Source organism: Cupriavidus sp. 10L45 (assembly GCF_056395225.1).
In genome coordinates this window covers 1-57,671 of record NZ_JBFTJC010000016.1, presented here as the reverse complement: position 1 = coordinate 57,671, position 57,671 = coordinate 1, and the positions used below count along the sequence as shown (strand labels likewise).

47 protein-coding genes, 1 pseudogene and 2 riboswitches are annotated in these 57,671 nt (G+C 66.2%); of the genes and pseudogenes, 13 read left to right on the top strand and 35 right to left on the bottom strand.

All coding sequences use genetic code 11. The annotated features are described in order from the left end of the window. The first annotated feature begins 194 nt into the window (after positions 1 to 194). Positions 195 to 1,355: an ABC transporter substrate-binding protein gene (locus AC1DFU_RS24555; protein WP_441593520.1), complete on the top strand. Its 1,161-nt coding sequence runs from the start codon at positions 195 to 197 to the stop codon at positions 1,353 to 1,355. Positions 1,356 to 1,379: 24 nt separating this feature from the next. Here the strand turns inward: AC1DFU_RS24555 and AC1DFU_RS24550 are convergent, their stop codons facing one another. From AC1DFU_RS24550 to AC1DFU_RS24540, 3 genes are all read right to left on the bottom strand, one after another. After that, a complete protein-coding gene (locus AC1DFU_RS24550) occupies positions 1,380 to 2,576 on the bottom strand; it encodes an ATP-binding protein (protein WP_441593519.1) in 1,197 nt (398 codons plus the stop codon). A 60-nt stretch (positions 2,577 to 2,636) separates the two neighbouring features. After that, positions 2,637 to 3,368, bottom strand: a complete 732-nt coding sequence (locus tag AC1DFU_RS24545; protein WP_092300273.1) for a response regulator — start codon at positions 3,366 to 3,368, stop codon at positions 2,637 to 2,639. 349 nt (positions 3,369 to 3,717) lie between these two features. Beyond that, complete coding sequence (locus AC1DFU_RS24540; protein WP_092300276.1) at positions 3,718 to 5,826, bottom strand: UvrD-helicase domain-containing protein; 2,109 nt, start codon at positions 5,824 to 5,826, stop codon at positions 3,718 to 3,720. A gap of 253 nt (positions 5,827 to 6,079) precedes the next feature. On the opposite strand from AC1DFU_RS24540, the gene AC1DFU_RS24535 reads away from it, so the two are divergent. The 9 genes from AC1DFU_RS24535 (at position 6,080) to AC1DFU_RS24495 (ending at position 15,385) form a co-directional block, all read left to right on the top strand. Then, complete coding sequence (locus AC1DFU_RS24535) at positions 6,080 to 6,301, top strand: glycine zipper 2TM domain-containing protein (protein WP_092300425.1); 222 nt, start codon at positions 6,080 to 6,082, stop codon at positions 6,299 to 6,301. A 119-nt stretch (positions 6,302 to 6,420) separates the two neighbouring features. After that, positions 6,421 to 6,508: riboswitch (glycine riboswitch) on the top strand. A 21-nt stretch (positions 6,509 to 6,529) separates the two neighbouring features. After that, positions 6,530 to 6,652: riboswitch (glycine riboswitch) on the top strand. A 92-nt stretch (positions 6,653 to 6,744) separates the two neighbouring features. After that, positions 6,745 to 7,872, top strand: a complete 1,128-nt coding sequence (gene gcvT / locus AC1DFU_RS24530) for a glycine cleavage system aminomethyltransferase GcvT (RefSeq protein ID WP_092300279.1) — start codon at positions 6,745 to 6,747, stop codon at positions 7,870 to 7,872. Between the two features lie 103 nt (positions 7,873 to 7,975). Next, a complete protein-coding gene (gcvH, locus tag AC1DFU_RS24525; protein WP_092300282.1) occupies positions 7,976 to 8,356 on the top strand; it encodes a glycine cleavage system protein GcvH in 381 nt (126 codons plus the stop codon). Positions 8,357 to 8,457: 101 nt separating this feature from the next. Next, positions 8,458 to 11,379, top strand: a complete 2,922-nt coding sequence (gene gcvP, locus AC1DFU_RS24520; protein ID WP_441593518.1) for an aminomethyl-transferring glycine dehydrogenase — start codon at positions 8,458 to 8,460, stop codon at positions 11,377 to 11,379. A gap of 115 nt (positions 11,380 to 11,494) precedes the next feature. Beyond that, on the top strand, positions 11,495 to 12,040 hold the full coding sequence (locus AC1DFU_RS24515) for a DUF421 domain-containing protein (protein ID WP_092300288.1): 546 nt from the start codon (positions 11,495 to 11,497) through the stop codon (positions 12,038 to 12,040). 74 nt (positions 12,041 to 12,114) lie between these two features. Then, the gene (locus AC1DFU_RS24510; RefSeq protein WP_441593517.1) at positions 12,115 to 13,491 is read left to right on the top strand and encodes an L-serine ammonia-lyase; all 1,377 of its coding nucleotides are present in this window, start codon (positions 12,115 to 12,117) and stop codon (positions 13,489 to 13,491) included. A gap of 54 nt (positions 13,492 to 13,545) precedes the next feature. Then, complete coding sequence (locus tag AC1DFU_RS24505; RefSeq protein WP_092300294.1) at positions 13,546 to 14,292, top strand: MBL fold metallo-hydrolase; 747 nt, start codon at positions 13,546 to 13,548, stop codon at positions 14,290 to 14,292. A gap of 33 nt (positions 14,293 to 14,325) precedes the next feature. Next, positions 14,326 to 14,796, top strand: a complete 471-nt coding sequence (locus AC1DFU_RS24500) for an OsmC family protein (protein WP_092300297.1) — start codon at positions 14,326 to 14,328, stop codon at positions 14,794 to 14,796. Positions 14,797 to 14,908: 112 nt separating this feature from the next. Next, positions 14,909 to 15,385 (top strand): glycine zipper family protein, encoded by a 477-nt coding sequence (locus tag AC1DFU_RS24495; RefSeq protein WP_369823529.1) that lies wholly within the window; start codon positions 14,909 to 14,911, stop codon positions 15,383 to 15,385. Positions 15,386 to 15,416: 31 nt separating this feature from the next. Here the strand turns inward: AC1DFU_RS24495 and AC1DFU_RS24490 are convergent, their stop codons facing one another. From AC1DFU_RS24490 to mnmG, 21 genes are all read right to left on the bottom strand, one after another. Then, on the bottom strand, positions 15,417 to 16,532 hold the full coding sequence (locus AC1DFU_RS24490; RefSeq protein ID WP_092300303.1) for a YbdK family carboxylate-amine ligase: 1,116 nt from the start codon (positions 16,530 to 16,532) through the stop codon (positions 15,417 to 15,419). Next, complete coding sequence (locus AC1DFU_RS24485; RefSeq protein ID WP_177220002.1) at positions 16,532 to 17,755, bottom strand: cation:proton antiporter; 1,224 nt, start codon at positions 17,753 to 17,755, stop codon at positions 16,532 to 16,534. Before AC1DFU_RS24485 ends, AC1DFU_RS24490 begins: the two co-directional genes overlap by 1 nt. A gap of 194 nt (positions 17,756 to 17,949) precedes the next feature. Beyond that, positions 17,950 to 19,893, bottom strand: coding sequence for a hypothetical protein (locus AC1DFU_RS24480; RefSeq protein WP_441593516.1), 1,944 nt, complete (start codon positions 19,891 to 19,893; stop codon positions 17,950 to 17,952). A gap of 193 nt (positions 19,894 to 20,086) precedes the next feature. After that, positions 20,087 to 21,238, bottom strand: coding sequence for a branched-chain amino acid ABC transporter substrate-binding protein (locus AC1DFU_RS24475; RefSeq protein WP_092300309.1), 1,152 nt, complete (start codon positions 21,236 to 21,238; stop codon positions 20,087 to 20,089). A 184-nt stretch (positions 21,239 to 21,422) separates the two neighbouring features. Continuing rightward, positions 21,423 to 25,391, bottom strand: coding sequence for a trifunctional transcriptional regulator/proline dehydrogenase/L-glutamate gamma-semialdehyde dehydrogenase (gene putA, locus AC1DFU_RS24470; RefSeq protein WP_441593515.1), 3,969 nt, complete (start codon positions 25,389 to 25,391; stop codon positions 21,423 to 21,425). 186 nt (positions 25,392 to 25,577) lie between these two features. Continuing rightward, positions 25,578 to 27,881, bottom strand: a complete 2,304-nt coding sequence (locus AC1DFU_RS24465) for a primosomal protein N' (protein ID WP_441593514.1) — start codon at positions 27,879 to 27,881, stop codon at positions 25,578 to 25,580. Between the two features lie 514 nt (positions 27,882 to 28,395). Continuing rightward, positions 28,396 to 29,484, bottom strand: coding sequence for a uroporphyrinogen decarboxylase (hemE, locus tag AC1DFU_RS24460; RefSeq protein WP_441593513.1), 1,089 nt, complete (start codon positions 29,482 to 29,484; stop codon positions 28,396 to 28,398). Positions 29,485 to 29,548: 64 nt separating this feature from the next. Then, positions 29,549 to 30,505 carry an alpha/beta hydrolase gene (locus tag AC1DFU_RS24455; protein WP_441593512.1) on the bottom strand — a complete coding sequence of 319 codons (957 nt, stop codon included), beginning with the start codon at positions 30,503 to 30,505 and terminating at the stop codon, positions 29,549 to 29,551. Positions 30,506 to 31,341: 836 nt separating this feature from the next. Beyond that, positions 31,342 to 31,758, bottom strand: coding sequence for a F0F1 ATP synthase subunit epsilon (locus AC1DFU_RS24450; RefSeq protein WP_092300321.1), 417 nt, complete (start codon positions 31,756 to 31,758; stop codon positions 31,342 to 31,344). A 109-nt stretch (positions 31,759 to 31,867) separates the two neighbouring features. Then, entirely contained in the window at positions 31,868 to 33,271 is a 1,404-nt protein-coding gene (gene atpD / locus AC1DFU_RS24445; RefSeq protein ID WP_092300324.1) for a F0F1 ATP synthase subunit beta, read from the bottom strand. A 33-nt stretch (positions 33,272 to 33,304) separates the two neighbouring features. Then, positions 33,305 to 34,180 carry a F0F1 ATP synthase subunit gamma gene (atpG, locus tag AC1DFU_RS24440; RefSeq protein ID WP_092300327.1) on the bottom strand — a complete coding sequence of 292 codons (876 nt, stop codon included), beginning with the start codon at positions 34,178 to 34,180 and terminating at the stop codon, positions 33,305 to 33,307. Positions 34,181 to 34,254: 74 nt separating this feature from the next. After that, positions 34,255 to 35,796, bottom strand: coding sequence for a F0F1 ATP synthase subunit alpha (gene atpA / locus AC1DFU_RS24435; RefSeq protein ID WP_092300331.1), 1,542 nt, complete (start codon positions 35,794 to 35,796; stop codon positions 34,255 to 34,257). 39 nt (positions 35,797 to 35,835) lie between these two features. Further along, entirely contained in the window at positions 35,836 to 36,378 is a 543-nt protein-coding gene (locus AC1DFU_RS24430) for a F0F1 ATP synthase subunit delta (RefSeq protein ID WP_092300334.1), read from the bottom strand. Positions 36,379 to 36,380: 2 nt separating this feature from the next. Continuing rightward, positions 36,381 to 36,851, bottom strand: coding sequence for a F0F1 ATP synthase subunit B (locus AC1DFU_RS24425; protein ID WP_092300337.1), 471 nt, complete (start codon positions 36,849 to 36,851; stop codon positions 36,381 to 36,383). Positions 36,852 to 36,956: 105 nt separating this feature from the next. Further along, positions 36,957 to 37,223 (bottom strand): F0F1 ATP synthase subunit C, encoded by a 267-nt coding sequence (gene atpE, locus AC1DFU_RS24420; RefSeq protein WP_092138471.1) that lies wholly within the window; start codon positions 37,221 to 37,223, stop codon positions 36,957 to 36,959. Positions 37,224 to 37,286: 63 nt separating this feature from the next. Further along, positions 37,287 to 38,156: a F0F1 ATP synthase subunit A gene (gene atpB / locus AC1DFU_RS24415; RefSeq protein WP_092300340.1), complete on the bottom strand. Its 870-nt coding sequence runs from the start codon at positions 38,154 to 38,156 to the stop codon at positions 37,287 to 37,289. Between the two features lie 267 nt (positions 38,157 to 38,423). After that, a complete protein-coding gene (locus AC1DFU_RS24410; RefSeq protein WP_092300343.1) occupies positions 38,424 to 38,972 on the bottom strand; it encodes an ATP synthase subunit I in 549 nt (182 codons plus the stop codon). A 389-nt stretch (positions 38,973 to 39,361) separates the two neighbouring features. Then, positions 39,362 to 40,264 (bottom strand): ParB/RepB/Spo0J family partition protein, encoded by a 903-nt coding sequence (locus tag AC1DFU_RS24405; RefSeq protein WP_092300434.1) that lies wholly within the window; start codon positions 40,262 to 40,264, stop codon positions 39,362 to 39,364. Positions 40,265 to 40,296: 32 nt separating this feature from the next. Further along, the gene (locus AC1DFU_RS24400) at positions 40,297 to 41,070 is read right to left on the bottom strand and encodes a ParA family protein (RefSeq protein ID WP_092300345.1); all 774 of its coding nucleotides are present in this window, start codon (positions 41,068 to 41,070) and stop codon (positions 40,297 to 40,299) included. Positions 41,071 to 41,141: 71 nt separating this feature from the next. Further along, entirely contained in the window at positions 41,142 to 41,852 is a 711-nt protein-coding gene (gene rsmG, locus AC1DFU_RS24395; protein ID WP_092300348.1) for a 16S rRNA (guanine(527)-N(7))-methyltransferase RsmG, read from the bottom strand. Beyond that, positions 41,853 to 43,808, bottom strand: coding sequence for a tRNA uridine-5-carboxymethylaminomethyl(34) synthesis enzyme MnmG (gene mnmG, locus AC1DFU_RS24390; RefSeq protein ID WP_441593511.1), 1,956 nt, complete (start codon positions 43,806 to 43,808; stop codon positions 41,853 to 41,855). Between the two features lie 257 nt (positions 43,809 to 44,065). On the opposite strand from mnmG, the gene AC1DFU_RS24385 reads away from it, so the two are divergent. Further along, complete coding sequence (locus tag AC1DFU_RS24385) at positions 44,066 to 44,521, top strand: penicillin-insensitive murein endopeptidase (RefSeq protein WP_092300354.1); 456 nt, start codon at positions 44,066 to 44,068, stop codon at positions 44,519 to 44,521. Between the two features lie 17 nt (positions 44,522 to 44,538). Further along, positions 44,539 to 44,901: a hypothetical protein gene (locus tag AC1DFU_RS24380; RefSeq protein ID WP_092300357.1), complete on the top strand. Its 363-nt coding sequence runs from the start codon at positions 44,539 to 44,541 to the stop codon at positions 44,899 to 44,901. Between the two features lie 77 nt (positions 44,902 to 44,978). On the opposite strand, the gene AC1DFU_RS24375 is transcribed toward AC1DFU_RS24380, so the two are convergent. Continuing rightward, positions 44,979 to 45,857, bottom strand: coding sequence for an N-formylglutamate amidohydrolase (locus AC1DFU_RS24375; RefSeq protein WP_092300360.1), 879 nt, complete (start codon positions 45,855 to 45,857; stop codon positions 44,979 to 44,981). 3 nt (positions 45,858 to 45,860) lie between these two features. Next, positions 45,861 to 46,862, bottom strand: coding sequence for a Bug family tripartite tricarboxylate transporter substrate binding protein (locus AC1DFU_RS24370; protein WP_092300363.1), 1,002 nt, complete (start codon positions 46,860 to 46,862; stop codon positions 45,861 to 45,863). A gap of 141 nt (positions 46,863 to 47,003) precedes the next feature. Between AC1DFU_RS24370 and AC1DFU_RS24365 the strand changes: the two genes are divergently transcribed. After that, positions 47,004 to 47,924, top strand: coding sequence for a LysR substrate-binding domain-containing protein (locus AC1DFU_RS24365; protein ID WP_092300366.1), 921 nt, complete (start codon positions 47,004 to 47,006; stop codon positions 47,922 to 47,924). 133 nt (positions 47,925 to 48,057) lie between these two features. On the opposite strand, the gene AC1DFU_RS24360 is transcribed toward AC1DFU_RS24365, so the two are convergent. From AC1DFU_RS24360 to AC1DFU_RS24320, 9 genes and pseudogenes are all read right to left on the bottom strand, one after another. Continuing rightward, positions 48,058 to 48,801 carry an ABC transporter ATP-binding protein gene (locus AC1DFU_RS24360; protein WP_441593510.1) on the bottom strand — a complete coding sequence of 248 codons (744 nt, stop codon included), beginning with the start codon at positions 48,799 to 48,801 and terminating at the stop codon, positions 48,058 to 48,060. 9 nt (positions 48,802 to 48,810) lie between these two features. After that, positions 48,811 to 50,565: a branched-chain amino acid ABC transporter ATP-binding protein/permease gene (locus tag AC1DFU_RS24355; RefSeq protein ID WP_255370969.1), complete on the bottom strand. Its 1,755-nt coding sequence runs from the start codon at positions 50,563 to 50,565 to the stop codon at positions 48,811 to 48,813. 108 nt (positions 50,566 to 50,673) lie between these two features. Next, positions 50,674 to 51,726 (bottom strand): branched-chain amino acid ABC transporter permease, encoded by a 1,053-nt coding sequence (locus tag AC1DFU_RS24350; RefSeq protein WP_092300375.1) that lies wholly within the window; start codon positions 51,724 to 51,726, stop codon positions 50,674 to 50,676. A 195-nt stretch (positions 51,727 to 51,921) separates the two neighbouring features. Continuing rightward, positions 51,922 to 53,073 (bottom strand): ABC transporter substrate-binding protein, encoded by a 1,152-nt coding sequence (locus AC1DFU_RS24345; RefSeq protein WP_092300378.1) that lies wholly within the window; start codon positions 53,071 to 53,073, stop codon positions 51,922 to 51,924. A gap of 349 nt (positions 53,074 to 53,422) precedes the next feature. Further along, positions 53,423 to 54,034: a hypothetical protein gene (locus tag AC1DFU_RS24340; RefSeq protein WP_255370966.1), complete on the bottom strand. Its 612-nt coding sequence runs from the start codon at positions 54,032 to 54,034 to the stop codon at positions 53,423 to 53,425. Positions 54,035 to 54,228: 194 nt separating this feature from the next. Further along, on the bottom strand, positions 54,229 to 55,263 hold the full coding sequence (locus tag AC1DFU_RS24335) for a branched-chain amino acid ABC transporter permease (protein ID WP_369823531.1): 1,035 nt from the start codon (positions 55,261 to 55,263) through the stop codon (positions 54,229 to 54,231). Continuing rightward, positions 55,263 to 56,147, bottom strand: a complete 885-nt coding sequence (locus tag AC1DFU_RS24330) for a branched-chain amino acid ABC transporter permease (protein WP_092300384.1) — start codon at positions 56,145 to 56,147, stop codon at positions 55,263 to 55,265. Before AC1DFU_RS24330 ends, AC1DFU_RS24335 begins: the two co-directional genes overlap by 1 nt. 65 nt (positions 56,148 to 56,212) lie before the next feature. Continuing rightward, entirely contained in the window at positions 56,213 to 57,421 is a 1,209-nt protein-coding gene (locus tag AC1DFU_RS24325; RefSeq protein WP_441593508.1) for an ABC transporter substrate-binding protein, read from the bottom strand. 91 nt (positions 57,422 to 57,512) lie between these two features. Beyond that, a pseudogene (locus tag AC1DFU_RS24320) lies at positions 57,513 to 57,671 on the bottom strand (ABC transporter ATP-binding protein); the annotation flags it as partial.

Genomic DNA, 57,671 nt, shown 5'->3' with positions numbered 1-57,671 from the left:
CTCTTTTTGCGGGCGAAGATGGTCACGATGCTATGCCCCTGCGCCGTCGCTCACCTTGACGCGCATCAAGCGCACGCCGCGCTTGCGCCCGCAGCCCCGCCACCGTGGGGCGTTGGCGTCATCCGAGCGTCACGAACGGCCGATAGGCTCTGCCCGCCGTCCCCTCCTCCACCCGATTCCAACGCCCGCCGACCATGCGCCCAGCCTCGCCCAGAACGATGTCGCCCGCCGCGCCGGCGCGCCGCCGCATGCTCCGGTCGTTCGGCACGCTGGCCGCGATGCTCGCGGCACCGGCCGCCTTCGCCCAGCCGCAACCGCAGCCCTCCTCGCAGCGCCGCACGCTGGTGGTCGGCCATCTGCTGGACCGCGTGGGGCCGCAAGCGGATCTGGCGCGCGACTACCTGGCCGGCGCCAAGGTGCTGTTCGATGCGGCGAACGCCTCGGGTCAGGGGCCGCGCATCGTACACGTGGTGCGGGATGCCGATGCCAGCCCGCGCATCGGCACCTCGCAGGCCATCGGCATGGCCGAGTCGGACCATATCGACGTGCTGTTCGGCCCCGGCGACACCCTGCTGCCCGCGCTGGCCACGTCGTCCGAACTGAGCCGGCGCGGCGTGCAGATCGTCGCCCCGCTCTCCGGGCTTTCGCTTGCCGCCGACAACATCTGGTTCACGCGCGCCGACTATCAGGCCGAGCTGGACGCCGCCGTGCGGCAGCTGCGCAGCTACGGCCTCAAGAACATCGTCCTGGCCGTGTCGCCCGACTTCGCCGCCGGCACGCTCGCGGCGGGCTCGCCGTGGCTCGATCGGATGGAGCGCGACCTCGGTACGCGCGCCGTGACGCTGACCGGCAGTGTCGATGACGGCGCGCGCCGCATCGCCGCGACGCGGCCCGGCGCGGTCATCGTGGCCGGCGACACGCTTGCCTACGGCGGCCTTGGCCGCGCGCTGGCCTCGCAGGGTTGGTACGGTTTTCTGGTGGGATTGTCGGCCGTGAGCCCGGCCTCGGCGCGCGAGATTCTCGGCGGCAACTACGCGGGGGGCGTGGTGGTCACGCAGGTGGCGCCCGGCCCGCAGGAATCCACGCTGCGCGTGGTCAAGGAACACGTGGCGCGGATGAAGCAGTACCTCGACGAACCGCCCTCCCCGGCCACGCTGGCCGGCTACATTGGCGCCGCCTGGCTGGTGCGCGCTGCCGGCGCGGCCAAGGCGCCGGGTGCGCTGGAATTGCGCCGCGCGCTGCAGTCGCGCATCGATGTGGGCGATTTCACGCTCGACTTCACGCGCGGGCTGCGCGGCTCTCAGTACGTGCAACTGGCGCCGATCGGCAAGTCGGGCGTGCCGCAGCGCGCCTGACCCGCGCGCCGCTATATCTATTAGTTAGTCGCGCGGCAGCGTGATGCGCACGCGCAGGCCGCCTTCGACACGGTTGTCCAGCGTCAGCTCGCCGCCATGGCGATTGACGATATCGGCGGCAATCGACAGCCCCATCCCCACGCCGCCGGTAGCCCGGCTGCGCGACGACTCCACGCGATAGAACGGCTCCAGCACGCGCTGCAACTCGGCCGGCGGAATGCCGGGGCCGTTGTCGCAGACGTCGATCTGCACGCGCTCGGGGCTGTCCGTCAGCACGATATGCGCGGCGCCGCCGTAGCGGTGCGCGTTCTCGACGAGGTTGACCACGGCGCGGCGCAACTCCGCCGGGTAGGCCAGCAGCGGCGCGGCGGTGCCGGAGAGCCGCACGTCCTGCCCCAGTTCCTCGGCATCGTCGACGATGGCCTGGAGCAGCGCCTGCACGTCCACGCGCTGGCGCGGGCCGGTGCCGTCGTCGCGGTCACGCAGGTAATAGAGCGTGGCGTCGATCAGCCCGTTCATCTCGGCCAGATCCTGCCGCAGGCGGTAGCGCACGTCGTTGTCCTCGATGCGCTCGATGCGCAGGCTCATGCGCGTGAGCGGCGTGCGCAGGTCGTGCGAGACCGCCGCCAGGAAGCGCGACTGCTGCGCCAGCTGCGTGCGGATGCGTTGCTGCATCAGGTTCAGCGCCTTGGTGGCGGCGCGCGCTTCGGCCGGACCCGCATCATCGTCGAGTGGCGGGGCGTGCACATCCTGGGCCAGCCGGTTCGCACCGGTGGCCAGCCGCTGCACCGGCCGCGCGAGCAATCGCGCGCCCACCCACGACGAAATCACGATGGCGATGAACTGGAAGATCAGGCCAGGATGCAGGGGCCAGAGTCCGTGCCAGGGGGGGAAGTGGCGCTGCGGTCCGGGCGGCTCCCCGCGCCGGTCGGGATGGCCGGGACGGAACATGCCGCGCTCCCCGGCCGGGCCGCCCTCGCCCGCCTCCTCGTCTTCCTCGAAACGCGGGCCGCGCTGCGACGGCTGGGGGCGGTGGAATGGCTTGCCGGCGGCGGCGGCCTCCGAGGCCGCCTCGCGCATGCGTTCCTCCCAGCGCGGCGAGCCGGGGCGCGGGAACAGGCCCTCGATGACGGTCACGCCAAGCACGTGCACGGCCACCATGATCGCGGCCATGACCAGGAACAGCCGCAGGAACATCGAATCGAAAAGGTGGCGCCGCATGGTGGGGTCTGTCCGGACGCCGGCGGTGGCGTTCGGCGGCGGGGGGGACGCGGCCATGCGTCAGGAATCCACGTTGACCGTGAAGACGTAGCCCTCGCCCCGCACCGTGCGGATCAGCGCCGAGTCGCGCGGATCGTCGCGCAGTTTCTGGCGCAGGCGCGAGACCAGCAGGTCGATGCTGCGATCGAACACGTCGAGGTCGCGACCGCGTGCCTGGTTGATGAGCAGTTCGCGATCCAGCACGCGGTTCGGGTGCTCGATGAAGGTCAGCAACAGGCGGAACTCGGCGTTCGACAGCGGCACGACCGTGTCTTCCTCGTCGAGCAACTGGCGCAGCGTGGTGTTGAGCCGCCACGCGCCAAACTTGACCTCGTGCCCCGCCGGGGTAGGTGCTGAACGACGCACATCGGCCCGGCTGCGCCGCAGCACCGTGTGGATGCGCGCCACCAGTTCACGCATCTCGAACGGCTTGGTCACGTAGTCGTCCGCCCCCACCTCGAGTCCGACCACACGGTCGGCCAGTTCGGCGCGGGCGGTCAGCATGATTACGGGGATGTCCGTGCGCTCGCGGATCTCGCGACACAGCGTCAGGCCGTTCTCGCCGGGCAGCGAGAGGTCCAGGATGACCAGGTCATAGTGATGCTGCGCCATGGCCGTGCGCATCGACGCCCCGCCTTCGGCCCCATCGGCCGCCATGCCGAACGTGGCCAGGTATTCGGCCAGCATGGCGCGGATCTGGGGATCGTCGTCGACGATCAGCAGGCGGGTAGGCAAGGCGGGAGTGAGGTCCATGGCAAAGCGGGAGGGATGGGAAACGCCGGCGGGCGAGGGCCTGCGCAACGACCGGCGGTCAACTGTACCAGTTTGCAATATTCGCGCTGTGGCGGCTTTGTATCAGGTTCGATACGTGCGCTGTGGATAACTTCGCCTGACAAAACGACGCCCCCGGCACTGCCGCGCCGGGAGCGTTCAACAGGGAAGAGCCAGGCACGCAAGCGTACCCAGCCGCACCGCTAACCGAAGGGCAGGCGCGGCACGGCGCCAGTCGCCGAGGCGTCTGACGCGTCGCCATATTAGAAAGCGCGAGGCGCGCGGTCTTGTCTGCCTTGTATCGGCCGTGATGCTTGGTAGGGGATGCGACTCAACCCGTCACCGGCTTGCCGGGTGCGCCCGGCGTACCCAGCAGCGCCTTGAGATTGGCCAGCCGGTCCTTGGGGCTCATGGCCGGGGTCTCGTCGACGGGAGCCGGCGCTTCTTCGAGTTTCATTTCGGCGATGAAGCGCGAGGGTTCGCAGGAGTAGGTGTCCCGGGCGCGTTTGCGCTTCTTGCACCAGCTGATCTGGAGGCTGCGCTGGGCGCGGGTGATGCCAACGTACATCAGCCGGCGCTCTTCCTCGATCTTCTCGTCGCTCATGTCTTCGTCCTCGCGCGCGTGGGGCAGGATGCCCTCCTCCACGCCCACCAGGAACACGTGCGGATATTCGAGGCCCTTGGACGCGTGGAGCGTGGAGAGCCGCACCGCGTCCGGGTCTTCCTCGCGGCCTTCGAGCATGCTCATCAGCGCCACGGTCTGTGTCAGTTCGAGCAGGTTCTTGCCTTCGTCGCCAAAGCCGTCGGCGTTGTCGAAGCCGGTGGCCTCGCCCTCCCCGGCCTCGGGTTCCGGGCGCGTGCCCTTGCGCTTGAGCCAGTCGAGGAATTCAAGCGTATTGGTCCAGCGCGACTGGGCCTGGCGCTCGTCGAAGGTATCGTACAAGTACGATTCATAGTGGATGCCGGCCATCATGTCGTCGAGCAGCACGGTGGCCGGATCGGTCTTGGCGCGGTCCGCCAGGCGCACCATCGACTCGCAGAACACGCGCAGCGGCTCCAGCTGGCGCGGCTGGAGCTTGCCTTCGATGCCGCCCATCATGGCGGCCTCGAACAGCGACACCTTGGCCTGCCCCGCGAACGTGCCGAGCGCCTCCAGCGTGGTGTTGCCCACGCCGCGCTTGGGCGTGGTGATGGCGCGGATGAACGCGGGATCGTCGTCCGGATTGGCGATCAGCCGCAGGTAGGCGCAGATGTCCTTGATCTCCGCCTTGTCGAAGAAGCTCTGGCCGCCGGACAGCACGTACGGAATCCGCTCGCGCCGCAGGATCTGCTCGAACAGCCGCGCCTGATGGTTACCGCGATACAGGATGGCGTAGTCGCGGAACTGCGCGCGGCGCTCGAACTTGTGGGCGGACAGGCGGAACACCACGGACTCGGCCTCGTGCTCCTCGTCGTTCATCGGATGGATGGCGATGGGGTCGCCCATGCCGTGCTCCGACCACAGCTTCTTGTCGAACAGCTTGGGATTGTTGGCGATGACCGCGTTGGCCGCCTCCAGGATGCGCACCGTCGAGCGGTAGTTCTGTTCGAGCTTGACGACCTTGAGGTCCGGGAAATCGGTCTGCAGGCCGCGCAGGTTGTCCAGCGTGGCGCCGCGCCAGCCGTAGATGGCCTGGTCGTCGTCGCCCACGGCCGTGAACGCCGGCGCGCGCAGGTGCGAGCCGCCGGCCAGCAGCTTGAGCAGCGCGTACTGGCAGGCGTTGGTGTCCTGGTATTCGTCGACGAGGAAGTAGCGCAGGCGGTTCTGCCATTTCAGGCGCACGGCCTCGTCGCGCGCGAACAGCTCGGCGGGCAGGCGGATCAGGTCGTCGAAATCCACCGCCTGGTAGGCGTGCAGCGTGGCCACGTAATTGCGGTAGACCATGGCGGCCTGGTGCTCGTCGGCATTGGCGGCCTGGGCCAGCGCGGTCTCCGGATCGATCATGCCGTTCTTCCACAGCGAGATCGTGCCCTGCACGCTACGGATCAGCTTCTTGTCCGTGGTGGCGAGCTGCTCCTGCACCAGTCCGAAGCAGTCGTCCGAATCCATGATCGAGAACTGCGGCTTCAGGCCGACGTGCTCCGCCTCCATCCGCAAAATCTGCACGCCGAGCGAGTGGAAGGTACAGACGGTGAGCTGCTTGAGCGGAATCCGCTTGCCCTCGCGCGTGGTCTTGCCCTCCATCAGCTTGCCGATGCGCTCCTGCATCTCTTTCGCCGCCTTGTTCGTGAAGGTGACGGCGGCGATGTGACGCGGCTCGAAGCCCTTGTCCTCGATCAGGTGGGCGATCTTTTGCGTGATGACGCGCGTCTTGCCGGACCCGGCGCCCGCGAGGACGAGGCAGGGCCCGTCCAGATAGCGAACGGCTTCGGATTGGGCGGCGTTGAGTCCGTGGGTCATAGGTGGGCGGGTGCCGGATGGCGCACGCTTGGCGGGCGCGCGAAAGGCGTCGATGTTAACACGCAGGGTGGCCTGCGCCGGTGCCTGATGACGGACATCAAGGACGCGAGTGCTACCAGTGTTTCATCGCGGTAACACTTCGTAAAAGTGACGTCCGAGGGGACATCGGGGGCATGGAGATTGCCTCATACGGTCATGCGGGACCGGCTGCGACGCCGTCCTGATGACAAATTCGGCACATTCGGAGGCGATCATGAAAACAATGCGAACCCTGGCGAAAATCACGCTGATCGGTGTCACGCTGGCGGCCTTTGGCGGCTGCGCGGACATGAGCCCCAAGACCCGCAACACCGCCATTGGCGCGGGCGTTGGCGCGCTCGGCGGCGCTGCGCTGACCAACGGCAGCGCGCTCGGCACGGTGGGTGGCGCGGCGGTGGGTGGCGTGGTGGGTAACGTCGTCACGAAGGATCGTTGATCCGGCGCGGGTAGTCCTTACCTCAGGCGGCAGGAATTACAGCCAGCCCCCTCCCCGGCGCCTAGCAAGGTGGCGTCGGCGCCGCGTTGACAAAGGTCAACCCGTCCCGTACATTCACGCGCATCCAACCGGGAGAGCGCGCAGCCATTGCGCCGCCGAAGGGGTATCACCCGAAAACTCTCAGGCACCACGGACCGGTCGGATCGGCATGCAACATGCACACGATGCATGCCGCACTCTGGAGAGCGACACCCGCCCGTGCCAACGCATGGCGAGCGTGTCCACCGAAGGGGCGCGCGATGCGGCAAGCTGCATCGTAATCTCTCAGGTATCGAGGACAGAGGGGTCATCCGCCGCGGCGGATTGGTGGCATTGCCATCGATCCCCACGGCGGATGACCCTTTTTTCGTTTTCGCTGCCGTATTCGCTCCAGAGGATTTCCCATGACGCTCCAGGCCACGCCCCTTAACGCCATCCACCGCTCGCTCGGTGCCCGCATGGTCGATTTCGGCGGCTGGGACATGCCGGTCAACTACGGCTCCCAGATCGAGGAACACAACGCGGTGCGCGGCGATGCCGGCATGTTCGATGTCTCGCACATGTGCGTGGTGGACCTGTCCGGCCCCAACACGCGCGCCTTCCTGCGCGGCCTGCTGGCCAACAATGTCGACAAGCTCCAGACCCCGGGCAAGGCCCTCTACGCGTGCATGCTCGACGAAAAGGGCGGCGTCATCGACGACCTGATCGTCTATTTCTTCGCCGAAGACCGCTTCCGCCTGGTGGTGAACGCCAGCACGGCGCTGGGCGACATCGAATGGATCACGGCCCGCAACGCGGCCACCGGCAGCGGCGTGACGATCACCCCGCGCCGGGGCGACGTGGCGCCGGCCGGCGTGGGCAAGCTGGCGATCATCGCCGTGCAGGGCCCGAACGCGCGCGCCAAGGTGCATGAGGCCTTCCCGTCGACCCAGCCGGCCGACGCACTCAAGCCGTTCAACGCGGTGGTGGTGCGGGACCCGATGGTCGGCGAGCTGATGGTGGCCCGCACCGGCTACACCGGCGAGGACGGCTTCGAGCTGGTGGTGGAGGCCGAGAACGTGGCCGGCATCTGGGAAAAGCTGCAGTCCGTGGGCGTGCGCCCGGCCGGACTGGGCGCGCGTGACACGCTGCGCCTGGAAGCCGGCATGAACCTGTACGGCCAGGACATGGACATCCACACCTCGCCGCTCGACGCCGGCCTGGCCTGGACCGTCGACCTGCAGAGCGAGCGCGATTTCATCGGCAAGTCGGCGCTGCTGGCAGCCGGACAACATAAGACATTTGCCGGCCTGATCCTGCGCGACAAGGGCGGTGTGCTGCGTGCGCACCAGAAGGTGATCACCCCCGCCGGCGACGGCGAGATCACGAGCGGCACCTTCAGCCCGTCCCTCTCCCAATCCATTGCCTTTGCCCGGCTGCCGCAGGGCGTTGTGCCCGGCACCGAGGTCCAGGTCGAGATTCGTGACCGCAAACTGACCGCGACTGTGGTTAAACTGCCGTTTGTGCGCAATGGCAAGGCACTCGTGAGCTGAGGCATCCGCCCGGCTGACACCAACGGTCGCCATCACGCCTGCCCGGCTGGCCCCGGCAGGCGAACCGAAACAAGACAAACACTGCATTCCCGGAGAATCCGTCATGAATTTCCCTGCTGACCTGAAGTACACCGAATCGCACGAATGGGTGCGCGTTGAAGCCGACGGCACGCTGACGATCGGCATTACCGACCACGCGCAGGACGCGCTGGGCGACATCGTCTTCCTGGAACTGCCCGAAGTGGGCAAGTCGGTCGGCGCCGGCGACGCGCTGGCCGTGGTGGAGTCCGTGAAGGCCGCTTCCGACATCTACGCCCCGGTGGCCGGCGAAGTCATCGCCGTGAACGAGGCCGCCAGCGCCGCGCCGGAATCCGTCAACGCCAACGCCTTCGACGCGTGGCTGTTCAAGCTGAAGCCGGCCAATGGCGACGATGTGAACGGCCTGATGAACGTCGACGCCTACAAGGCCAGCGTCGGCGCCTGACGCGCTGCACCAGCCGTCTCCCGAGCCAGGAGACGGCGCCCGAGATGCCCGCGCGGCGGCCAGGCTGACCACCTGCCGCCCCGCCCCACGAGACACTTGCCATGAACGCCCCTCTTCCCATGAACGCCGCCCAAGGTAGCCGGCCCACGCTGGCCGAACTGGAGGCGCGCGACGCCTTCGCCGCCCGTCATATCGGCCCGGATGCCGCCGAACAGCAACACATGCTCAAGGTGCTCGGCTACGAGACGCGCGCCGCGCTGATCGACGCCGTGGTGCCCGCCGCCATCCGCCGCCGCGACGGCATGCCGCTCGGCGAATTCACCGAGCCGCTGACCGAGGAAGCCGCGCTGGCCAAGCTGCGCGGGCTGGCGAACCAGAACCGCGTGCTCAAGAGCTTCATCGGGCAGGGTTACTACAACACGCTCACGCCGGGCGTCATCCTTCGCAATATCTTCGAGAATCCGGCCTGGTACACGGCCTACACGCCGTACCAGCCCGAGATCTCGCAGGGCCGCCTGGAGGCGATGCTGAACTTCCAGCAGATGGTCACGGACCTGACCGGGCTGGACATCGCCAATGCGTCGATGCTGGACGAAGGCACCGCTGCCGCCGAGGCGATGACGCTGCTCCAGCGCGTGAACAAGCACGCCTCGAACACGTTCTACGTGGCGGACGACGTGCTGCCGCAGACGCTGGAAGTGGTACGCACGCGCGCGCTGCCGCTGGGCATCGAGGTCAAGGTCGGCCCCGCCGCCGAGGCCGCCGGCGCCCATGCCTTCGGCGTGCTGCTGCAATACCCGGGCGTGAACGGCGATGTGGCCGACTACCGTGCCATCGCCGATGCCGTGCACGCCGCTGGCGGGCTGGTGGTGGCGGCGGCGGACCTGCTGGCGCTGACGCTGATCGTCGCGCCGGGCGAATGGGGCGCCGACGTGGCCGTGGGCAACTCGCAGCGCTTTGGCGTGCCGCTCGGCTTCGGCGGCCCGCACGCCGGCTACATGGCCGTGAAGGACGAATTCAAGCGCTCGATGCCGGGCCGTCTGGTGGGCGTGACCATCGACGCGCAGGGCAACAAGGCGTACCGGTTGGCGCTGCAGACGCGCGAGCAGCACATCCGCCGCGAGAAGGCCACGTCGAACATCTGTACCGCGCAGGTGCTGCTGGCCGTGATGGCGTCGATGTACGCCGTGTACCACGGGCCGCAGGGCCTCCAGCGCATTGCCCAGCGCGTGCACCGCCTGACCGCCACGCTGGCTGCCGGCCTGAAGGCGATGGGCGTGACCCCGGTCAACGCCACGTTCTTCGACACCCTGACGCTGGACACCGGCTTCAACACCGAGGCGATCCACGCCGCCGCCACCGCGCGCGGCATCAACCTGCGCCATATCGGCGCCACCCGCGTGGGCATCTCGCTGGACGAGACCGCCTCGCGCGAGGACGTGGTCGCGCTGTGGGAGATCTTCGCGCACGGCAAGCCGGTGCCGGCCTTCGATGCGACCGAGGCCGCCGTCGGCGATGGTTTCCCGGCCGCGCTGGCCCGCCAGAGCGCCTACCTGACGCACCCGGTCTTCAACACGCACCACGCCGAGCACGAGATGCTGCGCTACCTGCGCTCGCTGGCGGACAAGGACCTCGCGCTGGATCGCACCATGATCCCGCTCGGCTCCTGCACCATGAAGCTCAACGCCACCAGCGAGATGATTCCGGTGACGTGGCCCGAGTTCAGCAAGGTCCACCCGTTCGCCCCGCTCGACCAGACCGTGGGCTATCGCGAGATGATCGACCAGCTCGAAGCCATGCTCTGCGCCGCCACCGGCTACGCCGCGGTGAGCCTGCAGCCGAACGCGGGCTCGCAGGGCGAGTACGCCGGCCTGCTGATCATCCAGAAGTACCACGCCAGCCGCGGCGAAGCCCATCGCGACATCTGCCTGATTCCCTCGTCCGCGCACGGCACCAACCCGGCGTCGGCCCAGATGGCCGGCATGAAGGTGGTGGTGGTGGCGTGTGACGCCGACGGCAACGTCGACCTGCAGGATCTGGCGAAGAAGGCCGAGCAGCACAGCCAGAACCTCGCCGCAATCATGATCACCTACCCGTCCACGCACGGCGTGTTCGAGCAGGGCGTGCAGCAGATCTGCGAGATCGTGCACCAGCACGGCGGCCAGGTGTACGTGGATGGCGCCAACATGAACGCGATGGTCGGCACCGCCGCGCCGGGCCAGTTCGGCGGCGATGTCTCGCACCTGAACCTGCACAAGACCTTCTGCATTCCGCACGGCGGTGGCGGCCCCGGCGTGGGCCCCGTGGCCGTGGGCGCACACCTGGCGGACTTCCTGCCGAACCAGGACAGCGTGGGCTATCGCCGCGACGACAACGGCATCGGCGGCGTCTCGGCCGCGCCGTTCGGCTCGGCCAGCATCCTGCCGATTTCGTGGATGTACGTCGCGATGATGGGCTCGGCCGGCCTGACCGCCGCCACCGAGAACGCCATCCTGGCCGCCAACTATGTGGCGCGCCGGCTCTCGCCGCACTTCCCGGTGCTCTACGCCGGCCAGCACGGTCTGGTGGCGCACGAGTGCATCCTGGACCTGCGCCCGCTGCAGAAGGCCACCGGCATCAGCAACGAGGACGTGGCCAAGCGCCTGATGGACTACGGCTTCCACGCCCCGACCATGAGCTTCCCGGTGCCGGGCACACTGATGATCGAGCCGACCGAGAGCGAGGCGCTGCACGAGCTGGACCGCTTCATCGACGCCATGATCGCCATCCGTGGCGAGATCGCGCGCGTGGAGGACGGCAGCTTTGACCGCGACGACAACCCGCTGCGCCACGCGCCGCACACCGCCGCCGTGATCACCGCCAATGAGTGGACCCACGCGTACACGCGTGAGGAAGCGGCCTACCCCATTGCCTCGCTGCGCACGCAGAAGTACTGGCCGCCGGTGGGCCGGGCGGACAACGTGTACGGCGACCGCAACCTGTTCTGCGCCTGCGTACCGATGAGCGAGTACGCGCAGGACTAAGGCGCCGTGTCTGGCGGCGTCCGGCCTGCCCGGACGCCGCTGGCGCGCTTTGCGCCTCCCGCCCCGGCCCCCCGGGCCGGCGTGCAGCACACCATCCCTAGCGGAGGTCTAGTCCATGTGGAATCTGAGCGCCCCCTGGTGGGAATTCGTGCTGCGCGGGCTGATCGTCTACGCCGCGCTGCTGTTCCTGATGCGCGTGTCGGGCAAGCGCCAGATCGGCCAGTTGTCGCCGTTGGATCTGGTGCTGCTACTGATCATCTCGAACGCGGTGCAGAACGCCATGAACGGCGGCGACAACTCCGTCACCGCCGGGCTGATCCTGGCCGCCACGCTGTTCGGCGCCGACGTGCTGGTGGGCTACGGCACCTGGCGCAGCCGCCGCCTGGAGGCGCTGGTGGAAGGCCGGCCCGAGATCATCATTCACCAGGGCGAGATCTTCCAGGATGTGATGCGCCGGGAGCGCATCACACCGCGCGAGCTGCAGAAGGCGCTACGCCGCAACGGTTGCGCGCGTGTGGAAGACGTGCATTTCGCTATTCTTGAGACAGACGGCACGATTAGCGTGATCCAGAAGGAAAAGTCCGAGGACGGGCACGCAAGGCCCGCCATCGACGCCATGTGGCGCGAGCCCGGCCGGCCCGATGCCGATATGTCGCTCTGACCCGACACCCGACCACTTTCCCGACGGCCTCCCCGCCCCTGCGCCCTGCGCGCCGCCCCCTACCGGAGTTCCCCGTGGCTGTCAGCGTTTTCGATCTGTTCAAGGTAGGTATCGGGCCGTCCAGCTCGCATACCGTGGGGCCGATGCGTGCGGCCCTGATGTTTGCGCACGGGCTCGAGCGGGACGGCCTGCTGCCCCAGGTGGGCAGCGTGCGCGTGGAGCTATACGGCTCGCTCGGCGCCACCGGCAAGGGCCACGGCACCGACAAGGGCGTGATGCTGGGGCTGATGGGCGAGGCGCCCGACACCGTCGACCCCGAAACCATCGAGTCCCGGCTGGCCACGCTACGCGCCCAGCGCAAACTGGCCCTGCTCGGCACGCACGAGGTGCCGTTCGTCGAGCGCGAGCACATCGTGTTCTACCGGCGCGAGGCCATGGCCGAGCATCCCAACGGCATGAAATTCCACGCCTTCGACGCGGAGGGCACGCCGCTGCGCGAGGCACGCTACCTGTCCGTGGGCGGCGGCTTCGTGGTCACGGCCGGCGCGCCGAACACCCAGATCCTGGCGGCCGAGCGGCAGTTGCCGCACCCGTTCCGGAGCGGCCGGGCGATGCTGGAGATGGCGCACGCGAGCGGCAAGTCCATCGCCCGGCTCATGATGGAGAACGAACTGACCTGGCGGCCCGAGCAGGAAGTGACCGATGGCCTGCTTCATATCTGGGACGTGATGCAGCAATCCGTGGCGCGCGGCTGCCGCACCGATGGCGAGCTGCCGGGGCCGTTCAAGGTACGGCGGCGCGCGCCCGAGTTGTACCGGGGACTGACGCTGCACGCGGAGCGGGCGCTGTCCGATCCGCTCTCCGTGATGGACTGGGTCAACCTCTACGCCATCGCCGTCAACGAGGAAAACGCCGCCGGCGGGCGCGTCGTCACGGCGCCGACCAACGGCGCGGCCGGCATCATCCCGTCCGTGCTGCACTACTACGACCGCTTCATCCCCGGCGCCAACCGCGCGGGCGTGGTCGATTTCCTGCTCACGGCGGGCGCCATCGGCCTGCTCTACAAGCTCAACGCCTCGATCTCGGGCGCCGAAGTCGGCTGCCAGGGCGAAGTCGGCGTGGCCTGCTCGATGGCCGCCGGCGCGCTGGCGGCGGTGCTCGGGGGCACGCCGGAGCAGGTCGAGAACGCGGCCGAGATCGGCATGGAGCACAACCTCGGCCTGACCTGCGACCCGGTCGGCGGCCTGGTCCAGATCCCGTGCATCGAACGCAACGCCATGGCATCCGTCAAGGCGGTGAACGCCGCCCGCATGGCCCTGCGCGGCGATGGCACCCACTATGTTTCGCTCGATTCGGTCATCAAGACCATGCGCGAAACCGGCGCCGACATGAAGACCAAGTACAAGGAGACGGCGCGCGGCGGGTTGGCGGTGAATATCGTGGAATGTTGAGCAGGCGCCGGCGTATCATGGCGGCACCCCCGGTTTGCCAAGAAGAAAACGGCCATGCAGACCTTCCATCAGCTGTTCGACGAGACTTCGTCCACCTTCACCTACCTGCTGATCGACGCCGAGACGCGTGAGGCGTTGCTGATCGATCCGGTGGACCGGCAGTACGCGCGTGACCTGGCGCTGCTGGGCGAGACTGGCGCGCGGCTGGTCTGGATTGTCGAGACCCACGCGCACGCCGACCACATCACCTCCGCCGGGCAGCTCGCCCTGCAGACTGGCGCCAACACCGCCGCGCCGTCCGGCTGCGACATCAAGCCTGCGCTGAAACAACTGATCGACGGTGACACCGTCAGCTTCGGCAAGCAGGTGCTTCGCGCGATCCACACCCCCGGCCACACCGCCGGCAGCATGAGCTACCTCTGGGAGGAAGCCACGCCGGACGGCGTGGTGCGCCGCATCTTCACCGGCGATGCGCTGCTGATCGACGGCTGCGGCCGCACCGATTTCCAGTCCGGCGACGCCGGCACGCTGTTCGACAGCCTCACCGAGAAGCTCTTCCGCCTGCCCGACGACACGCTGGTCTACCCCGCCCACGACTACAAGGGCCACACCCAGTCGACCATCGGCCATGAGCGCGCCCACAACAGCCGCGTGGCGGGGCGCTCGCGCGACGAGTTCATCGTCATGATGCGCAACCTCAACCTGCCCCGCCCCAAGCTGATCGATATCGCCGTGCCGGCGAACCAGCGCCTGGGGCTCGTGACCGGGCGAGATGGGGAAAGCGTGCCGCACGGCATCTGATTTTTCGTTCTTCTACTACCCGGAGTGACCAGCATGGCCGAGCACAGTGCCGAGATCGCGTGGGAGCGCGGCGATCAGGATTTCGTGAGCAACCGCTACAGCCGCAAGCATGTGCTGCGGTTCGACGGCGGCGCGGAAGTGCCGGGCTCGGCGTCGCCACACGTGGTGCCGCCGCCGATGTCCGATGCCAGCGCGGTGGATCCCGAGGAAATGCTGATCGCGTCGATTTCGGCCTGCCACATGCTGTGGTTCCTGGCGCTGGCCGCCAAGCAGCGCTTCGTGGTCGATCGCTATGTGGACAAGTCCGTGGGCACGCTGGCCAAGACCGCCGAAGGCCGCATGGCGGTGACCGTGGTGACGCTGCGTCCCGACGTTACGTTCTCGGGCGAGCGCCTGCCGACCCGCGCCGACATCGATCAGCTGCACCACGCCGCGCACGACGCCTGCTTCATCGCCAATTCGGTGAAATCCGAGATCCGATGCGAGCCGGTGTATCCGACCTGACCCCTGCAAACGCCTAATACGCGGCACGAAGGAATTCATTTGACTTCGCCCCCTGCGCTGCAATACTGAGACCGCACACGCGGGCACATGGCCCCGCCGGAGGAGGTACATCATGCATCACAGCAAGCGATGGGGGATGGTGCTCGGCGCGGCAATCGCGTTGGCCGCAGCCGGCGTGCAGGCACAGTCGAAACCGGTGGCTTATCCGGCCAAGGGCCAGTCCGCGCAGCAGCAATCCAAGGATGACGGGGAGTGCTACAGCTGGGCCAAACAACAAACCGGCATAGACCCCGCAGTGGTGGCCCAGGCCCCGCCGCCCCAGCAGGCCCAGGGCGGCCAGCGCGTGCAAGGCGCGGCGCGCGGGGCAGCGGGCGGCGCCGTGATTGGCGCAGTTGCGGGCGATGCCGGCAAGGGTGCGGCGGCCGGAGCCGCCGTCGGGACCATGGCGGGCGGCTCGCGGAACCGGCAGGAACGCCGTAACGTGCAGGCGGCGAACGAACAGAACGCCGCGAGCCAGCAACAGGCGATGGGCAGCTACTACCAGGCGTGGAAGGCTTGCATGGGTGGCAAGGGCTATACCGTTCAATAAGCGGTGCAGTCACCCCGGCCCGCCGTCGGCGTCAGGCCTCCCACCGCTCGCAGGTACGCCGCACCGTCTCGCGCAGGCTGTGCGCATCGGCATCGACGGTGCGCACCCAGTGCGCGTCGTTGTCACGGCTCGAAGCCAGCGCGCGGATATTTTCTAGCGCCTTGAGCGAGCCGAGCGCCTCCGCGTGCGGCACCAGCGCGTCGCAAATCGACAAAATATGATCCGAGATCGGCATCCGCGTCAGTTCGTTCGGATGCACGTACTCGCCCTCCAGCCCGAAGCGGCACGCCTGGAAGCGGTTGAAGGTGTACACCAGGTAGTCGTCTTCCTGCGGCATGAACGGCCGTGACAGCAGCAGGTAGCGCGCCAGCGCCTGGATGTACGCCGCGATATCGCAGGCGCGCTCCACGGTCAGCGGGGTGTCCATCACGCGCACCTCGATCGTGCCGAACTCCGGCTTGGGACGGATATCCCAATAGAAGTCCTTCATGCTCTCGATCACGCCCGTGTTGCGCATCTTGTTGAAGTAGGCGGTGAAGGCGTCCCACGTCAGCACATGCGGTGCGCGGCCGCTCATCGGGAAGGCCGCCACCGAGTTCAGGCGCGCCGAGGCAAAGCCGGTATCCACCCCCTGCACGTACGGCGACGACGCCGCCAGCGCGATGAAGTGCGGCACGTAGCGGCCGATGGCGTGGAGCAGGAACAGCGACTCGTCCGCGCTCGGGCAGCCGATGTGGACGTGCTGGCCGAACACCGTGAACTGCTTGGCGAGATAGCCATACAGCTCGGAAATGTACTGGTAGCGCGGCGAATCGGAGATGGTCCGGTCCGACCACTGCTGGAACGGATGGGTGCCGCCGCCGCAGATGCCCAGGTTCAGCGAGCGGGAGGCGCGCGTCATCAGGTCGCGCATGACCGTCAGTTCCTCCAGCGCCTGCGCGTAGTCGCGGCAGATGCCGGTGCTGATCTCGATCATCGACGGACTGATCTCGGGCTTGATGTCGCCCGCGTGCTGGGCGCCCTTGACCGCACGCAGCAGGTCCGGCGCGAAGGGCGCGAGGTCGTAGTCATGACGGTTCACAAGCTGGAGTTCCAGCTCCACGCCGAACGTCAGCGCCTCGGAATGCTTGAACGGTTCGAGCGACATCAGCGCCCTCCTCCATTGTCACGCGCCTCGCCAGCATAGCGCAGCGCCCAGGACGCGATGACCGGCCCCAGCAGCTGTTCGATGGCCAGCGCACACAGGATGATCGATGCCAGCGGTCCGCCGGTGCTCGGGTACAGGCGCGCCACGTCGTTCATCAGCAGGTAGGCCAGCCCCGACATCGGCGCCAGCGCCAGCCCCAGCGCCATGCACTGGCGCAGGCTCAACCCCGAGAACGAACCGAGCGACACCACGCCGGCCAGCTTCGCCACATGGCGCATCACCACCAGGGCCACGGCCAGCGTGCCGCCGACTACCCAGTCGTGCGCCGTCAGCGGCAGGCCCAGCGACACTACCATCACGATGATCAGCAGGCTCCCGGCGCTGCCGAAGTGCGCTGGCCACACGTGCGGCTGGCGGTCCTGGTGCTTGAAGACCACGCCGGCCAGCATCAGCGTCAGCGGCATGGACAATTTTAGGACGCGCGTCAGTGCCAGCGTGAACAGGACCAGCCCCACCAGCACCAGGAAGCTGTAGTGATCGTCCGCAGACATGCGCGCGTACAGCGCGTGCCCGAGCTTGCCGACCACCCACGCCAGCAGGCACGAGCCCACCAGCAGGTAGAGCGGATGCAGCAGCGCCGCACCAATATTGCCGTATTCGGAATGGAGCCAACCCGTGGCCACCTGGACGATGGCCGCCGCGTAGATGCTGTTCAGCGCCGCCATGGCCATCAGCCGTTCCGTGACCTGCCCCTCGGCGCGCAACTCGTTCTTGAGCTGGAGCACGATGGTGGGCGAGGTGCTGACCGCGATGCCTCCGGCCAGGATCGCCACGCCCGGCGACGCCCCGAGCCACTGGAGCACCGTGGAGACCAGCCCCCAGGTCAGCAGGCTCTCGGCCGCGCTGGTAAACAATAGCCAGCGGTTGGCGCGCAGCCACGACAGCGACAGCCGGTGCCCGAGTTCGAACAGGGCCAGGGCCAGCGCCATGTCGATCAGCACCCGCGTCTGCAGGATCATGTTGTCGTCGACGATGCTGCGGCCGAGCATGCCGGCGAACAGCCCCACCACCGCGTAGCCGACGATGCGCGGCAGGCCCAGCCAGCGGCGGCAAACCTCTCCGGCCAGGCCCGCGCCCACCAGCGCGAGACCCACCCAGAACAGGCCGCCCGGTGCCAGCGGCAGGGTCGGGAAAAGTTGGCTCAATCCGTTCATGGCCGACATGGTAACGGAAGCACTTGGGTTGCAGTGTCGGGCTTTGTCCGACCCTACGTGGAAGACGCCGGCAACTTACAGCAAATTCCAATAAAAAACGCCATCGTCGTCGATGGCGTTTTGTAGGTCTTTCAAGAATCAGAATCGGGGACGGTTTTCCGGACCTGTTTCAGCGCCCGGAGCCCCCGCGAGCCGTTCCGAAGTTACACGCCCCACACCTTCCACTTCGGACGGGTGGCCTTCAGGCCGGCCTCGGCCTTGGCGTACAGCGGACGGGTGCGGCCCTTGTCCGCGCCGAGCGTGCGGGCGCGCTCGAACCAGCCCAGCGCCGTCTCGCGCTGGCCCATGCCCAGCGCCGCCAGCACGGCGTGCAGCCAAGTTTCGGCGTCCCAGTCGGCACGGGCGGCAAAGGCGAGCTGGAAGTCGGTCAGCGCTTCCGGAAACTGCTCCATCTCCGTCAGCAGCCGGGCTCGCTGGGCGCGGGGCGCGGCCTGGTCGGCCGGATCGCCCTCGGTCAGCGACACCGCCCGCTCGAACAACGGCAGCGCGCGGGCCGGCTCGGCCAGTTCGTGCCAGATCTGGCCGAAGTGATTGAACAGCCACGCGTCCTCCACCAGCAGCGAGCGGCGTTGCAGGGCTTCGAGCTCCCCCAGGGCGTCGATCTTGTCGTGCTCGTCCATCGCTGCCATGCCCGCCTGCAGCAACGCCGCATAGTGGGCGCGCGCGTGCGCCATGGCGTGGGCGCCGGCGGTGCGGGCCTCCACGGGCAGCGCGTCCAGCCGGGCGTCCATATGGGTGATGGCAGCGCGGGCGGACTCGGTGGCATCGCGCCCGCCCAGCGCGCGCCAGGCGGCCACGAGCCGGCTGAACGCCCACGTGACATCGGCCGGATTGCGCTCCACCGGGTAGCGGTTCAGCACCTCGCCGGCCAGCTCCACCACCTGCTTGTGCTGGCCCGCCGACGCGTGAGCGTCGAGCAGGTCGATCCAATGGTCGATGAAATCGCTCGCGGCCATGCCCTTGCGGTGCAGCGCCACCTTTTCCTCGACATGGACGGCATCGGCCGGCAGCAGGCGCGCCGTCAGCCGGCACAGCAGCGAGTACAGGTGCGGGTCGGCGTTGCCGCCGTGGCCGTCGGCATCGCCCTCGCCTGTGGAAAAGTAGGCTTCGAAGCGCTCCAGCCCCTTGCGGCAGGTGGCCTCGAGCATCGGCTTCAGGGTCGCCTCGGACGGCGGCACCTCGTCGATGAAGGCCCCCAGCGCCGTGGCGGCGTGGAAGTAGGCGGCGCCGTCGTCGGCATCGGCGGTCATCGCGAAACCCTGCCACGCCGGGGGCGTACCCGGCGCTGCGTCGGCAGATTGATGGCGCCAGGTCAGGTCGCGTACCTGTGCCTGCGGGTCGGGCCGCTGGCGCAGGTAGGTGGCCAGGTCGTCCAGCGCACCGGCGCGGTCGCTGCCCAGCCGCAGCGGGGCGCGCAGGCGGCGCGCCTCGGGGTGATCGGGGTGCTCGGCCAGCACGCGCTCGGCCTCCATGCCCGCCATGGCGTCGCCGGCTTCCGGCGTCAGGTCGAGCAATTCGGGGGAATCGAGCGCGATGCGGGCCAGGCAGATGCGCATCAGCGGCTCGCCAAGCTGGCTGGCGGCGTCGGCGCGGTCCACGTAGTCCTGCACTAGCGGCAGGATGTCGGCGGCGCCCAGGTCCGGCGCGCGATACAGCAGATCGTGCCAGTAGCGGCCCGCGCGGGCGAAATCGTTGAGCCGGAAGGCGACAAAGCCGGCGTAGAAATGCGCGGCCCACTCGCCCGAGGCCAGCCCGTTGCGGCGCGCGGCCTCGTGTAGCCAGGGCAGCGCCTCGGCGTCCTGTCCCTGGCGCATCAGCAGCGTGCCGTAGAGATGGGCGAGCGCGCCGCGCGACGCCCAGCGGTGCACCGGTGCCAGCGACAGCTCGGGCAGACGGGCCATGGCGGCTTCCAGCGCAGCCAGCGCGCCGGGCACATCGTCCTGGTCCGCATGCAGTTGCGCCTGCAGCGCGGCGTAGTCGACCACCTCGGGATGGGCCTCGCAAAGCTGGTCGGCGATCTGTAGCGCCTCGGCGTGGCGCCCGGCGTTGGCTAGCGCAATCGCGTGCTCATAACTGACTTCCTGCACGGACGGCTCCTATGGAAAAAGTATGCAAAAGCGCGATTATGCGCCAACGCCGAGAAAGACCATGGGAAGAACAGCGTGGGAAACCCATCCGCTTTGGCATAAAAAACGCCACCCCGGGGGGTGGCGTCAGTCCGGCAGACGCGCCGGCCGGAGGAAAGCCAGCCGGCGGCCTTGTGTCTTGCGCAGTCAGGGCTTACTTGCCGCCGACCGTTTCCAGCACGGTCCACTTGCCGTCCGCGACCTTGTAGACGGTGATGCCGCCGTCCTTCAGGTCACCGCGGGCGTCATAGGCCAGCGTCTTGGTGGTCACGCCCTGCATGTTGGTGGCGGCCAGCACTGGAAGGTAACGCGCCGGGTCGGCCGAGCCGGCCTTGATCATCGCCGTCATCATGGCGGTGGCGCCGTCATAGGCGTACGGCGAGTAGGTCTGCACCTTGCTGCCGAAGCGCTTTTCGTACTTCTTCTCGTACGCGGAGCCGCCGGGCATCTGGTCCAGCGGCAGGCCGGCCAGCGACACCACCGTGCCATCGGCAGCCGGGCCAGCCAGCTTCAGGAAGTTGTCGGTCTTCGACATTTCGCCCGACACCAGGGGTGCCTTCAGGCCCAGTTCCTTGACCTGCTTGGCCATCGGGGCCGATTGGGTCTCGGCGCCGCCGTAGAAGATCACGTCCGGGTTGCTGCGCTTCAGGTTGGTCAGCACGGCCTTGAAGTCCACCGCCTTGTCGTTGGTGAACTCGCGGCGCACGATCTTGCCGCCAGCGGCCTTGGCGGCCTTCTCGAACTCGTCAGCCAGACCCTGGCCGTAGGCGGTGCGGTCATCGACGATGGCGATGTTCTTGGCCCCCAGCTTCTTCACCACGAAGGCGCCGATCACCGAACCCTGCTGTGTGTCGGACGTCATCATGCGGAACGTGGTCTTGAAGCCCTGGCGCGTGTACTCCGGAGCCGTGGCCATGGCGATCTGGGGAATACCGGCGCGGTTGTAGACCATCGACGCCGGGATGCTGGTGCCCGAGTTGAAGTGGCCGAGCATGCCCTGGATGCCGGAGTCCACCAGCTTCTGGGCGACCACGGAACCCGTCTTGGGATCTGCCTGGTCATCTTCGGAGACCAGCACGAACTTGACATCCTTGCCGCCGATCTTCGGCTTGGTGGCGTTCATGTCCTCGATGGCGAGGACCACGCCGTTCTGCATGTCCTTGCCGTACTGCGCCTGGCCGCCGGTCATCGGGGCGGCGAAGCCCAGCTTGATTTCCTGCGCCTGTGCGAAGGCAGCCTGCGCGGCGGTCAGGCCTGCAACGGCCATGGCAACGGTCATGGCCGTTTTTTGGAATGTCGAGCTCATCAGTTCTCCTTGGGTCCCATTGGGTGCTTAGGGTGCCGTGTTGTAGCTGCGCGGCCGGCCTCCGGTGCGCATCACGGACCGGCGTTGGCAGCACCGCTCCGTTCCTCGGTTGCGCGGCGGGGTCGGGATCGCCGGCCCCCACCGCACGCATCGACAACCGATCAACTAAGGACTTGCTTAATACTTAGCCGATCGTCATCAGACTTGCATTGCCGCCCGCAGCCGCCGTGTTGACGGACAGCGAACGCTCGATCAACAAACGCTCCAGCGCGACATTCGGTTCACCGTGAGCCAACCCCTGCACGCCGACGATGGGACCGTGCCGCTGGGCCACCTGTTCGCAGACGGTACGCAGCTGGTCGGAATCGCCGTGGTGCAGCACCGCGTCGAAAGCGGCGTCCGCGGCCTGCGCATCTTGCCAGTTGGCGGCCAGGCGGACGCGCGATTGTACTGCCTGGGGCAGGCGCGACAGCAAGCCCTTGTTTGCAGTGGTGTCTGGCCACAACGCCTGGGCGCCCACGGCCAGGACGGCGGCCAGTTGGGTGAGCAGGTCGGCCTCTTGCTGGGCCAGGCACAGTACCCGCTCGCGCGGCAGCAGCGAGTAGGTATTGCGCTCGCCGGTGGGGCCGGGCAGCGTCACGGCCAGGCCGGACGGGCTCGCCTCGGCAAAGCGGTCGCAGGCGGCGGCCAGTTCGGGTTGCGAGCCCTGCGCCCACGCCTTCAGCGCGGCCAGGCCGGACGAGACCGGCGCGACCTGTGCCCCGCCATTGGTATCGGCGCCGCGCACGGTACGCGCCACGGCGTCCTGCGGGCACACCGACAGCAGCCGGTGCAGGTAGAGCGGGCCGCCCGCCTTGGGGCCGGTGCCGGACAGGCCCTCGCCACCAAACGGCTGCACGCCGACCACTGCACCCACAATGTTGCGATTCACGTACAGGTTGCCCACATGGGCACGATCCACGATGCGGGCGATGGTTTCGTCGATCCGCGTATGGATGCCCAGCGTCAGGCCGTAGCCGGTGCCGTTGATCTGGTCGATCATCGTGTCGAGCGCGGCGCGCGGGTAGCGCACCACGTGCAGCACCGGGCCGAAGACCTCGCGTTGCAGTTCTTCAAGGCTTTCCAGCTCGATCAGCGTGGGCGGCACGAAGGTGCCGTGGCGGCAGGCGGCGGACTGCGCGGCGCCCGGATCGGCCTGGTGCACGCGGCGGCCCTTGGCGCGCATCGCCTCGATATGGCGGACGATGCCGGTACGCGCTTCGTCGTCGATCACCGGGCCGACGTCGGTCGAGAGGCGGTCCGGGTTGGCCAGCGTCAGCTCGCCCATCGCGCCCTTGAGCATTTCCAGGATGCGGTCGGCCACGTCTTCCTGCAGGCACAGCACGCGCAGCGCGGAGCAGCGCTGGCCCGCCGAGTCGAAGGCGGAGGACACCACGTCCGCCACCACCTGCTCGGCCAGCGCGGACGAATCCACGATCATCGCGTTCTGGCCGCCGGTCTCTGCGATCAGCGGAATCGGACGGCCGGCGGCGTCCAGGCGGCCGGCGACGTTGCGTTGCAGCAGGCGCGCCACCTCGGTGGAGCCGGTGAACATCACGCCCTTGACGCGGGCATCGCCCACCAGCATGGCGCCTACGGTCTCGCCGCGGCCCGGCAGCAGTTGCACGGCACCAGCCGGCACGCCGGCCTCGCGCAGCAGGCGCACGGCCTGGGCGGCGATCAGCGGGGTCTGCTCGGCCGGCTTGGCCAGCACCGGGTTGCCGGCGGCCAGCGCGGCGGCCACCTGGCCGGTGAAGATCGCCAGCGGGAAGTTCCACGGGCTGATACAGACCACCGGGCCTAGCGGGCGATGGGTATCGTTCGAGAAGCCGTCCCGCACCTGCACCGCGTAGTAGCGCAGGAAGTCGACGGCCTCGCGCACTTCGGCAATCGCGTTCGAGAAGGTCTTGCCGGCCTCGCGCATGATGGTGCCCATCAGCGACTGCATCTGCGCTTCCATCAGATCGGCGGCACGCTCCAGGGCGGCGGCGCGCACCTCGGGCGGCGTGGCCTGCCAGATCGGCGCCACGTTGACAGCGGCGGCCAGCGCGGCCTCGATCTCATCGGGCGTGGCTTCGCTGACGTGGCCCACCACGTCGCGGTGGTCGGCCGGGTTCAGCACCGGGGCGAACACGGCGTCGGCGCGCGACACATCGCCGCCCAGCAGCGGCTCGGCACGCACGGTGTCGCTGGTGCCGGCCAGCAGCGCCGACGACAACGACGCCAGCCGATGCTCGTTCGACAGATCGATACCGATCGAATTGGCGCGCGACTTGCCATACAGCGCGCGCGGATGCGGGATGCGGGGGTGGGGCAGGCCGAGCGTGCCTTCGGTCTTGTGCATCTGCTCGACCACGGCGACCGGGTCGGCCACCAGTTCGTCGAGGGCGATGGTGTCGTCGGCAATGCGGTTCACGAACGACGTATTTGCGCCATTTTCGAGCAGGCGGCGCACCAGATAGGCCAGCAGCGTCTCATGCGTGCCCACCGGCGCGTAGATCCGGCAAGGCCGGTTGAACTTGCCCTCGGCGAGGGGGCCCACCACCTGGTCGTACAGCGGCTCGCCCATGCCGTGCAGGCACTGGAACTCGTACTGGCCGGGGTAGTAGTTCTGGCCGGCAATCTGGTAGATCGCCGAAAGCGTGTGCGCGTTGTGCGTGGCGAACTGGGGATAGATCGCATCGGGCACGGACAGCAGCTTGCGCGCGCACGCGATGTACGACACATCGGTATAAACCTTGCGCGTATAGACCGGGTAGCCCTCCAGGCCATCGACCTGCCCGCGCTTGATCTCGCTATCCCAATAGGCGCCCTTGACCAGGCGGATCATCAGGCGGTGCCGGCTGCGCCGCGCCAGGTCGATCACATAGTCGATCACGAACGGGCAGCGCTTCTGGTAGCCCTGCACCACGAAGCCGATGCCGTTCCAGCCGGCCAGATCGGGTTCGAAGCAGAGGCGTTCGAGCAGGTCGAGCGAGATTTCGAGGCGGTCGGCCTCCTCCGCATCGATATTGATGCCGATGTCGTACTGGCGCGCCAGCATCGTCAGGGACTTCAGGCGGCCGTAGAGTTCCGAGATCACGCGCTCGTGCTGGGCGCGGCTGTAGCGCGGATGCAGCGCGGACAGCTTGATCGAGATGCCCGGGCCCTCGTAGATGCCCCGGCCGCGCGAGGCCTGGCCGATGGCGTGGATGGCCTGCTCGTAGGAGGCCAGGTAGCGCTGGGCATCGGCCTCGGTCATGGCGGCTTCGCCGAGCATGTCGTACGAGTAGCGGAAGCCTTCGGCCTCGTATTTCCGGGCGTTGGCGAGCGCCTCGGAGATGGTCTCGCCGGTCACGAACTGCTCGCCCATCAGGCGCATGGCCATGTCCACGCCCTTGCGGATCAGTGGCTCGCCGCCCTTGCCGATGATGCGCGTCAGCGCCTTCGACAGCCCTGACTCCGTATGCGTGGCCACCAGCTTGCCGGTCAGCAGCAGGCCCCAGGTGGCGGCGTTGACGAACAGGGACGGGCTCTGGCCCAGGTGCGACTGCCAGTTGGCGCCGCTGATCTTGTCGCGGATCAGCGCATCACGCGTGGCCTTGTCGGGAATGCGCAGCAGCGCTTCGGCCAGGCACATCAGCGCCACGCCTTCCTGTGACGACAGCGAGAATTCCTGAATCAGGCCCTGCACCAAGCCTTCGCGGCCGGTGCCCACCTTCTGCTCGCGCAGGCGCTGGGCCAGCGTCTTGGCCATCTTGATCGCGGCGTCGGCCTGTTGCTGCGGCAGGCGGGCCTGTTCCAGCAGCACCGGCACGCAATCGGTTTCCGGGCGACGATAGGCCGAGGTAATCGCGGCGCGCAGCACGGACTGCGGCTGGATGCTCTGGGCGAATTCGAGGAACGGCTGCGGGGCGGCATCGCCCGGTTGCACCTCGGTGTCACCGCCCTCGGCGTCTGCGCCGGCGCTGAACCCGCCTTCGTGCGGCAGATGGCCGCGTTCGACCTGCTCCAGATACGTGAAGATCGCCTGCTTGATCAGCCAGTGCGGGGTACGGTCGATCGATTGGGCAACGCGTTTGAGGCGGTCGCGCGAGGCGTCGTCGAGCTTGACGCCGAGGGTGGTGGTGGCCATGCGAGCAGTTCTCCGAAAAGCGGGGGGAAGCGGCCACGCGGTCCGCGCGCGGTGCGCACGCGAGCCCCGGCCGCTTCAGGGCTGCCGCGATATTACCCTCGGAAAATTGCGAGGTGCAACCTAGTGCAACCCCTTAGCCTGCGAAGGGGTGCGACGGTTGCACCACTACAACACTTTGCACGCCGTCTAGATCCGCAGCGGGTCGATCTCCAGCTGCCAGCGCACCCCCTTCACGGCGCTGCCGACCTCGCCAAATGTTTGCACCCACTCGCTCACAAACCGTTGTAAAACCGGGCGCGCGCTCGCTTCCACCAGCATCTGCGCCCGCTCCTTGTTGAAGATGCGCACCATCGACATCGGCACCGGGTCGTGGAGTTGCACCTCTGGCGCCAGCGCACAGGCATCGGCCCGTTCGCGCGCGGCCTGGAGGAAGGCCAGCGCCCGTTCGAGCTGGCCGTGCTCGGCCGTGACCAGCACCTGGTACGCGAACGGCGGCAGGCCGGCCTGACGGCGCTCGCGCAGTTGGCTGGCGGCAAATCCATCATAGTCATGCCGGACCAGCGCCTGCAACGCCGGGGCGTCCGGGTAACGGGTCTGGATCAGGACTTCGCCCGGCAGCCCGGCCCGGCCCGCGCGGCCGGAGACCTGCATCAGCGACGCGAACAGGTGCTCGGCGGCGCGGAAGTCGTGACTGAACATCGCGGCGTCCGGATGGACGATGCCGACCAGCGTCACGCGCTGGAAGTCGTGGCCCTTGGCCACCATCTGCGTGCCAACCAGGATGTCGACCTCGCCCGCGTGGACTTCGTCGAACATCGCCTGCGCGGTGCCCTTGCGGCGCGTGGAATCGGCGTCGATCCGGGCGATGCGGGCGTCCGGGAAGCGCGTGGCGAGGGCCTCCTCGATGCGCTGGGTTCCGCGCCCAAGTGGCGCAATGTCGACATTCCCGCAGTCGGGGCAGTGATGCGGCACCGGCGATTCCAGCCCGCAGTGGTGGCAGCGCAGCCGGCGCTCCGGCCGGTGCAGCACGAGGTACGCCGAGCAACGCGGGCAGCCGGAGAGCCAGCCGCAGCTATCGCAGGCCAGCACCGGCGCATAGCCGCGCCGGTTCAGAAACAGCAGGCTTTGCTGGCCGCGCTCCAGCCGTTGCTGAATGGCGTCCAGCAGCGGCACGGACAGCCCTTCGAACAGATGGCGCTGACGCTGCCGTTCATGGTTCAGGTCGATCAGCCGCACCGTGGGCAGCGCGGCGTCTGCCTGGGCGCGCTCGCGCAGCACGAGCTTGCGGTAGGCGCCCTGCTCCGCCCGATGCCAGGTCTCCATCGACGGCGTGGCGGAACCCAGCACGATGCCGATCTTCAACTGGTTGGCTCGCCAGACGGCCAGATCGCGCGCCGAGTAGCGTAACCCTTCCTGCTGTTTGTATGACGTATCGTGCTCTTCATCGACAACGATCAGCCGCAGGTGCGGCATCGACGCCAGCACCGCCATCCGCGTACCCAGAACGATGCGCGCCTCGCCGCGATGGGCGGCCAGCCATTGCAGGCTGCGCTCCTGATCCGCCAGCCCGCTATGGAGCACGGCCAGCGGCTCGTGCGGGAAGCGGGCGGCGATGCGCGCCTGGAGCTGCGGCGTGAGATTAATCTCAGGCACGAGCATCAGGATCTGTGCGGCGGGGTCGGCGGCCAGCAGGCTCGCCATGGCGTGCAGGTAGACCTCGGTCTTGCCACTGCCGGTCACGCCGTGCAGCAGGAACGGCGCAAAGCCTTCGGCGCTGCCGATGGCGTCCACGGCCTGCCGCTGCTCGTCGTGAAGGGGGGGGGCGACGGAGGGCGGCTGGTCTGGCGCAATATCGAGCAGCCTGCGGGCCGCAATGGACGATTCGATCCAGCCGGCGGCCTCCCATTCGGCCAGCCGGGCCGGGGCGGCGGTGCAGAGCGCGCGGGCGTCGGTCAGGCCGATCCAGTCCGGCGTTGCGGCCAGGGCGGCAGCCAGCGCGTGGGCGGTGCGGGCGCGCGTGGGCACGGCGGCGAGCAAGGCGTCGCCCTGCCCGTCGCGTACCCGGTACTGCGTGCTTTGGGCGCGCTGGCCGAGGCGGTCCCACGTCTCGGCCTCGCGCAGGGAAGGCGGCAGCGCGGGCAGCATGACCTCGCCCAGCCGCCGGTGGTAATAGCGCGCCGCGAAACGCGCCAGCGCCATCCATTCGGCATTCACCGGGGGCATCCAGCCGATATGGCGCTCCACCGGGCGCAGGCGGTCTGCAGGCACATCGCTGCTGTCGGCCATCTCCACGGCCACGCCGACCATGCTGCGGCGGCCGAATGGCACCACGACAAGGTCACCCGGCGCCACATCGTGCGCGGCGACGTAGTCGAAGCAATCGTCAGCGGGCGTATCGAGCGCAACGCGCACGATCGGCGCTGGTGCAGGGGCGGGATCGGCTTCCAATGTCTGTGATGTTTGCGCGACGTGGAGCGCCGGGGCGGTCATCGACGGACCCCCGACTGGTGCAGTCCAGATGCGCAATCGTTGTGCATGCGACGCATGGTCGACACCATGAGAAAAGTCTGTGTGCGGCGCAACATCAACTTAAAGTAAAACTTCAAATGTGACCCTAAGTCGATGATCCATGGATGGTTTTCCACTTCCCCCGAAGTGCCTGTGGATAACTTTGTTGAAAAGTCGCTCCATCTTCCCCGGAAGGCGCTTGAATCCAAGGTTCCATCGCTGTCGCGGGCTCGCTTGAAGAAGATTCAAAGTCTTATGAATCAAGGACTTGCGAAGACCCCCCAACTGAGTTAAGGGGTAACCCGCTCGTGCACTGCCGCAAACCTATCAGTGTGCATAAGTCAAGCCTTGACAACGACCCATCGGCACCTTTTTGGAGACAAATCAAAAAATAGTTTACTTGACAGCCCTTGCCGTGAGCCTCCCCGTGCACAAGGCCGGCGCACGGGCCCGCGTCGCTGCGACGCGGGGTATTTCAAACGGCCGGGAGCCTGTGTTAGCGCGCGCCGCGCAGGGTGCGACTGTAACGATGCACTTCGTCCACCAGCACGGAAACACTCTCGGGCGGCGTGAACTGCGAGATGCCGTGGCCGAGGTTGAACACGTGGCCGTCGCTGCCACCGCCTGCCCCGTAGGTGTCGAGTACGCCACGCACCTGCTCACGAATGGCGGCTTCGGGCGCGAACAGCACCGTCGGATCGATATTGCCCTGCAACGCCACCTGGCCGCCCGTGCGGCGACGGGCCTGGGCGAGGTTCACGGTCCAATCGAGGCCGATGGCATCCGGGCCGATCTCGGCGATCTGCTCGAGCCAGTGGCCGCCGCCCTTCGTGAAGACAATCGCCGGGATTTGCTGGCCCTCGTGCTCGCGCTTGAGGCCGGCCAGCACGCGGCGCATGTATTCGAGCGAGAAGCGCTGGTACATGCCGTCGGCCAGCGCGCCGCCCCAGGTATCGAACACCATGACGGCCTGGGCGCCTGCTTCGATCTGGGCGTTCAGGTAGGCGGACACCGCCTGGGCGTTGATGTCGAGGATGCGATGCATCAGGTCCGGGCGGCCGTACATCATCGCCTTGACCGTGCGGAAGTCGTCCGAGCCGCCGCCTTCGACCATATAGCAGGCCAGCGTCCACGGGCTGCCCGAGAAGCCGATCAGCGGCACGCGCTGGCGGCCGTCCTGGATCAGCGCGCGGCGGATCTCGCTCACGGCATCGAAAACGTATTGCAGGGAAGCCATGTCCGGCACGGCGAGCTTGGCCACATCCCCTTCCGTGCGCAGCGGGTGCGCGAAACGCGGACCTTCGCCCTGGGCGAACGACAGGCCGAGGCCCATCGCGTCCGGCACGGTGAGGATGTCCGAGAACAGGATCGCGGCGTCGAGCGTGTAGCGATCCAGCGGCTGAAGCGTCACTTCCGTCGCATAGGCGGGATTCTTCGCCAGCCCGAGGAAGCTGCCGGCGCGGGCGCGCGTGGCGTTGTATTCGGGGAGGTAGCGGCCCGCCTGGCGCATCAGCCACAGCGGCGTGTACTCGGTGGGTTGCCGGCGCAGCGCGCGCAGGAAGGTATCGTTCTGCAATGCGGTCATGGTCATCCTCTCAAGACCGCCATTCTAAGGGATGCCCGCCGCCACACGGTGTCCGGGAAAGGTGTCATGCCTCGTCGAAGATGCCGACGAAGGCTTGCGCGGCGCGGCGCATCCACTCGCGGGCGCGCGGCGCGTCCGGCTGCAGGCGCGCGAAGCCGTGGGTCATACCGCTGGCCTCGATCGTGACGACCGGGGCGTCGTGGCGCACGAGAAAATCGGCGTAGGCGAGGCCGTCATCGCGCAATACGTCGTTGGCGGCGACCAGCACCACGCTGGCCGGCGGCGGCCGCGAGGGCGCGGTGGCCATCAAATGGATGCGCGGGTCGGTGGTCTCGGGGCCACGCACCAGGGCATCGACGCCGATGAATTGGGTCCAGAACCAGGCCATCTCGTCACGCGTCAGGCCCGGACCGTCGGCGAAGGCGCGGTAGCTCTCCGTGGTCAGCACCGGTGCGGTGACCGGATAGATCAGCAGCTGCGCGTTGACGACCGGGGCGCCGGCGGCGGCATTGACCTCGCGGGCGGCCACGGCGGCGAGGTGCGCGCCCGCGCTGTCGCCGGCCACGGCGAGGAAGGTCGGATCGACGTCGAGCGCCTCGCGCATTGCCGCCAGCGCGCGCACGGCGCCGATCGCGTCATCGCACGGCGCAGGAAAAGCGTGTTCAGGCGCGAGCCGGTAATCGACGCTGGCCACCACGCAACCCGTGTCTTCGGCCAGCAAGGCGGCCACCGTGTGGTGGGTGCGCGGCGAGCCAACCACCCAGCCGCCGCCATGGAAATAGACGATCAGGCGTGGGGGTTCCACATCGGCAGGACGGAACAGGCGCACAGGCAGCGACGCCGTGCCGGTCTCGATCGTGATGTCGGTAACGGCCATGCCCGCCGGGTCGTCGATTAACGACTGCGCGGCCACCTCGTCGAAGCGTGCGCGGCGCGCGGACGCATCAACGGGTACGGGCTGGCCGGCGTATTGCTCGGCCATGCGTTGGTAATAGGCGAGAATCTGGGGGTCGATGGCCATGGCGCGTCGTGGAAAATCTGAACTGGCGCCAGTGTAATCGCCCGGCGGAGGGCGACGAAGGAAACAAAGCGGCGAAGGGTGCGCTTGAACCGTATCGAATCGTAACGCTAGAGGCGCTACCGAACACAGTTTTAAAGCGGGAGTTTTCTTTATCCCCCAAAAGTGGGGAGTACGGATTATGCATTCGCAGAAAACCTAATGCATTCAGTAGCCTAGCGCTTAAATGTCTTAACATTGGCTTGCCGGGGCTGCGGCGATCCGTGTGCAGATTGGGCCTCGATCGGCGCATAAAAGCGTCTAAAACGCCGGTTTCTTACTCGCCGGGCTTTCAACTACTTGCAAAACGATACATTTTGTTACTGCCATCCCCAGAAGTTTCCCCCACAATGCATTGACACACCGAAGCGCTGGTGTGAAGTGTCCCCACCCGTAAAGCATTGAAAAATAAGGGGATGCGGAAGAAAGCCTGAAGAGTTTGCTTGGCAGTATCCCGATTTTCCGGACCAGCAAGTCAGAACTTGCCGATCCGGAGCACCAGGAAAGACCGATCGGCGCGTGGCTTGAGTTTCCCCGGACGTGATGTCGGAGACCTCGCCAAGGATGCGGAGAGAAGACTCCGATGCGCTCGTGAGTAAATCCTGGACCGAACCCGTTCCTTCGAATTGACCCCTCGAAGGGATTTTCCCGTCCGCGCGGAGCCTCCCCGGCCCGCGCGCTTTTTTTTGTGGTCCAGGCAGGAAAATATAGCGCCCGTCGAACAAAAAAGGCAGCCACATGGCTGCCTTTTTCCATGGCGCACCGAAAAAACAACAGGTGCGCCAGTCCTACTTAACTGCTTACTTCTTACGACGCAGACGGGCGATGGCAGCCAGCTGCGCAGCGGCCACGGCCAGCTCGCTTTGTGCGCGCGCCAGGTCCAGGTCGCTGCCCTGGTTCTGCATCAGTTCCTCGGCCGCACGCTTGGCGTCCTGCGCCTTGGCTTCGTCCAGATCGCTACCGCGGATGGCAGTATCGGCCAGCACAGTTACGTGCTTCGGCTGGACTTCGAGAATACCGCCGGCAACGAATACGAACTCTTCGCTACCGTCTTCCTTCTCGATGCGCACCGCACCCGGTTGGATGCGGGTGATCAGCGGCGTGTGGCCCGGCAGAATACCCAGTTCACCCGTCTCGCCCGGCAACGCCACGAACTTCGCCTGACCGGAGAAGATCGACGCTTCCGCGCTGACGACGTCTACAAGAATGGTTGCCATATCAGATCCTTTCTCCTGAAAGCGTTAGCTTCCCGATACCAGGAAGCAAGTTTTCGCCTCCACGCGGGCCGCGGCAGTTGCCACGGTGCATGAAGGCGAAACCCACCGCTTACTGGAGCTTCTTGGCCTTCTCGAAGGCTTCGTCGATCGAACCGACCATGTAGAACGCCTGTTCCGGCAGGTGATCGCACTCGCCATCCACCAGCATCTTGAAACCACGGATGGTTTCCTTCAGCGGCACGTACTTGCCCGGCGAACCCGTGAACACTTCGGCCACGTGGAACGGCTGCGACAGGAAACGTTGGATCTTACGGGCGCGGGACACAGCCAGCTTGTCTTCCGGCGACAGTTCGTCCATGCCCAGAATCGCGATGATGTCGCGCAGTTCCTTGTAGCGCTGCAGGGTCTGCTGTACACGGCGGGCCACTTCGTAGTGCTCCGTGCCGACGACTTGCGGATCCAGCTGACGCGACGTGGAGTCGAGCGGGTCAACGGCCGGGTAGATACCCAGCGCTGCGATGTCACGCGACAGCACCACGGTCGAGTCCAAGTGCAGGAAGGTCGTGGCGGGCGACGGGTCGGTCAAGTCATCCGCAGGCACGTACACGGCCTGGATCGACGTGATCGAGCCAGTCTTGGTCGACGTGATGCGCTCCTGCAGCTTGCCCATTTCCTCGGCCAGCGTCGGCTGGTAGCCCACGGCGGAAGGCATACGGCCCAGCAGTGCGGACACTTCGGTACCGGCCAGCGTGTAGCGGTAGATGTTGTCCACGAAGAACAGGATGTCGCGGCCTTCGTCACGGAAGCGCTCAGCCATCGTCAGGCCGGTCAGCGCCACGCGCAGACGGTTGCCCGGCGGCTCGTTCATCTGGCCGAACACCATGGCCACCTTGTCGAGCACGTTCGAGTCCTTCATTTCGTGGTAGAAGTCGTTCCCTTCACGGGTACGCTCGCCCACGCCGGCGAACACCGACAAACCGCTGTGCTGCTTGGCGATGTTGTTGATGAGCTCCATCATGTTCACGGTCTTGCCCACACCGGCGCCGCCGAACAGGCCAACCTTACCGCCCTTTGCGAACGGGCAGACCAGGTCGATCACCTTGATGCCGGTTTCCAGCAGGTCCACCGACGGCGACAGTTCGTCGAACTTCGGGGCCTTCTGGTGGATGCCGCGCAGCTCGTCAGCCTGGATCGGGCCGGCTTCGTCGATGGGACGACCCAGCACGTCCATGATGCGGCCCAGCGTACCGTGGCCCACCGGCACGGAGATGGCAGCGCCAGTGCTCTTGACCGGCATGCCGCGGCGCAGGCCGTCGGACGAGCCCAGGGCAATCGTACGCACCACGCCGTCGCCCAGCTGCTGCTGCACTTCGAAGGTCAGGCCCTTCTCGGCAAACGACGAGTCGCCGGATTCTTCCAGCACGAGCGCCTCGTACACCTTCGGCATTGCGTCACGCGGGAACTCGATGTCCACCACGGCGCCAATGCACTGCACAATATTTCCGATACTCATTTCGTATCTCCGATAGCTTGAATACTTGACGCCTTAGACCGCAGCGGCACCGCTGACGATTTCCGACAGTTCCTTGGTGATCGCTGCCTGACGGGTCTTGTTGTAGACCAGTTGCAGTTCGCCGATCACGTTCTTGGCGTTGTCGGAAGCAGCCTTCATGGCCACCATGCGCGCCGATTGCTCGGACGCCATGTTCTCGGCMACGGCCTGGTACACCAGCGCTTCGACGTAGCGGACGAGCAGCTCTTCCACCACGGTCTGGGCGTCAGGCTCGTAGATGTAATCCCACGAGTAGGCACGCTTTTCGTCTTCGGTCTGGCTGAGCTTGTCGGCTGCCAGCGGCAGCAGTTGCTCGACCATCGGCTCCTGCTTCATCGTATTGATGAACTTGGTGTACGCTAGGTACACCACGTCGACCTCGCCATTGGCGAATGCGTCGAGCTGGACCTTGATCGCGCCGATCAGCTTTTCCAGATGCGGGGTGTCACCGAGGTGCACCACATGCGAGACCACCTTGGCGCCAATGCGGCCCAGGAACTGCATGCCCTTGGTACCGATCGCGGTCGCTTGTACGTCCACGTTGCGGCCCTGCAGGGTCTTCAGTTCGTTGGTCACCGCGCGCAGCACGTTCGTGTTCATGCCGCCGCACAGGCCCTTGTCCGTCGTCACCACGATCATGCCAGCGCGCTTTACATCGCGGGCCTGCATGAACGGATGCTTGAACTCGGGGTTGGCCGTAGCCAGGTGCGCCGCGATATTCCGCACTTTCTCGGCGTAGGGGCGGGCATTCCGCATCCGTTCCTGCGCCTTGCGCATCTTGGACGCGGCGACCATCTCCATCGCCTTGGTGATCTTGCGCGTGTTCTGCACGCTCTTGATCTTGGTTCGAATCTCTTTCGTTCCGGCCATATCTTCCTCTCCATTCGTTTCGCGCCGCGCCACCGTTACTCCGGGCGCGCGGCACGATCCGTGGAATTACGCGGTTAGAACGCGGCGGACTTCCTGAAATCCTCGATCGCGGCACGCAGTGCGGCCTCGTCGTCCTTCGACAGATCCTTGGTATCTTCGATGCGGTTGACGAGATCGGCGAACTTGGTCTTCAGGTGGTCGTGGAGGCCCTTCTCGAACGGCAGGATGTCCTTCACGTCCACGTTGTCCAGGAAGCCATTGTTCGCGGCGTACAGCGACGCGGCCAGTTGCCACACTTGCAGCGGCTGGTACTGCGGCTGCTTCAGCAGTTCCGTCACGCGGCGGCCGCGCTCCAGCTGCTTGCGGGTGGCATCGTCCAGGTCCGAGGCGAACTGCGCGAACGCAGCCAGTTCACGGTACTGGGCCAGGTCGGTACGGATACCGCCGGACAGCTTCTTGATGACCTTGGTCTGGGCAGCACCACCGACGCGCGACACCGAGATACCGGCGTTGATAGCGGGGCGGATACCGGCGTTGAACAGGTCGGTTTCCAGGAAGATCTGGCCGTCGGTGATCGAGATCACGTTGGTCGGCACGAAGGCGGACACGTCGCCAGCCTGCGTTTCGATCACGGGCAGCGCGGTCAGCGAGCCGGTCTTGCCGGTCACGGCGCCGTTGGTGAACTTCGACACGTAGTCTTCGTTCACGCGGGCAGCACGCTCAAGCAGACGCGAGTGCAGGTAGAACACGTCGCCGGGGTAGGCTTCGCGGCCCGGCGGGCGGCGCAGCAGCAGCGACACCTGGCGGTAGGCCCAGGCTTGCTTGGTCAGGTCGTCATAGACGATCAGCGCGTCTTCGCCGCGGTCGCGGAAGTACTCGCCCATCGTGCAGCCGGCGTAGGCGGCCAGGTACTGCATGGCGGCCGAGTCCGAAGCGGCAGCGGCCACGACGACGGTGTATTCCATCGCGCCGTGCTCTTCCAGCTTGCGCACCACGTTGGCGATCGTCGAAGCCTTCTGGCCGATTGCCACGTACACGCAGAAGACGCCCTTGCCCTTCTGGTTGATGATGGCGTCGACAGCCACGGCGGTCTTGCCGGTCTGGCGGTCGCCAATGATCAGCTCGCGCTGGCCACGGCCGATCGGCACCATCGCGTCGATCGACTTCAGGCCGGTCTGCACCGGCTGGCTCACCGACTGACGTGCGATCACGCCCGGGGCCACCTTCTCGATCACGTCCGTTTCCTTGGCGTTGATCGGGCCCTTGCCGTCGATCGGCTGGCCCAGCGTGTTCACCACGCGGCCCAGCAGTTCGCGTCCCACCGGCACTTCCAGAATGCGGCCGGTGCACTTCACCGTGTCGCCTTCGGAAATGTGTTCGTACTCACCCAGCACCACGGCGCCCACGGAGTCACGCTCCAGGTTCAGCGCCAGGCCAAAGGTGTTGCCGGGGAATTCCAGCATCTCGCCCTGCATCACGCCGGACAGGCCGTGCACGCGGCAGATACCATCGGTCACGGAGATCACCGTGCCGGTGTTGCGCACTTCAGCGTCGGCGCCAAGACCCGAGATGCGGGACTTGATCAGCTCGCTGATTTCTGAGGGGTTCAGTTGCATCACAATGCTCCTAATTCTTCAATCCGTCGGCCGTTGCGGTCAGGCGGTCAGCGCGGCTTGCATGGCGGCCAGGCGCGCGCGCACGGAGGTGTCGAGCACTTCGTCGCCGACCTTGACGCTCACGCCGCCGATCAGGGACGGGTCCACCGCCACCTGTGCGTACAGCTTGCGGCCGAACTTGCGTTCGAGTGCGGCGACCAGTTCGTTGACTTGCGAGGTCTCCAGCGGGAAAGCGCTGGTGATCTCGACGTCGGACGACCCCTCGCGGGCGTTCTTGAGCGCATGGAACTGTTCGGCGATTTCCGGCAGCACCGTCAGGCGGTGGTTCTCCGCCAGCAGGTTCACGAAGCGGCGTGCCTCGTCGTTGACCGGGCTCTTCAGCACCGACTGGAACACTTCCGCCAGCTTCTGGGCGGAAACGTTCGGATCGTCGGCAAGCGCCTTCATGTCGGGATTGGCAGCAACCTGCCCCATCTCCGACACCAGTTCGGACCATGCACCCAGGTTGCCTGCACCGGCTTCGCTCGCGACGCGGAACAGCGCCTCGGCGTAGGGACGGGCAATGGTTGCGGTTTCAGCCATGATTAGAGCTCAGCCTTGAGTTGATTGAGCAGGTCGGCGTGCACCTGCGCGTTCACTTCACGCTTGAGGATCTGCTCGGCGCCCTTCACGGCCAGCGTGGCGACCTGGTCGCGCAGCTGTTCGCGAGCGCGGGTCACTTGCTGATCCGCCTCGGCCTTGGCCTGGGCGATGATGCGTGCGGCTTCTGCCTGGGCGTTCTGCTTGATCTCGTCGGCCGTCAGCTGGGCGCGCTTCTCGGCGTCAGCGACGCGTTGAGCACCCTCGGTGCGGGCTTCGGCCATAGCCTGGTCCACACGCTTGTTAGCGAGTTCGAGCTCGGCCTTGCCTTTTTCGGCAGCGGCGAGGCCATCGGCGATCTTCTTTGCGCGTTCGTCGAGCGCCTTCACCAGCGGCGGCCAAATGAATTTGGCAACAACCCACCACAGGATGAAGAACACGACCATCTGCGCAAAAAACGTTGCGTTCAGATTCATGGTGTGTTCCTTTCGGTAATCAAACTACAGATAAATGCACAAGGGCGGCCAGGCCATCGGACTGAGGCCTGCGCCGCCCGTCAGCATCATGCAGACCGAAAAGACTTACTGAATGACAGCCAGCAGCGGGTTGGCGAAGGCGAACAGCATTGCAACACCCACGCCGATCAGGAATGCCGCGTCGATCAGGCCAGCCAGCAGGAACATCTTGGTTTGCAGCGGGTTCATCAGCTCGGGCTGACGTGCGCATGCCTCGATGTACTTACCGCCCATCAGGGCGATACCCAGGCAGGCACCGATGGCGCCCAGACCGATGATGATGCCGATGCCGATAGCGGTCAGACCCTGGATGTTGGCGAGATATGCTTGCATGATGACTCCTTTAAATTGAGAGAGACTTAGAACCAAAAAACCAAAAAACCAAAAACCTTGAAATCAGTGGTGATCGTGAGCCTGGCCGATGTACACCAGCGTCAGCATCATGAAAATGAATGCCTGCAGCAGCACGATCAGGATGTGGAAGATGGCCCAGACGGCGCCAGCAATCACGTGACCGACGAAGCCCAGCGCGGACAGGTCGCCGCTGAACGTCCAGATCGAACCCAGCAGCGCGATCAGCAGGAACACCAGTTCGCCGGCGTACATGTTGCCGAACAACCGCATGCCGAGCGAGACGGCCTTGGCCAGGTATTCGATGACGTTCAGGATCAGGTTGAACGGGGCCAGGTACCACTTGGCGCCGAACGGGGCCGAGAACAGCTCGTGCATGAAGCCGCCCACGCCCTTGATCTTGAAGCTGTAGTAGATCATCAGCACCAGCACGGCACAGGACATGCCCAGCGTGCCGTTCAGGTCGGCAGTGGCCACGGCGCGGTGGTGCGGCAGGTGGATGTGGAACACGCCCAGCAGGTGGTTCAGGCCGGTGACCCAGTCCACGGGGATCAAGTCGATCGCGTTCATCACGGTGATCCAGCAGAACACCATCAGTGCCAGCGGGGCGATCCACGAGCGGTCGCCGTGGATGATGCCCTTGGCCTGGTCGTCCACCATCTCGACGATCATTTCCACGAAGGCCTGGAAGCGGCCCGGCACGCCAGGCGTCACGCGGCGCGCGGCGGCGTAGAGGAACGAGAGTGCGAGCACGCCGCACAGGACGGACCAGAACACCGTGTCATAGTTGATGACACTGAAATCGACCACGGAATGCTGCTTCCCGCCGATCGAATTCAAGTTCTGCAAATGTTCGGCGATATAGCCTGAGGGTGTGAGCGTATGCCCTGCGCCTTGCGTAGCTTCTGCTGACATGTCGTTGCGAACCGTATATTGCGAAATGGATAGGTACTGGCCCCCGCTCTGGCGGAAGCCCGGTACGCGTCTTGCATGGCCTTCGGTCACGTGACCGGTCACCGCCAGGCAAGCCGCCTCGTTGTTCTGGGCAAACCTTGCTCACGCGGCACTGGCCCCTTCGTGGGCCCGCCGCGCGTGAAACTGAAACCTCTTGATATTCCGGAGGGGTGCCTCATTTGAATCGGCAGCCGACCCTTGCATCCGGCCACCGCTTCAGGAATCCACTCAGCGAATCGCGAGTGCCACCCAATATGTCTTCAGCGCCAACAGGAACGTGACCAGCATCGGTACCCAGCGCAGATCGCGGTACAGCACCACCACCAGCACGAACAGTGCGACGGTGCCGAAGACCTTGATCGCCTCGCCGGCCACCAGGCCGCCGACCGACGGCTGCCCGCGCGACATCCACAGGCGCAGCGCGAAGAAACCGCTCGGCACGAAACACACCGTGCCGCCAAAGAACGCCGACCAGCCCGACGCCGCCTGCTCCTGCGCGAACACCGCCCAGGCCAAGGCCGACAGCAGCGTCACAACAACCTGCGCCATCACCACCCTGGCTGGTGTCATCCGCGACGGGCGCAGCGCACGCTCGCCCAGCAGCGTCACCGCATCGGCACGCGATAGCGGATCGACAGCCTGTTCTTCATTCGCGCCATCATCGCCCCAGTCATCATCCCGATCGCTCCAGTCGTCGTAACGACGAGCGGTATTCGGTTGATCCGGAGACGCTGCACGGTCCAGCGAAGGGTCTTGCTGTCGGTCTCGTACCACCACCTGCCTAGCCTCGTTCCAGGCCGGAACTTTTCGGGTCCGGCCAGAATTCAAACCGCACGATTCTACGGGGAATCCACGAGACGAGTCAATCTGCTTTCAGTTAGCTTGCAGCATGTTGCGCACAACGGTTGCTATCACGCCTCCATGATGGCTGGCGGGATATTGCGCGGCAATGACGCAAGACGTAATTGGATTGCGCGCGCAACGGGCCGCATGATGGCGATTTGACCTGCGCGCGAGCGGTGCACCCTGCCCTTCGACGGTGCAAGCCGTTCGGTTATCGCGCAGATTGTGGGAAGCGCCGCGACGGACATCGCGGCATTGTCGCAACAGGCCGACAACCGCGTGCCTCCGGGGCACAAAGCGGTTGCCGTAACGCGCGGATGACGCTAGGCCACGCGCTGGCCGTCCGCAGGCTCGCGCAGGCGGGTGAGCACGCCGTCGAGGGCGTCGTTACTGGTGAAGTGGATCGTCAGCTGACCCTTGCCGCGCGCGCCGAGCTTGATCTGCACGGCCAGGCCCAGCGTATCGGACAATTCTTCTTCCAGGCGCGCCACGTCACGCGTGCCGTTGCCGGTCTTCTGCTTGAGCGACTTGAGGTCGAACGGCTTGAGCGTCGACGTGACCAGCTTCTCGGTCTCGCGCACCGACAACCGCTTGTTGACGATCTGGTTGGCGAGCGTGATCTGGTTGGCGCCGTCGACGGCCAGCAGCGCGCGCGCGTGACCCATGTCGAGATCGCCCGCCATCAGCATCGTCTGCACGGGATTGGCCAGGTTCAGCAGGCGCAGCAGGTTCGACACCGCGCTGCGCGAGCGGCCGACCGACTCGGCGGCCTGCTCGTGCGTGAACTGGAATTCGCGGATCAGCCGCATGATGCCCTGCGCTTCCTCGAGCGGGTTCAGGTCTTCACGCTGGATGTTCTCGATCAGCGCCATCGCGGCGGCGGCCTCGTCGGCCACGTCCTTCACGAGCACCGGCACCTTGTCCAGGCCCGCGATCTTCGAGGCGCGGAAGCGGCGTTCACCAGCGATGATCTCGTAGCGGTCCGGCTCGGCCACACGGCGCACGAGGATCGGCTGCATCAGCCCCTGCGCGCGGATGCTCGCGGCCAACTCCTGCAGCGCACCCTCGTCCATGCGCGTGCGCGGCTGGTACTTGCCCGGCTGCAGCTGTTCCAGGCGCAGCACGGTGGGCGCGCCCTCCTGCTTCGCGGTCTCGACGATCTCGGCGGGGCCGCCCAGCAGTGCCTCCAGTCCACGGCCGAGGCCCTTCTTCTTCGCGGTACTCATGGTCGCCATCCTTCTATCCTAATCCGCGACGCTCAACCGAGCTGCCGCACGCGCGCGATCATCTCCGCGCCGAAATCGAGATACGCCTTGGCGCCCTTCGACGCGGCGTCGAACGCCACGCCCGGCATGCCATAGGACGGAGCCTCGGCCAGCCGCACGTTGCGCGGAATCACGGTCTTGAACACCTTGTCGCCGAAGTGGGCCTCCAGCTGCGCCGACACCTGCTGCTGCAGCGTCACGCGCGGGTCGAACATCACGCGCAGCAGGCCGATCACCTTCAGCTCGCGGTTCAGGTTCGCGTGGACCTGCTTGATCGTGTTGACGAGGTCCGAGAGGCCCTCCAGCGCGAAGTACTCGCACTGCATCGGCACGATCACGCCGTGCGCGGCGCAGAGGCCGTTCAGCGTCAGCAGGGACAGCGACGGCGGGCAGTCGATCAGCACGAAGTCGTACTCGCCATCCACCTCGGCCAGCGCCTGCTTGAGCCGGCGCTCACGCTGGTCCAACTCGACGAGTTCCACCTCGGCACCGGCCAGTTCGCGGTTGGCGGGCACCACGTCGTAGCGGCCGGACTCGGAACGCTGGCGCGCCTGCTGCACCGTCGACAGCCCCACGAGCACCTGGTACACGCTGTGTTCGAGCGACTGCTTGTCGATGCCGGAGCCCATCGAGGCATTGCCCTGCGGATCGAGGTCCACCAGCAACACGCGCTGCCCCTGCGCAGCCAGCCCGGCGGCCAGATTCACCGTGGTGGTGGTCTTGCCCACACCGCCCTTCTGGTTGGCGATCACGAATACCTTGGCCATAGGCGCTTGCTGCTCCTCAGTGCTTACCGCCGGCGCGAGGCCGGTTTGTGCTGAATTGTTCACATTATCGTTCATGACCGGCGCGACAGCACCACGAGGTGCCGTTCCGCATCCAGTTCCGGCACCGTCAGCTTCGGTACCGCCTCCACCTGCCACGTCGCCATCAGTCCAGCAGCTTCCATGCGATCGATCTCCGCCTGTGGATAAATACCCTTCATCGCGATCAGCTTCCCGCCCGGCGCCAGCAATTGGCCAGACAGGCTCACGAAATCGGTCAACTCCGCGAACGCCCGCGACGTGATCACGGCATAGCCGCTGGCGTCCTCGAGCTTCTCCACCGGGCCCCAATGCGCGGCGGCGTTGGACAGCCCAAGCTGCGCGCGGCACTGTGTCAGGAACGCGGTCTTCTTCTGGACGATGTCGACCATCAGCACGGACACGTCCGGACAGGCAATCGCCAACGGCAGCCCGGGCATGCCGCCGCCGGAGCCGACGTCGAGCACCCTGCCTTGGGCCGGCTCGGCCACATCCGTGGCGCGCGCGGCTTCCGCCAACGCGGGGACGGCCGTCAGCGAATCGAGCAGATGGTGCGTGAGCATCTCGTCAGGATGACGGATGGCGGTGAGGTTGTAGACGCTGTTCCACTTGCGCAGCAGCGTCAGGTAGGCGAACAGCGTGTCGATCTGGGCCGGCGCCAGTGTCAGGCCGATGGCCGCCAACCCGGCTTCCAGGCGGCGGCGTTGCGCGGCGTCGTCGATCGCGGGGTGTCGGGGGCCGCCCACTCAGGCAGCCTCCTGGCCGTTGCCGGCCGGCGCGGCAGCGGACGCACCGCGCCCCATGCCCTTCTTCTTGAGGTGTACCAACAGCAGCGAGATCGCGGCCGGCGTGACGCCCGAGATCCGCGACGCCTGCCCGAGCGTTTCCGGACGATGCTGGTTCAGCTTCTGGCTGACCTCGAAGCCCAGCCCGCGCACCTCGGTGTAGTCGAAATTAGGCGGCAGCTTTGTCGCCTCGTTGGCTTCCAGCTTGTCCACCTCGGCGGCCTGGCGGGCGATGTACCCGTGGTACTTCACGCCGATCTCGATCTGCTCGCGGATCTGCTCGGCCAGCATCGGGTCTGCATCGAGCACCCCTTCCGGCGCATGACGGCCATCCTGCATCGCCATCAGTGCCTCATAGGTGACCTCGGGGCGCCGCAGCAGATCAGCCAGCGAATACTCGCGCTCGATGGCCTTGCCGAGCAGCGGCACGGCGTCGGCTTCCGGCAGCAGCGTCGGGTTGACCCACGTGCTCTTCAGGCGCTCTGTTTCACGTGAAACAGCGTCGCGCTTTCGATTGAAAGCGTCCCAGCGGGCATCATCGACTACGCCCAGTTCGCGCCCCATCTCGGTCAGGCGCATGTCCGCGTTGTCTTCACGCAGGCTCAGACGGAATTCGGCGCGGCTCGTGAACATCCGGTACGGCTCGGTCACGCCACGCGTGATCAAGTCATCGACCAGCACACCGAGATAGGCCTGGTCGCGACGCGGCGTCCAGGCATCGCGCTCGCGCACAAAACAGCCCGCGTTGATACCGGCCAGCAGGCCCTGCGCGGCGGCTTCCTCGTATCCGGTCGTACCGTTGATCTGACCGGCGAAGAACAGCCCCTGGATCGCCTTGCTCTCCAGCGACGCCTTCAGCGCGCGCGGATCGAAATAGTCATATTCGATTGCGTAGCCGGGGCGCAGGATGTGCGCGTTCTCCATGCCGCGGATTGAATGGACCAGATCGAGCTGCACGTCGAAAGGCAGGCTCGTGGAGATGCCATTCGGATAGAACTCGTTCGTCGTCAGCCCTTCCGGCTCGAGGAAGATCTGGTGGCTTTCCTTGCTCGAAAAGCGATGGATCTTGTCCTCGATGCTCGGGCAGTAACGCGGCCCTACCCCTTCGATCACACCGGTGTACATCGGCGAGCGGTCCAGGCCGCCGCGAATGATGTCGTGGGTACGGCTGTTGGTATGCGTGATCCAGCACGGCAGCTGCTGCGGATGCTGCTCCGGACGGCCCAGGAAGGAGAACACCGGCACCGGATCGAGATCGCCCGGCTGCTCTTCCATCACCGAAAAGTCGATGGTGCGCCCGTCGATACGAGGCGGCGTGCCGGTCTTGAGCCGGCCCTGCGGCAGCTTCAATTCCTTCAGACGTGCCGACAAGGAGACCGCCGCCGGATCGCCGGCACGCCCACCCGTGTAGTTATCCAGCCCGACGTGGATCTTGCCATCGAGGAACGTCCCCGCCGTCAGCACCACAGCCCGCGCCCGGAAGGCGATGCCAACCTGGGTCATGGCGCCAACCACGCGGTCGCCCTCCACCATCAGGTCATCGACGGCCTGCTGGAATAGCATCAGGTTCGGCTGGTTCTCCAGCCGGGTCCGAATCGCCTTGCGATACAACACACGGTCCGCTTGAGCGCGCGTGGCACGGACGGCCGGGCCCTTGCTGGAATTGAGGATGCGGAACTGGATACCGGACTCGTCCGTGGCCGCCGCCATCGCACCGCCCATGGCGTCCACTTCCTTGACCAGATGCCCCTTGCCGATGCCGCCAATCGACGGATTGCAGCTCATCTGACCCAACGTCTCGATGTTATGGCTCAACAGCAGCGTCTGGCAGCCCATGCGGGCGGCGGCAAGCGCGGCTTCGGTGCCGGCGTGACCACCACCGACGACAATGACATCGAACTCTTTCGGGTAAAGCATGGGACACCTCCTCCGGGAGGCTGGGCGGAAAAATTCAGGATGCCGAATTATAGCGGCAATCCCATGAGGGACTTTGGTCGGACACCATGTTTCACGTGAAACATGGCGGGTGCGGTACATGGTGGGAGGAAGTGTTTCACGTGGAACACAATCTGTGATCTCCGCCACGCACGTCATTTGTGACGTATTTGATGCATTTTTTGCGTCGCAACATGACTCGGCGCATGATCTTGGACTCACCAGACAGGAGTTCAGTCATGAATTTCCAGGATTCACGGGGTCTTCACATGCTGCCGCAGGCGCCAGAGGAAGCGTCGTACTACACCTATGGAACGCCCAGCGCGGGCCTGGGGCAATACGCGCATCCGAATATGCTGTCGTTCTTGTTCAACCTTGAGTTCAAATGGGGCCGGCACGATGATCGGAAGCTGGGATTCGGGAACATTAGTCTCGCCGACAGCACCTATTTCGAAGGCCACAAATCGCATAGGGATGGGCTGGATATCGACATTCGGCCCGTCCGTAAGGACGGGAAACACATGCCAGTCGAATACCAGCAAGCGGCCTATGATCGCGCCGCCACACGCCGACTCGTCGAGCTCATTTGGCAATGCGGACACGTGGATTATGTGTACTTTAACGACCTCACAATCCCACGGGTCGTCCGGAAGCCGTTCCACGATAACCATCTGCACGTTCGTGTCCGAGGATAAGGACAATGAGATATCAAATGGCTATAGTCCTGGTCGCCACATTGCTGGGCGTGGCGGCAGTGAGCGCTGCAGCTTCGGCATGGGAGTACGAGTTTCGTCCAGCAAAAGTGGAGTACGTTGTATATGGCGGCTATCTTGGCGACACGATCCCGCCCAGCAAAGGCGACAGTAAGATTTCCTTTTTGATCTCGGGTAGCGCCGCCCGAGAGATGTTCAACGCCCTTGGGCCGGACCGGCCTGATGCATGCGGTGCGGACGCCTCGACTCGCGTGAGGGAAAAAAGAGAAATTTCTTGTCTACGATACTCTGCCAAGGAATACGTGTGCTACGTCGGTTTCGACTTGAAAACCGGCAAAAGCATCGGCGGCGTCATCTGTTAAGCCCCCAAAGAAAAAGCCCCGCTTCCGCGGGGCCCTTCCCTCTCCGATGTTTCACGTGAAACATCGCCGTACCGCTTTCAAAGCTTCCCGCGGATATACGTGGCGATGCTCGCCGACAGCAATCCCAAATCCCGCTGGAGGGTCACGAAACCCGCATTGGGTACCTTGGTTGCCTCATCCATATAGAGCGGGCGGCGGATCTCGATCTGGAGGCTATTGCGGCGCTCGGCGGGGCGGCCGATTTGGGCGATGAGCTGCACACCCTTGTACGGGTCGTTGCGGGCTACGGTGTAGCCCATCTTCCGCAGTTCCCGCTCCACGAGGTTGACGAGGCCGGGCTCGCATGTGGTGCCGTCCCGGTCGCCCAGTACGAAGTCCGCCAGCGGGTGCGGGCTCTGGATCTTGAGCCGCTCGTAGGCGTTGTTCGGCATCGAGTGCAGGTTCAAGTGCCACACCGCGCCGAAGCGGCTGTAAGCGGCCTCCACCGCCGACGACAGCACCGCGTGGTACGGCCGGTAATAGCGGTCGATCCGTGTCTGCACTTCCGCTACGGACAGCTTGCGGTCATAGATCGGGGTATTCGCATCCAGCCTGCGCCAGACCAGCCCGTAGCCGAGGCGCGTCTTCTCGCCCGGGGCCAGCGTGGTCGGCCAGGGGCCGTCGAGCAGGTCCGGGTCGAGGTCGTCGAGCATCCGGTTCGGGTCGATATAGACGCGGGGGAAAGTGGCCGCGACCAGCGTCCCGCCGACCTCGGGCACGGCTTCCCACAGCGTGTCGATGTGGGTGTCCTCCCCACCTCGCAGCCGCGCCAGCGGCACCACCGCGCGGAAGTCGTCCGGATAGAACACGCCGCTGTGCGGAGAATCGCAAACCAGCGGCAGCGGATCACCCTGGGGGCCGGCCAGCGAGAACGGGCCAATCGGGGCGTCGCCCTGTACAGCTTCGAAGGTCGTCATCGCTCAGTCCAGCTTGATGTTGGCAGCCTTGGCCACGCGGGCATAGCGGGCCATGGCCTGCTGGATCTGCGCCTTGAACTGGTCAGGCGTGGTCGGGACCAGCGTACCGCCGGACTCCTCGACCTTGCGCTTGAACTCGGGGTTCTGCATCGCCTTGTGGATGGCGGCGTTGAGCTTGTCGACGATGGCCGGCGGCGTGCCGGCCGGTGCGACGATGCCGAACCAGCCGCCATCGCCCATGTCCTTGAAGCCGAGCTCGTTATAGGTCGGCACATTCGGCAACTGCGACGAGCGTGCCGCGCCCAGCACCGCCAGCGCGCGCAGGCGGCCCGATTTCACGTGGGGCAGCGTGGACGACAGGTTGTCGGTGATCGCGTTGACCTGCCCTGCCACGGCGTCATTGAGCGCAAGCCCGGCGCCCTTGTACGGCACGTGCAGCAGGTCGATCTTGGCCAGCATCATGAAGTTCTCGATGTTGACGTGCCCCAGCGAGCCCGCACCGGGCGACGCGAACGTGTACTTGCCCGGGTTGGCCTTGGCCAGCGCGATGAACTCCTGCATCGTCTTGGCCGGCACGCTCGGGTGGACGGCGAACACACTCGGGATGGCAATCACGTTGGTGACCGGCGCAAAGTCCTTGATCGGGTCATAGCCGAGCTTCGGGTAGACGGCCGGGTTCGAGCCGTGCGTGCTCACAGTGGCCATGCCGATCGTGTAGCCGTCCGGCGCCGAGCGCGCCACCTGCTCCATGCCGATGGAGCCGCCCGCCCCACCCTTGTTGTCCACGACGATGGTCTGGCCCAGCTCCCGGCCGGCGAATTCGGCCACCAGGCGTGCCGACAGATCGGTGGAACCGCCCGCCGCGAACGGCACGACAAGCCGGATCGGCTTGTTCGGATAGCTGCCTTGCGCGATGGCGTGGCCGCTGACGGTGGCGCCCAGCGTGGCGGCCATGGCGATGCCGGTCAGCAGGAACTGGCGTCGCGGGGAACGGGCTCGGGTCATGGGATCAAACTCCTCTTTATCGTTCTCGATGGGGATACCGAGCGTCGAGTGTCGGGAGTTTACCGGTCGCGCACAAACGACTATATTGCACGGTTGCATTACCAAAGCTCATCCTAACCAAGCGCCCCCGCGCCCTGCCCCATGCGGCTCCGTTCCCCGTCGATGTCCGAGTTGCACGCGTTCGCCACGGCGGCGCGGCTGGGCAGTTTCACGCGCGCGGCGGAGACGCTCTGCGTGACCCAGGGCGCCATCAGCCGGGCCATCGCGCGCCTGGAAGAACACTTCGGCCAGCCGCTGGTCCATCGCAACGCACATCGGCTGACGCTCACCGAGGCGGGACGAATCTATCTTGAGGCCGTGGCTGGCCCACTGGCCGCCATCGAAGCCGCCAGCGCGGCGATGCTGCAACGGGATCAGGCCCGGCAGCACCACCTCACGCTGTCAGCCGTCCCCACGCTGGCGAGCGTCTGGCTCGTGCCGCGCCTGCCCGACTTTCACCGCCGACACCCCGACATCCGGCTCGACTTCGTGCCCTATCGCCGCAACGAGGATCTCTCCGGGCCGTCGCCCGATGCGGCGCTGCTCGCCGGCGTGGCCGACAAGTGGCCGGGTCTGCAAGTCGACTATGTGATTGGCCGCGAGATGGTGCCGATCTGCCACCCCGCACGGGCCCACGCACGGCGCGCGGCGGGAAGATGGCAGCACCCCGCCGATCTGCTCCAGGAACCGCTGCTGTTCCACACCACGGCGCCCGCCAATTGGCAGCACTGGCTCGAAGCAGCGGGCGTACCCAGTGCTGCGCCCCGACTGGCCACCGGCTTCGATCAGGTGTCGATCCTCGTCCAGGCAGTGAAGGCGGACATGGGCGTGGCGGTGCTCCAGCGCTGCCTGGTGCGCGACGAAATCGCCGCCGGCGCAGTGGTCGCCCCTTTCGATCTGCCGATCCGGCTGCAGCGTGGATACTTCCTCTGCGCCCCGAAGGAGCGGCGCGACCATGTGGCGCTGAATTGCTTCCGCGCATGGCTGTTGGAGGTGGCGAAGGAGGATGAACTGGATAGATGAGATTTCCTAAGCCAAGGGAAAAAACATCCATCCCGCCCATCTACTCCAGCCTGATATTCCCTGCACAAATAAAAAAGCCGGCTCAACGCCGGCTTTCATTCATCCAGGTAACCAACCGTACCTACTTCGTACACTAGGCCGCCTTCTTCGCCAGCCCCAGGTACGTTTCGATCACCTTCGGATTGCTAGCCAACTCGGAAGCCGGCCCTTCCATCGCCATGTCGCCGGTCTCGATCACATAGGCATAGTCGGCCACCTGCAACGCGGCGCGCGCGTTCTGCTCGATCAGCAGCGTCGCTACGCCGGTCTCGCGCAGGTTGTGGATGATGTGGAAGATCTCCTTGACGATCAGCGGCGCCAGCCCAAGGCTGGGCTCGTCGAGCATCAGCAGTTGCGGCTTGGCCATCAGCGCGCGGCCCACCGCCAGCATCTGGCGCTCGCCGCCTGACAGCGTGCCGGCGTCCTGCTTCGCCCGCTCTTTCAGCCGGGGAAACAGCCCGTAGACCACCTCCATCTGATCGAGGTAATTGCGCTCGCCGGCCTTCTTGCGACGGAACGCGCCCAGTTGCAGGTTGTCCTCCACCGTCATCGACGCGAACAACTCGCGCTTCTCCGGCACCAGGCACATGCCGCGCGCGACGCGCCCCTCCACCGGAATGCCCGCCATGTCATGGCCGAGGTAGCGCACCGCGCCGTTCGACGATCCACTCACCGGCAGCGCGCCCATGATCGCGTTGAGCATCGTGGACTTGCCCGCGCCATTCGGACCGATCACGGTCACGATCTTCCCGGCCTCCACCTTCAGGCCGGCGCCATGCACCGCCTCGACCTTGCCGTAGCGAACATGCAGGTCATCGACTTCCAGAATCAGATTCATCTCATATCCTCACTCGACGCCGCCCAGATAGGCTTCCAACACAGCCGGATTCTTCTGGACCTCCTCCGGCACGCCCTCGGCGATGCGCGTCCCGAACTCCATCACCACGAGGCGATCGGTCAGGTTCATCACGAAGTCCATGTCATGCTCGACCAACAACACGCTCATGCCCTCGCCCTTCAGCTTCTTCAGCAGCTCGGCCAGCGCCTGCTTCTCCTTGTAACGCAGGCCGGCCGCTGGCTCGTCCAGCAGCAGCAGCGCCGGGTCGCAGCACAGCGCACGCGCGATCTCCAGAATGCGTTGCTGGCCCAGCGCGAGGCTGCCGGCTTCCATATACATGCAGTCGGCCAGCCCCACGCGCTCGAGCTGCCGGCGCGCTTCGAACAGCAGCTTCTGCTCCTCGGCCTGATTCATGCGGAGAATCGCCGCCGCCACGCCGCCCTGGGGGCGGAAGTCGCCGCGCAGGTGCGCGCCGATGGCTACGTTTTCGAGGACCGTCATCGTCGGCAGCAGGTGCACGTGCTGGAAGGTCCGGCCCACGCCGCGCTTGACGATCTCGCGCGACGGCAAGCCCGAAATCACCTCACCGCGGTACCGCACCTCGCCCCGCGTCAGCGGCAGCACACCCGTGACGAGATTGAACGTGGTGGACTTGCCGGCGCCGTTCGGCCCGATCAGCCCGATGATCTCGCCGGCGCGCACCTGGAAGCTCACGTCGTTCACGGCCACCAACCCGCCGAACTGCTTGCGCGCCGCACGCACGTCGAGGATCAGCTCGCCGGCCTCGGGCTTCTGGCGCACCGGCAGCGGCTGGGCATCGTCCGGCGCCGTCACCGGTGGCCCCGACGGGAACAGCCGGCGCAAGAACGGCCAGATGCCGTCGCTCGCGTATTGCAGCAGCAGCACCATCAGCACACCGAAGACAATGATCTCGAAATTGCCCGTGGAGCCGAGCAGCTTCGGCAGCAGCCCCTGCAGCACGTCCTTGAGGATGGTCAGGATGCCCGCGCCGAGCACCGCGCCCCATACGTGGCCCACGCCGCCCACCACGGCCATGAACAGGTACTCGATGCCGTAGTTGAGCCCGAACGGCGTCGGGTTCACGGCGCGCTGGAGGTGCGCGTAGAGGAAGCCCGACACGCAGGCCAGCACCGCCGCCACGACGAAGATCACCACCTTCATCCAGGCGGTGTTCACGCCCATCGCCTCGGCCATCGTGCCGCCGCCCTTGAGCGCACGGATGGCACGGCCCGGCCGCGAGTTCAGCAGGTTCTGCATGGCCAGCACGGCGAGCAGCACCACCACCCAGATCAGATAGAACATCGAGCGCCCGGACTGCAGCGACACACCGACGAACGACAGCACCGGCACGCCATTCAGGCCGTCGTACTTGCCCAGGAATTCAAGGTTGCCAAACAGGAAGAACAGCGAGAGCCCCCAGGCGATCGTCGCCAGCGGCAGGTAGTGGCCCGACATCCGCATGGTGATCAGCCCGATCACGTAGGCGCAGGCCATCGTGATGCCCAGCCCCACCAGCAGCCCGAACCACGGCGACAGGCCGAACTGCGTCGTCAGGTAGGCCGTGCTGTAGGCGCCCAGGCCCACGAACGCCGCCTGCCCGAACGAGGTCATGCCGCCGACGCCCGTCAGCAGCACCAGCCCGATCGCCACGATGCTATAGAGACCGATGTAGTTGCCGAGCGTGATCCAGAACTCGGGCGTCGGCAGCACAGGCAGCAGGGCCAGCACGACGACGAACAACATCGTGAAAATACGATTGCGCGTGGCGGCTGGGGTGCGCGCCTTCGTGCGAGGGTGGATGATCTCCACCGGCTTGTCGGCCACGGGCTTCTCGGTCAGCAGTGTCATGGCTTACTCCTCTTCCTCGACATGCTTGCTGGTCAGCGAGCGCCACAACAGCACCGGGATAATCAAGGTAAATACGATGACCTCCTTGAACGCGCTGGCCCAGAAGGACGAATAGGATTCGAGCAGGCCGACGAGGATCGCGCCGAGCGCGGCCACCGGATAGCTGACCAGCCCGCCGACGATGGCGCCCACGAAGCCCTTCAGGCCCACGAGGAAGCCGGACTCGTAGTACACCGTGGTCAGCGGCGCGATCAGGATGCCGCACAGCGCGCCCATCGCCGCCGCCAGCGTGAACGACAACCGCCCCGCCTGCGTGGTGCCGATGCCGACCAGCCGCGCGCCGAGCCGGTTCACGGCCGTGGCACGCAGCGCCTTGCCCTGGAGCGTGCGCTCGAAATAGAAGTACAGCGCGCCGATCAGCAGCGCCGACACGCCCACCACCCACAGGCTCTGGCCCGAGACGCTCAAGGTGCCGATGTCGAAGCGCGCATCGGAGAACGCGCTGGTACGCGAGCCCTCGGCGCCGAACATCACCAGACCCAGCCCCACGAGGGCGAAGTGGACCCCCACGGAGACGATCAGCAGCACCAGCGTGCTGGCTTCGGCCAGCGGCTGGTACGCCAGCCGGTACAGCATCGGCCCGAGCGGAATCACGATCAGCAGCGTCAGGGCGATCTGCGCGAGCATCGGCAGCGGCTGCCCGCCGTACTGCTGCACGACAAGGTGAACGGCCAGCGGAAACACGACGTACTTGCCGGCCAGCACGGCCAGCCGGCGCGGGGCGGTGCGGCGCAGCTCGGCACTGCGCAGCACGGTCACGCACTCGTAGAGGAACGTCAGCACGCCCATCGCCAGCAGCAGCCACGTGGTCTGCGGCGCGTGGCCGGCCTGCATCGCGGCGAGCGTCAGGGCGCCATACGCCACGAACTCGCCCTGGGGGATGAAGATGACGCGCGTCACCGAGAACACCAGCACCAGTGCCAGTGCCAGCAGCGCGTAGATGGCGCCGGAGGTGATGCCGTCCTGCGCCAGGATGGCCGCAATCGAGAGGTCCATTGTCTCCCCGTGTCTGGGAACGTGTCGTGGAAGGAGGTGCGGCGTTACCAGCTTGGCGGCGCCGCCCTCCTGAACAGGGTCATGCGGGCATCATCACAGGATCCGGCGGACAAAAAAAGGGCGCATGGATCGCCATGCGCCCTTTTTTGCCTCGTGACTCCGCGACTTGCTCCGTACCGCCGGTCGAATGCCGGCTTACTTCGTTTGCAGCTTCCACTTGCCATCCACGATCTGCACCATCACGCGCGCGCGCTGGTCCATGCCGAGGTGGTCGGTGGGGCTCATGGTGATGATGCCGTGCGAGACGGGCAGGTTCTTGGTCTGCTCCAGGGCGTCGCGCAGTGCCTTGCGGAATTCCTTGGTGCCGGGCTGGCCCTTCTTGAGCGCCTCCGGGATTGCGTTCTGCAGCAGCAGGCCGGCGTCCCAGGCGTGGCCGCCGAAGGTCGACACCTGGCCGCCGAAGGCCTTCTCGTAGGCGGTCTTGTAGGTCACCGCCGGCTTCTTCACCGGATTGCTGTCGGGCAGCTGCTCGGCTACCAGCAGCGGACCAGCCGGCAGGAACGTGCCCTCGCAGTCCTTGCCGCAGACGCGCAGGAAGTCGGGGTTGGCCACGCCGTGGGTCTGGTAGATCTTGCCCTTGTAGCCGCGCTCCTTGAGCGTCTTGGCCGGCAGCGCGGCCGGCGTACCCGAACCAGCGATCAGCACCGCATCGGCGTTGGCGCCCATCATCTTGAGCACCTGACCCGTCACCGAGTTGTCGGTGCGCGCAAAGCGCTCGTTGGCCACGACCTTGATCTTGCGCATCTCCGCCACCTTGGCGAATTCCTGCGCCCAGCTTTCGCCGTAGGCATCCGCGAAGCCGATGAATGCCACCGTCTTCACGTTGTTGTTCGTCATGTGCTCCGCAATGGCAGTGGCCATGTGCGAGTCGTTTTGCGGCGTCTTGAAGACCCAGGCGCGCTTGGCGTCCATCGGCTCGATGATGCGGGCCGAGGCGGCCATCGAGATCATCGGCGTCTCGCTCTCGGCGGCGATGTCGACCATGGCGAGCGAGTTCGGCGTAACCGTGGAGCCCACCACCACGTCGACCTTGTCCTCGCTGATGAGCTTGCGGGTGTTCTTGACGGCAGTGGTGGTGTCGGTGGCGTCGTCGAGCACGAAGTACTCGATCTTCTTGCCCGCGATCTCCTTGGGCAGCAGCGTGAACGTGTTCTTCTCGGGAATGCCGAGCGAAGCGGCAGGCCCGGTGGCCGATACGGTGACCCCCACCTTGACCTGGGCACTGGCCGCCCCGGCGAACAGGCTGGCGGCGGCAAGGGCCATCACGCTGGCGCGCTTGAATGTCATCTCGTCTCCTTCGGTTCCAAAAAAGGAAAAAGGCATCCGCCGGCTTCCGGCCGGCGGATGCCCTCAGTTCTTGGTTTGGCCCGTTTTTCGGGCTCTATGGCCGGCGCAGCGCTGGCACCAGCGTCAATGTCGGGAACTTCGAAGACCGTCCCTTTTGATTTTCCCGTCCTGCGCGGTTTACCCCCGGATTGCGCAGTTGCATTCCCCGACCGTGCGGTCGGGAATGCGAATCGAGTCTAACACAGCGATTTCGTACGAAAAGGCGGGATTAACCCGCAGCGGCGCGGGCGCAACAGTCAGGGTCGGCCGGGAAAGCCGGCCAGTAGCGGGATTGGGGTCGATGCCGAGGTCAGCCGAGCTGCTTGGGCGTCGGCACGAGGCTGCGGTGCAGGAGCCCGTCGGCCCCGGGGGCGAAGCCGCGCGGCGCGGCTGCGGGATCGGCCAGCAAGCCGGGCGCCAGCCACACCTGCCGGATACCATGCGCGCGGCACCAGTCGGCCAGCACGTCACAGCAGGCGGCGAGGGACGCCGTCGAAGCCGCCGGATCGTCCAGATCGGCCGGCCCCCACCACTCCGCCGCCAGCGCAACGCGGCCTCCGGTGGACAAGCTGTGGATAAGTGTCACCGGTAGCAGACCATGCACCGTGTTGGGGCTCGCCTCGCCGCCCGGGTTTCCGGCATCGGCGATGGCGCCATCGATAAGACAAAGCCCCTGCGCACCCTGCGCCAGGAGTGCTTCCAGCGACAGCCTGCGGGCGCGGGCCTCGGGTACGGCAAGCGGCGCGCGGGCCATCAGCCAGGCGTCGATCAAGGCGGCGTCGGCAGGGGTGCCGACCCGCACGAGCCCTTGTGGGCGCGAGGAATGCGGGGATGGGTGATCCATGGACAGGAAGGACGGTCGGGAGATAAGCCTGGCGCGCCAGCGGGCGCTACAAATCAAAAAGGCGCTGCCAAGGATCACCTGGCAACGCCTTTTCATTGTATTGGCTGCTGCTACCCGACACCGGGTGCGCGCCTGTCGTCTCCTCGCTTCCGCCTCCATTTAACCTGCGAAAACCGTATATGCAATGTAACGAAGCGGTGCGTATGAAACAAGCTAGCAGAAACCCTAGCCCCAAAAGCGGGCATGTCGGCCTGTCATCACTCGCACTTTTGCTACTTTTTGCGACTCGTCAGCGCGATCAGCTCGCCCATGATGCCCCGGCGGAACGTCAGCACGCAGATCACGAAGATGATGCCGGTGACCATCGTCACCGACTCGCCGAGCGCGTTGAACCAGGAGATGCCGGTCAGGTGCGCCAGGAACGAACCGATGTCGCCAAGCTTGTTTTCGAGCGCCACCACCACGAAGGCGCCGACGATCGGGCCAGACAGCGTGCCCAAGCCGCCCACCAGCGTCATCAGGATCACCGAGCCGGACATCGACCAGTGCACGTCGGTCAGCGTGCCGAAGCCCAGTACCAGCGCCTTGATCGAACCCGCCAGCCCGGACAGCGCGGCCGAGATCACGAAGGCGAGCAGCTTGAAGCGATCGACATCGTATCCAAGCGAAATCGCGCGCGGCTCGTTCTCCTTGATGGCCTTGAGAATCTGGCCGAACGGCGAGTGCACGGTGCGTACGATCAGCGCGAACGCGGCGACGATGATGGCCAGCGCCACGTAGTACAGCGTGATGTCCTCGGAGAGCGAGAGCACGCCGAACAGCTTGCCGCGCGGAATGCCCTGCAGGCCATCCTCGCCGCCCGTGAACGGCGCCTGCAGGCAGATGAAGAACAGCATCTGCGCCAGCGCCAGCGTGATCATCGAGAAATAGATGCCTTGCCGTCGGATGGCCAGCGAGCCGACCACGTAGCCGATGCCGGCCCCGGTCAGCGTGCCGAGGATCAGGCCCACTTCCGGCGTCACGCCCCAGACCTTCATCGCATGGCCGGCCGCGTAGCCGGCGCCGCCGAAGAAGGCCGCGTGGCCAAACGAGAGCAGCCCGGTGAAGCCGATCAGCAGATTGAACGCGCAGGCGAACAGCGCGAAGCACATCACCTTGAGCACGAACACCGGGTAGGCGCCCGCCATCGGGGCCACGATCAGCCCCAGCAGCAGCAAGCCGTAAAGCACCTTCTTCTGCACACCCACTCCGTTCCTGACGGTTCCGGTGCTCACAGGCACCGCGGTTTGTCCGGTTTGTCCGCTCATCACTTCTCCCTCCCGAACAGGCCAGCCGGGCGCAGCAGCAGCACGATCACCATGATGAAGAACACCACGGTGGCCGATGCCTCAGGATAGAACACCTTGGTCAGGCCCTCGATCACGCCGAGGCCCAGGCCGGTGAGGATGGAACCCATGATCGACCCCATGCCGCCGATCACCACCACGGCGAACACAACGATGATCAGGTTCTGGCCCATCAGCGGCGACACCTGGATCACCGGCGCCGCCAGCACGCCCGCGAAGGCCGCCAGCGCCACGCCGAAGCCGTAGGTCAGCGTCACCATCAGCGGCACGTTGACGCCGAAGGCTTCCACCATCTTGGGGTTCTCGGTACCGGCCCGCAGGTAGGCACCGAGCTTGGTCTTTTCGATCACGAACCACGTGGCGAAGCAGACCACCAGCGAGGCGACCACGACCCAGGCGCGGTAGTTCGGCAGGATCATGAAGCCGAGGTCGGTGGCGCCCTGCAGCGCGTCGGGCGGCGAGTACGGCAGGCCGGAGACGCCGTAGATCGAGCGGAACACGCCTTCGATCACCAGCGTGATGCCCAGCGTCAGCAGCAGCCCGTAGATATGGTCGAGCTTGTAGATCCAGCGCAGCATCGACTTTTCGATGATCACGCCGAGCACGCCGACGATGATCGGCGAGAGCGCCAGCATGACCCAGTAATTGAGCCCGGCGTACTCCATGCCCGCCCAGGCGAGCAGCGCGCCGAGCATGAACAGCGCGCCGTGTGCGAAGTTGATGACGTTGAGCAGGCCGAAAATCACGGCCAGCCCGAGGCTCAGCATCGCGTAGAAAGCGCCATTGACCAGCCCCAGCAGCAACTGGGACAGCATGGCGGGTAGAGGAATTCCGAATATGTCCATTGGCGTCGAGTGCCTGAGTGTCTATCCCCTCCCCCGCCAGCGGGAGAGGGGCGCAAAACCAATGCTTACTTCTTCATCATTGCGCACTTCGACTCGGCAACCGTCGTGAAGGCCTGGTCACCCGGGATCGTTGCCACGACCTTCAGGTAGTCCCAAGGCTTCTTCGATTCCGCCGGCGCCTTCACCTGCATCAGGTACATGTCGTGGATGTTGCGGCCGTCGGCGCGGATCTGCCCCTTGTTGTAGAAGTCGTTGATCTTCATCTTCTTCAGCTCGGCCATCACCTTGTCCGGATCGTCGGTCTTGGCCGTCTCCACCGCCTTCAGGTAGGTGCTGACCGCCGAGTAGTCGGCTGCCTGCAAGCTGCTCGGCATCTTCTTCATCTTGCCGAAGTAGCGATTCGCCCACTTGCGGGTGTCGTCGTTCATGTCCCAGTACCAGCTGTCGGTCATCAGCAGGCCCTCGGTGTTCTTCAGGCCCAAGCTATGCACGTCATTGATGAACATGAGCAGACCAGCGATCTTCATATTCTTCGTGATACCGAATTCCTTGGCCGCCTTGATCGAGTTGATCGTGTCGCCACCGGCGTTGGCCAGGCCCAGGATCTGCGCCTTGGACGATTGCGCCTGGAGCAGGAACGAAGAGAAGTCCGATGCCGACAGCGGATGGCGCACGGAGCCAACCACCGTGCCGCCATTGGCCTTGACCACGGCGGCGGTGTCGGTCTCGAGCGAGTGGCCGAAGGCGTAGTCGGCGGTCAGGAAGAACCACGACTTGCCGCCCTGCTTCACCACCGCGCTGCCGGTGCCCTTGGCCAGCGCTACCGTGTCATACGCGTAGTGCACCGTGTACGGCGAGCACTCCTCGTTGGTCAGGCGGGCCGTGCCGGCGCCGTTGTTGATATAGACGCGCTTCTTCTCGGACGCCACCTTGTTCATGGCCAGCGCCGTGCCGGAGTTGGTGCCGCCCAGCAGCATGTCCAGGCCCTGCTGGTCCATCCACTCGCGCGCCTTCGAGGCGGCGATGTCGGCCTTGTTCTGGTGATCGGCGGACATCAGCTCGATCGGCTTGCCCAGCACCTTGCCGCCATGGTCCTCGATGGCCATCTTCACCGCTTCCAGGCCGCCCGGGCCGTCGATGTCGGCGTACAGGCCCGACAGGTCGGTGATATAGCCAATCTTCACGGTGTCGCCCGACACCTGCGCCGATGCCCCCGTGGACACCGCGCCCAGAACAGTCGCCGCCACAGCCACGGCCAGCCGAGTCATCTTCATGTTTTGTCTCCTGAGTTTCGGCAGCGTGCTCACGCCACCCGTTCCTGCCACCATCAATCGAGTAACCCGCACGCACGAGGGCGCGCGCGGATCAGACCCCAAGCAGTTCGTTCAGCACCGGCATCTTGGCCTGCAGTTCGGCGGCGGCGAAGCGCTCGACGATCTGCCCGTGCTCCATCACGTAGAAGCGGTCGGCCAGCGGCGCGGCGAAGCGGAAGTTCTGCTCCACCATCACCACCGTGTAGCCCTT

Bases quoted from the DNA above. Each gene is read 5' to 3' on its own strand.
- AC1DFU_RS24550 (WP_441593519.1), bottom strand. From the start codon at position 2,576: ATGCGGCGCCACCTTTTCGATTCGATGTTCCTGCGGCTGTTCCTGGTC.
- AC1DFU_RS24505 (WP_092300294.1), top strand. From the start codon at position 13,546: ATGCAGACCTTCCATCAGCTGTTCGACGAGACTTCGTCCACCTTCACC.
- AC1DFU_RS24485 (WP_177220002.1), bottom strand. From the start codon at position 17,755: ATGTCGGCCATGAACGGATTGAGCCAACTTTTCCCGACCCTGCCGCTG.
- AC1DFU_RS24380 (WP_092300357.1), top strand. From the start codon at position 44,539: ATGGCTATAGTCCTGGTCGCCACATTGCTGGGCGTGGCGGCAGTGAGC.
- AC1DFU_RS24375 (WP_092300360.1), bottom strand. From the start codon at position 45,857: ATGACGACCTTCGAAGCTGTACAGGGCGACGCCCCGATTGGCCCGTTC.
- AC1DFU_RS24405 (WP_092300434.1), bottom strand. From the start codon at position 40,264: ATGAGTACCGCGAAGAAGAAGGGCCTCGGCCGTGGACTGGAGGCACTG.
- AC1DFU_RS24350 (WP_092300375.1), bottom strand. From the start codon at position 51,726: ATGGACCTCTCGATTGCGGCCATCCTGGCGCAGGACGGCATCACCTCC.
- AC1DFU_RS24385 (WP_092300354.1), top strand. From the start codon at position 44,066: ATGAATTTCCAGGATTCACGGGGTCTTCACATGCTGCCGCAGGCGCCA.
- AC1DFU_RS24465 (WP_441593514.1), bottom strand. From the start codon at position 27,881: ATGACCGCCCCGGCGCTCCACGTCGCGCAAACATCACAGACATTGGAA.
- AC1DFU_RS24335 (WP_369823531.1), bottom strand. From the start codon at position 55,263: ATGAGCGGACAAACCGGACAAACCGCGGTGCCTGTGAGCACCGGAACC.
- gcvP (WP_441593518.1), top strand. From the start codon at position 8,458: ATGAACGCCCCTCTTCCCATGAACGCCGCCCAAGGTAGCCGGCCCACG.
- AC1DFU_RS24360 (WP_441593510.1), bottom strand. From the start codon at position 48,801: ATGAATCTGATTCTGGAAGTCGATGACCTGCATGTTCGCTACGGCAAG.
- gcvH (WP_092300282.1), top strand. From the start codon at position 7,976: ATGAATTTCCCTGCTGACCTGAAGTACACCGAATCGCACGAATGGGTG.
- AC1DFU_RS24400 (WP_092300345.1), bottom strand. From the start codon at position 41,070: ATGGCCAAGGTATTCGTGATCGCCAACCAGAAGGGCGGTGTGGGCAAG.
- mnmG (WP_441593511.1), bottom strand. From the start codon at position 43,808: ATGCTTTACCCGAAAGAGTTCGATGTCATTGTCGTCGGTGGTGGTCAC.
- gcvT (WP_092300279.1), top strand. From the start codon at position 6,745: ATGACGCTCCAGGCCACGCCCCTTAACGCCATCCACCGCTCGCTCGGT.
- atpE (WP_092138471.1), bottom strand. From the start codon at position 37,223: ATGCAAGCATATCTCGCCAACATCCAGGGTCTGACCGCTATCGGCATC.
- AC1DFU_RS24325 (WP_441593508.1), bottom strand. From the start codon at position 57,421: ATGAAGATGACTCGGCTGGCCGTGGCTGTGGCGGCGACTGTTCTGGGC.
- AC1DFU_RS24500 (WP_092300297.1), top strand. From the start codon at position 14,326: ATGGCCGAGCACAGTGCCGAGATCGCGTGGGAGCGCGGCGATCAGGAT.
- AC1DFU_RS24555 (WP_441593520.1), top strand. From the start codon at position 195: ATGCGCCCAGCCTCGCCCAGAACGATGTCGCCCGCCGCGCCGGCGCGC.
- atpD (WP_092300324.1), bottom strand. From the start codon at position 33,271: ATGAGTATCGGAAATATTGTGCAGTGCATTGGCGCCGTGGTGGACATC.
- AC1DFU_RS24450 (WP_092300321.1), bottom strand. From the start codon at position 31,758: ATGGCAACCATTCTTGTAGACGTCGTCAGCGCGGAAGCGTCGATCTTC.
- putA (WP_441593515.1), bottom strand. From the start codon at position 25,391: ATGGCCACCACCACCCTCGGCGTCAAGCTCGACGACGCCTCGCGCGAC.
- AC1DFU_RS24365 (WP_092300366.1), top strand. From the start codon at position 47,004: ATGCGGCTCCGTTCCCCGTCGATGTCCGAGTTGCACGCGTTCGCCACG.
- AC1DFU_RS24535 (WP_092300425.1), top strand. From the start codon at position 6,080: ATGAAAACAATGCGAACCCTGGCGAAAATCACGCTGATCGGTGTCACG.
- AC1DFU_RS24330 (WP_092300384.1), bottom strand. From the start codon at position 56,147: ATGGACATATTCGGAATTCCTCTACCCGCCATGCTGTCCCAGTTGCTG.
- AC1DFU_RS24475 (WP_092300309.1), bottom strand. From the start codon at position 21,238: ATGAGCTCGACATTCCAAAAAACGGCCATGACCGTTGCCATGGCCGTT.
- AC1DFU_RS24515 (WP_092300288.1), top strand. From the start codon at position 11,495: ATGTGGAATCTGAGCGCCCCCTGGTGGGAATTCGTGCTGCGCGGGCTG.
- AC1DFU_RS24545 (WP_092300273.1), bottom strand. From the start codon at position 3,368: ATGGACCTCACTCCCGCCTTGCCTACCCGCCTGCTGATCGTCGACGAC.
- AC1DFU_RS24495 (WP_369823529.1), top strand. From the start codon at position 14,909: ATGCATCACAGCAAGCGATGGGGGATGGTGCTCGGCGCGGCAATCGCG.
- hemE (WP_441593513.1), bottom strand. From the start codon at position 29,484: ATGACCGCATTGCAGAACGATACCTTCCTGCGCGCGCTGCGCCGGCAA.
- AC1DFU_RS24455 (WP_441593512.1), bottom strand. From the start codon at position 30,505: ATGGCCATCGACCCCCAGATTCTCGCCTATTACCAACGCATGGCCGAG.
- atpB (WP_092300340.1), bottom strand. From the start codon at position 38,156: ATGTCAGCAGAAGCTACGCAAGGCGCAGGGCATACGCTCACACCCTCA.
- AC1DFU_RS24540 (WP_092300276.1), bottom strand. From the start codon at position 5,826: ATGACCCACGGACTCAACGCCGCCCAATCCGAAGCCGTTCGCTATCTG.
- atpA (WP_092300331.1), bottom strand. From the start codon at position 35,796: ATGCAACTGAACCCCTCAGAAATCAGCGAGCTGATCAAGTCCCGCATC.
- AC1DFU_RS24430 (WP_092300334.1), bottom strand. From the start codon at position 36,378: ATGGCTGAAACCGCAACCATTGCCCGTCCCTACGCCGAGGCGCTGTTC.
- AC1DFU_RS24345 (WP_092300378.1), bottom strand. From the start codon at position 53,073: ATGACATTCAAGCGCGCCAGCGTGATGGCCCTTGCCGCCGCCAGCCTG.
- AC1DFU_RS24490 (WP_092300303.1), bottom strand. From the start codon at position 16,532: ATGTCGCTCGAACCGTTCAAGCATTCCGAGGCGCTGACGTTCGGCGTG.
- AC1DFU_RS24370 (WP_092300363.1), bottom strand. From the start codon at position 46,862: ATGACCCGAGCCCGTTCCCCGCGACGCCAGTTCCTGCTGACCGGCATC.
- AC1DFU_RS24355 (WP_255370969.1), bottom strand. From the start codon at position 50,565: ATGTTGTTCGTCGTCGTGCTGGCCCTGCTGCCTGTGCTGCCGACGCCC.
- AC1DFU_RS24425 (WP_092300337.1), bottom strand. From the start codon at position 36,851: ATGAATCTGAACGCAACGTTTTTTGCGCAGATGGTCGTGTTCTTCATC.